This window comes from Kitasatospora sp. NPDC101183, from assembly GCF_044767945.1.
GTDB lineage: Bacteria > Actinomycetota > Actinomycetes > Streptomycetales > Streptomycetaceae > Kitasatospora.
In genome coordinates this window covers 221,028-275,207 of sequence record NZ_JBIWOW010000004.1, presented here as the reverse complement: position 1 = coordinate 275,207, position 54,180 = coordinate 221,028, and the positions used below count along the sequence as shown (strand labels likewise).

Below are 54,180 nucleotides of genomic sequence, written 5' to 3'. Positions count from 1 at the left end.
CGTCTCGGCGTCTGCGCGGCGCCGCGCTGCGACCGGGTGTACGTGGACACCTCGCGCAACGCGGGGCGGCAGTTCTGCTCCACGGCCTGCCAGAACCGGGTGAAGGCCGCCGCCTTCCGGGCGCGGCGGGGGTAGGGTCGGTTCGTGATCGTATGGCTCAACGGGACCCACGGCGCGGGCAAGACGACGACGAGTGCGCTCCTGCCCCAACTGCTCCCGGATGCCCGGGTGTTCGACGCGGAGAACGTCGGCGGGATGCTCATGGACATCACGCCGGGGCTGCCCGGGACGGACAACTTCCAGCACTGGCCGCCGTGGAGGCCGCTCGTGGTGGAGACGGCGCGGCGGGTGCTCGAGTATGTCGGGGGCACGCTGGTGGTCCCCATGACCGTGCTGGTCGAGGAGTACTGGCGCGAGATCAGCGCCGGGCTGGCCGAACACGGCATCCCCGTACGGCACTTCGTGCTGCACGCCGATCAGGAGGCGCTGCGGGGGCGGATCGCGGGGGATACCGTCGTCGGGCCGAACTCGCGGTTCCGGCTCAAGCACCTGGAGCCGTACGCCGAGGCGGCGCGGGGGTGGCTGCACGCCGAGGGCGAGGTCGTGGACACGACGGACCTCGCACCGGACGAGGTGGCGCGGCGGATCGCGGGGGCAGTCAGGGGCTGAGGGGCTCCCGGGCGGCCGCTGTGACGGTGGCCGTCATGGTCTCCAGGAAGCGGCGGACGGCCTTCAGCTCGGAGGGGTCGAACTCGCCCATGGCCGCGACCAGTTGGGCGATCAGCGTGCCGAAGAAGCCCTGACCGAGGTCCATCGCCCGCTGCTCGACGGTGAGGAGCACCCGGCGCCGGTCCTGCGGGTCGCGCTCGCGGCGGACCAGGCCGAGGCGCTCCAGGCGGTCCACCAGGCCGGTGGTGCCCGCCGAGTTGAGGTGCAGCGCCTCGCCGAGGCGGCCGGGGGTGACCACCTGCCCGGCGCGGGCGGCGTCCAGGAGGTGGATCAGGGCGCGCAGGTCGGTCGGGTGGAGGTTGTTGCGGGAGGCGAACTCGGCTCCGAAGAGGTCGAGTTCGACCGTCAGCGCGCGCATCAGGTGGATCAGCCGCATGGGCTCCGGCTGGGGTGTGGCCTCGGGCACCCTCGTCTCCGTTCCGGGCACGTGTGTGCCACTATTCTCTCGCTGAGCGAGATACTTGTTCTGCGAGTGGTTCCATCATGCCCTGATGTCCCCGCTGCTGGAGGTTCCACCCATGCCGGCCCGCTCCTCCTCCTTCCTGAGTGCCTACGACGCCCTGCTCGCCCGCTGGCCCGTCCCGGTCGAGCCGATCGACGTCCGCACCGCCCACGGCACCACCCGGGTCAACGCCTGCGGCCCGCGCGACGGCCGCCCCCTCGTCCTGCTGCACGGAGGCGGCTCCACCTCCGCGATCTGGTTCGCCAACGCGGGCGCCTGGGCCGAGGCCGGCCACCGCGTCCTCGCCGTCGACCTCATCGGCGACCCCGGGCGCAGCGTCCACGACGGCGACCCGCTCGGGGGCGTCCCCGGGCTGCTCGGCTGGCTCGACGCCGTCCTCGACCGGCTCGGCGTCGAGGAGGCCGACCTCTGCGGCCACTCCTACGGCGGCTGGATCGCCCTGACGTACGCCCTGCACGCGCCCGGCCGGGTCCGGCGGCTCGCGCTGCTCGACCCCACCCAGTGCTTCGCGGGCTTCCGGCCCGGGTACCTGCTGCGCGCCGTGCCGCTCTTCCTGCCCGGGCGCACGGCGGGGCGGGCCCGGGCGTTCCTGGACCGGGAGACGGGCGGCGACCTCGACGCCGACTTCCGGGAGGTCTACGCGCTCGGGTACGCCGACTTCCCCGCCTCCCGGGTCGTCACCGGGCCGCGACCGGATGCCGCTTCACTGCGGGCGCCCGCGCTCGTCCTGCTCGCCGAGGGGTCGCGCGCGCACGACGTACGGGCCGTGGCGGCGGGAGCGGGGGCGGTCGGGGCCGTTGCCGTTCTGCCGGGGGCGACGCACCACAACCTGCCGATGGCGGCGGCGGGGGAGGTCAACGCGCGGGTGGGGGCGTTCCTGGGGGAGGTGGGTCGGTAGGATCTGGCGGGTTGTCGGGGGAGCAGGGGGAACTCATGGACGTGCGGCGGGTGTTGCGGCAGCCGAAGGTGGTGGCGCCGGTGGTGCTGGGGGCGCTGCTGCTGGCGGGCGGTGGGGCGGGCTGGGCGCTGTCCGGTGGGGACGGGGGGAGGGCGGTGGCGGTTCCGGTTCTGTCGGCCTCGCCTGCTCCCACTCCTGCTCCTGTTCCTGTTCCTGCTGTGACGCCCACGGTGACGCCCACGCCCAGCGAGGCGCCGTCGCCGACCCCGCAGCCCGTACAGACCGCCGCCGCTCCTACGGATGCGGACGAGCCGGAGCCCAGCACCCCGCCCGCGACCAGGAAGCCCGCGCCCCGCCCGGCCTCCACGGCCAAGCCCAAGGCGCCGCCCGCGCAGGACCCGCACGACATCGCCCCGGTGCCCTGCACCGTCTGCGAGACCAAGCCCCAACCCGGCTCGGGCGACTGCTACCCGCGCGGCGCGGGCCAGGTCATGGTCTGCGGCCCGGTGCAGACCGGCAGGCCCGTCGAGCCGTCACGCTCCCCCGGGCACTGACCCCGGGCGGGGTACGGTGCACGACGTGACGAGCGACTTCCTCGTGGTGACCACCACCCACGACGACGAGACGAAGGCCCGCGACCTGGCCGCCACCCTGGTCCGCGAACGCCTGGCCGCCTGCGCCCAGGTCTACCCCGTCCGCTCCGTCTACTGGTGGGACGGCGAGGTCCAGGATGCCACGGAATGGCGCCTCGACCTCAAGACCCGCACCACCCTGGCCCCCCGACTCACCACCCGCATCACCGAGTTGCACCCGTACGACACCCCCGAGGTCATCGCCGTCCCCCTCACCACCGGCTCCCCCGCCTACCTGGCCTGGCTGACGGCCGAGACGCATGACGTCTGACGTCTGACGGGTCTGCCGCGCTGGGGGAGGAGGACCGCTGGGCCGGGTGGCCGGAGGCGTGGGCGGGCAGGGACTGCGACGTGCGTGCGGTGGCGAGGGCGATCCCGAGGGAGGTCAAGGACGGCTTCCGGTACGACGAGATCCCCTGGCGGCGGTTCTGGCACTTCTACGGCCCGGGTGAGGAGGTCCCCGGGCTCCTCGACATGCTCGCCTCCACGGACGCCGGCGCCGCCGACCGCGTGCTGTGGCGGATCCGGGAGGCCCTTCACCACCAGGGCGGCACGATCGAGGCGGGGGCACTGGCGGTGCCGTTCCTGTTCCGGATCGCGAGGGCGAGGCCCTCCGGGCTGCGCGCGGAGATCCTTCGTCTGGTCGGCGAGATCGGGCGGTGCCAGCACCTCGGCGACGGGTCGCGTGCGGGCTTTCTCCAGGTCTCCGAGGACTCGATGACGATGGGGGCCGCAGAATGCCCCGTGGACTGGGCGATTCAGGCCGCACGGGAGGCCGTCACGGACGATCTGCACCTCCTGCTGCCACAGCTCTCCGACCTCGATCCCGAGGTCCGTTCCGCTGCCGCGTTCGTCCTGGCGGAGGTGACCGGTGAGGTCCCGCGCGTTTCGACCGCGCTGCACGGCAGGCTGGCCGTCGAGGAGGATCCGGCGGTCCGGGTGACCCTGGTCCTGGCGATCGCCCAACTCGCCCAACTCGCCCGGGAGCACCGGGAGCACCGGAGGCACCGGGAGCACCGGGACGAGGGTGCTCCCGCGTGGGCCCGGGGCCTGTGGTCGGATCCCGGCCGGCGGCCCGAGGACCGCATCGGTGCCGGCCTCGCATGGCTGTGCCTCGTCGACGACCCGGCCCCCGACGAACTCCGAGCCTTCCTGACCGACCCCGGCACCGTGCGCTTCGGCGACGCGCTTCAAGGGGTGCCTTGGATCGCGAGCGTCGACCACGTCGCCGGCCTGCGCAGCTGCGTCGGCGAGATGCTGCCGCGGGGGAGCTGATGGGTCCGCGCAGGAAGTCGGCGGGGCCGACTTCCTGCGCGGGGCGGAGCGTGGGGGCGGGGGTCGCCGGGCCCGGGAGGGGTCACACGAGGGCGGTGACGAGGAGGGTGAAGGCGGCGATGAGGACGGCGACGCGGGCGTAGTGGTAGCGGTCCCAGCGGGCGGACTGTTCGCGCCAGTCGGCGGGGCGGTTCTCGGGGGTCCAGGTCTTGCTGCGGTTGTTGATCGGGACGAGCAGCAGGACGGACATGACCACGCTGACGAGCAGGAGCGCCGCACCGGTGACGACCAGGCCGGTGCCGTGGTGGTGCCACCCGGTGGCGGCCCAGATCGCGCTGAGGACGACCGAGCCGATGTACCAGAACGGCATGACGGCGCCGAGCATCCGGCCTCCGTGGGCGCGGCCGAGCTGGTAGCTGTCGTCGGGGAGGGCGTTGAGGATCGGGTTGATGACGAAGGCGACGGCGAATTCCACCCCGACCATCAGGCCGACGGACACGACGGTGACGACCTCGAGTGCGGTGAGCATGGCGACCCCCTGGGATCTAGCGTTGCTAGCTGATGAGGCAAAGCTAGTACTGCCGTAGCTCGATTGTCTAGCGGTGCTAGGATCGAAGCATGTCGGTACAGGAACGCAAGCAGCGCGAGCGGGCGGACCGCGAGCGCCTCATCGTCGCGACGGCCCGGGAGCTCGCCGAGCAGCAGGGCTGGGACGCGGTCACCACGCGCCGGCTCGCCGAGCGCATCGAGTACAGCCAGCCCGTCCTCTACAGCCACTTCAAGGGCAAGCGCGAGATCATCGGCGCCGTCGCCCTCCAGGGCGCCACCGAGATGGCCGCCGCCGTACGGGCCGCGACCGCCGCCGTGAACGTCGGTACGGACGCCGCCGCGGAGGGCCCGCGCGCCCGGGTCGCCGCCCTCGCCCGGGCCTACCTCGACTACGCGGAGCGCAACCCGGCGGTGTACGACGCCATGTTCCAGCTCGACGGCGGCCTGGCGTTCGCGCGGGAGGACACCCCCGAGCCGCTGAAGGACGCCTTCGCCGCCCTGCTGGAGAACCTCGGCGCGGTCGCGGGCGAGGGCGTCCACCCGGGGCTGTTCACCGAGGTGTTCTGGGCGGCCCTGCACGGCCTGGCCACCCTGACCCGGGCCGGACGGCTGCCGCCGGGCGAGGCCGAGCGACGGACGCGGCTGATCGTCGACCGGCTCGCCGTGGTCTGAGGGTATAAGGGTCTGAGGGTTCGGGGGTCTGAGGGTCCGGGGGTCCGGGGGGCCTACCCGGGGCCGAGCGCCTTGCCGTACACCGCGCAGCCGCGGCGCACCGTCATGCCCAGCCGCTGGTACAGCGGCAGGGCGCCGGCCTCCGAGTGCGTCCACAGGGTGCAGGAGCGGTGCCCCCGCAGGTAGTTGGCGCGGAACGCCTCCCGCAGCAGCAGCCGGGCGAGCCCCCGGCCCCGGTGGTCCCGCCGCACCGCGACCCGCTCGACGTACCCCTCCCGCGCGTCCGGCGCGTCCAGGGACAGCACCGCGCCGACCATCTGCCCGTCCGCGAACGCCACCGGGGAGAGCGAGGGCGCGAACGAGTCGAGCCCGACGCTCAGCCGCGCCCACTCCTCGTACGACTTGCGCCGCGCCTGCCACTCGTCGAAGGCGTCCTCGGTCAGCTCGTACGCGGCCCGCTCGTCCCCGGGCCGGAAGGAGCGCAGCGTCACCCCGGGCGGCGGCGGCCCGGGCACCACCGGCTCGGCGGGCATCGCGATCTCCAGCAGCCACTGGGCGACGAACGGCTCGTACCCGCGCGAGCGCAGCAGCTCCACCGCCGCCCGGTCACCGTCCGGGACGGTCTGGCTCAGCCGCTCGCCGCCCGCCCGTCGCGCCCTCGCCTCCGCCCAGTCGAGCAGCGCGGCGCCCAGCCCCCGGCCCCGGTGCCCGGGGTGGACGTCGACGGCGCTGCGCCGCCCGCCGTGCACCCAGGCCCGCCCGGCGAGGCGCCCGGCCGTGTCGTGCACGAGCAGCGTGTCGAGGGCCGGGTCGACGCCGGGCAGCGCCAAGTCCGCGGCGATGCGGTCGAGTTCCGTCTCGGCGCGGCCCAGCAGCTCCCGCTCGCAGGCGGCGACCAGGGCGTGGACGGCGGGGGCGTCGGCGAGGGCCGCCGGGCGGTGGAGGTACGGGGACGGGAAGGGATCGGCCATGGGGTGATTCTGCGCCCTCGGCGGCTGCGGGCGGCCCGGATTCCCGCGATCTGGAGTGGCCCATTCAACGCGTACGGAATTGGACCGTCGGCCGGGCCAATTCCGTACTACCGTACGCGCAATGACCACAGGATTCCCCACCGCATTCCCCGCCGCATTCCCCACCGCGACCGACCAACCCGCCTCCCTCGCCGAGGCGCCGACCCGCCAGGCCCGCAACTCCGCGGCCTTCTGGACCGCGACCGGCCGGAGCCGGGGCCACGAGGTGACCAGGCGCCGCGGATTCGTCGCGGTCGACGGCGACGAGCGCGCTGGCCTGCGGATTCTGATCCAGGAACCCGACCTCGACCAGGGCGAGGTGGACGAGCTGAGCGGGCACGTACGCCGGGCCGTCGGGCCGGTGAACGTCGAGGACCCGTTCAGCGCGGCCGACCTGGGCCACCTGGGCATGCGCAGCTGGCAGATGCCGATCATGCTGCGCCTGCCCGGGCCCGTCGGCGAGCCGGCGGTGGACGTGGTCCGGGTGCGGCGGCCCGAGGACCTCCGGGCGGCCGAGCGGGTCGTCATCGACGGCTTCGAGCTGGACCAGTTCGAGCCCCACCGCCCCGGCGAGCTGTTCCCGGCGGCACTGATCGAACAGCCCGGCGTCGACGTGTTCCTCGCCTCGTACGACGGCCAGGCCGCGGGCGCCTGCGTCAGCGTCGTCGCCGACGGCTTCGGCAGCCACTACTGGGTCGCCACCTCCGCCGCCGCCCGGTCGCGCGGCCTGGGCCGGGCCGTCATGCTCGGCGCCCTCGCCCACATGGCCGACCTGCCGGCCACCCTCACCGCCTCGAAGCTGGGCCGCCCGCTCTACGAGTCCCTGGGCTACACCGTCGCGGCCCCCTCGACGTGGTGGGCCGCTCCGCGCCGTCCCGCGCCGTAAACGGAGGGACGGTAGCGGCGGAGACTGGCAAACTGCCCGGGCAGGCCTGCGAGTTCACCGCTGCCGTCCGCCGTCCATCACCTCTGGAGTCCCCGTCCCATGAGCGTCATGTGCCCCAGCTGCGGAGCGGCGGACGAAGCCGCCGCCGTGCACCGGCTCCTGCTGAACGACCAGAGCCCGCTCGACCTGCCGACGAGGGCACTGCTGTCGCTGCCCGCCCAACCCGGGCGCACGAGCGGGGGCGCGACCGTCCTCTTCCTCCTGGCGGGCGTCCTCGGGCTGATCAGCCTGCACGCGTTCCTCTTCGACCACGTCGGCGGCAGCGCCGCCTACCAGGCCGGCTACCACTTCGGCCCGATCGCCATCGCGGTGGTTCTGCTGGGGATCGGGCTAGGGCGTGTCCTTCGGATCATCTGGTCGTTGGTTGATGTGTGTCGTTGACCGATGCGCAGTGGGCGCGGATAGAGCCGTTGTTGCCGGATCGGACGCCGCGGCGGGGCGGGCGTTGGCGTGATCACCGGCAGGTGATCGACGCGATCGCGTGGAAGTACCGCACCGGGGCGCCGTGGATGGAACTGCCCCCGGAGTTCGGGTCGTGGAAGGGCGTTCACAACCGGCTGCGGACGTGGGCGGCGGACGGGACCTGGGAGCGGGTGTTCACCGCGCTCCTGGCGCAGGCCGACGCGGAGGGCGACCTGGACTGGGTCGTGGCCGTGGACTCGACGATCGTGCGCGCCCACCAGCACGCGGCCGGGGCCCGCCAAAAGGGGCCCCGGCCGGCGACCCGCACGACCACGCCCTCGGACGCTCCCGAGGCGGGCTGACCACGAAGATCCACCTCGCCGCCGACGGCCGCTGCCGCCCACTGGCGTTCGTCCTCACGCCCGGCCAGGCCGGGGACGCCCCCGGGTTTGAGCACGTCATGGCCGCCATCCGCGTGCCCAGGCCGGTGGGCCGTCCGCGCACACGCCCGGACGCGGTGCTCGCGGACAAGGCGTACTCCTCGCGCGCCATCCGCGCCCACCTGCGCGGCCGGAAGATCCGTGCGGTGATCCCGCAGCCCGCCGACCAGATCGCCAAACGCCGCAACCGAGGCTCACGCGGAGGACGGCCGCCCGGCTTCGACCGCGAGGCGTACAGGCAGCGCAACACGGTCGAACGCTGCATCAACAAGCTGAAGCAGTGGCGCGGCCTCGCCACCCGCTACGACAAGACCGCAACCGTCTACCGAGCAGCCCTCCACATCGCGGGCATCTTCATCTGGACCGCTCGGTGATCCACAGGAAACGACCTAGCCCTCCACGCCGACCACCGGAGTGGCCGCCGTGACGCGGACGAGCAGTGGCACCGGCTCGAACGGGCCTGGCGGGCAACCTGGTTCTGCCGCCGCTGCCGGGCCGCCTTCCTCCCCGCCGCTACGCAGGTGGTACCCGTGGCGTACTTCCCGCAGTGGACGGTGGACCTCGCACGGCGGCACGAACGCCCCGGGGCCTGATGTACTCCGCGAGCTGCCCGGCTGTCGGTCCGGCTCCCTAGAGTGCACGTAGAACCGCGACTGCCAAGGGAGTTCACCCCTGTGACCGACACCGAGGAAGAGGGCGACCCCTGGATCGTCGCCGCTTGCCCCGTCACGCCCGAACTGGCGGCGCGGATCGTCGAGTTCGCCGATCGCGACTGGGACGATCACGAGGCCTGCGAGCGGGCGCTCGCCGAGGCCGGGTGGGACACGACCGGGGAGGACGTGGGCGGGTTCGAGGAGTGGGCGCACTCACCGGCGGGTCACCACGTGTACGGGAGCGGCTGCTTCTTCATGCCGTTCGCGTACGAGTACGTCCTGGATCCGGATGAGGAGGCCCGGTGCGAGCACTGGGCGACGCTGCCGGGCTGGAAGAACATCGCCCAGCCCTCCGTGGACACCTTCGACGGCCAACTGGAAGCCGTCGTCGACCAGTTCACCTCCCTGCTGGGCCCACCCGACCACGACGTCACGCACGACTCCCGACCCGCGTTCAACCACCACTGGCGCTACCGGGTCTGGCGCCGGGGCGACAACGCCCTGGTCGTCGCACCAGGGCTGGACGGCTTCTCGTACTCGCAGTTCGAGCACCTCTTCGTCCAGATCCGCCCCCTCCCGGCAACGGCACCCCTCCCGGACCTCGACGAGCTGCCCGAGTTCTTCACCTGGTGAGCATCGTCCGGCGCAGGAAGTCGGCGGGGCCGACTTCCTGCGCTTCCTGCTACCGGTCCAGTCGGAGCGCGGCGAGTGCGCGCCCGGCCACCTCGTCGGGCGTGCCGTCGGCGTCGACCGTGACGAGGAGGTCCTGCCCGGCGTAGTGCTGGGTGATCGGCTCCAGCTCCGCTTCGCGGGACCTGAACCGACTGCGGAAGAAGTCCTCGTTGTTCTCCTCGCTTTGATAGAACTCACCGCCGCAGGCGTTGCAGACGCCCTCGACGGGGAGATGATCCACCGATGGCTCGAAGACGTGGGTCCGGTCGTCGCGGCAGAGCCGACGGCCCGCCCGGAGGCGGACGCGGCGCTCCACCTGCTCCTCGGAAGGGCGCAGGTCCACCACGCTGTCGAGGGGCATGCCGAGCTCGCGGAGCAGCGCGTCCAGAGCGAGCGCCTGGGCCTCGCTGTGCGGGTATCCGACGAGGAGGAACTCCGCACGGGCCAACCGGTGCAGGCGGTCGCGGAGGATCGTGGTGATGAGCTCGTCGGGGAACAGTGTGCCGGAGTTGATGATCTCCAAGGCTCGGACGCCGAGTTCGGTGCCCTGGGAAACGTGAGCACGCACGAGATCGCCGATGTGGATCTCCGGCACGGCCAGGGCCTTGGCCAGCGCGATGGCCGGGGTTTCCCGCATGAACACCGGTGGCTGGAAGAGGATGACGCGCATCGGTCCATCGCTCCTCGGCTCGGTTCTGATCTCGGATGACCGCGGAACCTGGACCGATCGCGCACCCCGGTTCGGTCGGTCACGGCGCCCAACCTACCCGGGCGGTCGGATCGGCCGGGCGGGGTCGTCGAGCCAGGCGTGCCAGCCGCTCGGGGTGACGGTCAGGCCGAGGCGGTCGACCCCGGGTTCGCCGGCCCGGTACCACCAGGTGAGCGTTCGTTCGAACTCGTCCCAGAGGTGGCGAGCGCCGCACTGGCGGACGGGGTGGATGGCCTCCCCGTCGCGGAAGGTGGCGGCGGACCAGGCCGGGGTGGTGAGGGAGTAGAGCCACAGGGTGCGGGCGCCGTCGCCGTGGGGTTGGACGGCGTGGGTCACGTCGCGCAGGTGCAGGCCGGCCGCGAGGGGGAAGGGGTCGAACCTGCCGTGGGGCGGCAGGGCGGTGGAGGTGGTGCTCTCGGCGACGGTGCCGCCGTCGGTGGGGTACTGCGGCCGGGGCAGGCGGTGGGAGCGCATCTTCATGAACTCCACCGGCTGGAGGAACGGCCCGCCGGCGGTTCCGTCGCCGTGGACGGTGAGGCGGACGAGGGCGTCGGCGTTGGAGTAGTGGGTGCCGAACGGCGCGAGGATCAGGCCGCCGGGGCGGGTCTGCTCGATCCAGGCGCGCGGGACGGCGCGCAGCCCGAAGGTGGCGATGATCCGGTCGTACGGTGCGTTGGCGCTCCAGCCGAGCGTGCCGTCCTCGCAGATGGCGGTCGGACGGTAGCCGACGGCGTGCAGGGCTGATCGGGCCCGGGTGTGGACCTGCCGGTCGACCTCGACCGTGGTCACGTTCGCGTCGCCGAGGCGGTGGCTCAACAGCGCCGCGTTCCAGCCGGTGCCGGTGCCCTGCTCCAGCACCCGCATTCCGGGCTCGACCCGGAGGTCGTCCAGCATCGAGGCGACGAGGGAGGGCATCGAGGCCGAACTCGTCGGAACCGTACCGGGATTGGTGCCCTGGTGCTCGCCGTCGTCCCACTGGGTGACGATCGGGACGTCGGCGGCGGCCGCGGCCAGCCACGCCCGTTCGTCCACGGTTCGGTCGAGGGCCCGGTTGGTCCCGGTGGCGATGTCGTGCGCCCAGATGAGGCCGGGAAGGAAGAGCGAGCGCGGAACGGCGCCGAAGGCGGGCGCCCACGCGTCGGCGACGGGGAAGGACCGCCCCGGCTGCGCGGGGCGGCCCTCCTGCTCGGGGGCGAGCGTCACTTGCGGTGTCCTCCGTCTCCGGGCGGGGTGCTGCCGTCGGGGGACGGCGGGTCGGGCGGCGGGGTCCACGGAGTGCCCGGGTGCTCGTCGCCGCCGTCGTCTGCGGTGATGTTCATGCGGAACTCCTTGTCGTCGTTGCCAACGCCCCGGTCGGGCAGGGTATTCAGCCCGTCACCGAGGGCGACGATCTGACGGTAGGGAGTGGGCGGAGGCGCGTTCAAGGCGATTGCGGGTGATTGCGGCGATTCACCCGAGGGAGTCGATCGCGTCGGCGATCAGGGCCCGGGCCGGCGCGCCACGGACGGCGGACTTCGCCAGTTGGGCGAACGCGCGGTGGTAGTCGGCGAGTTCGCGCTGCTGGGTCACGGTGATCTCGGCGGTCAGCGTCTCCACGCACGCCTGCCCGGTGTCGAAGAGGTAGAACGCCTCCAGCGGCCAGATCCGGCGTCGCGCCGTGAAGGGGATGATTCCGAGGGAGACGGACGGCAGCGGCATCACCGCCAGGAGATGGCCGAGTTGGCCGGCCATCGTCTCCGCGTCGCCGAGCCGGTAGCGCAGCACCGTCTCCTCCACGAGGACGACGAACCGGTGGCGGCCGTCGTGGAGCAGCCGACCGCGCTCGACGCGGGCGGCGACCGCGTCGGCCACGTCGTCGGGGGTGCCCTGGAACTCGGTGATCGAGCGCAGGAGTTCGGTGGCGTAGGCCGCCGTCTGGAGGAACCCCGGGACGACGTTGGAGACGTAGGCCCGGCACACCGTGGTCTCTCGGTGCCGGGCCAGCGACTCCTGCTGCACCTGTCGCATGCCCGTGCGATGCACCCGGCGCCACTCCCGGTACATCAGCTCCACCGCACGGAGGGATGCGATCAGGTCGGCGGCCTGGCCCTCCGCACCGCAGGCCGTGCACCAGGCGCTCAGATCGGCCTCGGACGGTGCCGACTTCCCGCCGAGGATGCGGGAGGTCTTTGAGGGATGCCAGCCGCACCGGGAGGACAGCTCCTTGCCGTCGATCCCGGCGTCCAGCATCAGCTCACGCAGCCGCGCGGCGAGCGCGACCCGCGCGGCCTGAGCGCTGGAGGAGGGCAAGGAAGACACGGATCGAGGCGGGTCAGACGGTGAACTGCTCGTGCGGGACGCCTAGTTCCCACACCGCATCGAACGCGGCGGCGCAGAGCTTCGCCACCGCAGGCTCCTCGGTGTACGAGGTGCGCGGGTCGGCCCAGTCGCCGTCTCCGGTGAAGTGGTTGAACCGTACGGAGCGGTCGTCGAACAGCCAGAAGTCGTTACCGGGCAGCGCCAGGCAGGAGGCGTTACGGCGGGGCAGCCAGCGGACCTGCTCACCGGCTGCGATGTTGACCGGGGTCATGGCGTGCAGGTACCGGGTGTAGGCCGTGACCGGCTCGGACACGATCCGGGCGCGGCGGACGGAGACACCTCGCGCGGTTGCCGCGCGCAACATTGCTGTCCAGTCGTGCCAGTACTCCGACTCCGGGTCGAGGTCGGATTCACCGGTCAGCCTGAACCGTTCGACGGCTTCGGCCTCGTCCGGGACGCGGTAGCTGTCGCGCAGCTCCAGGTGGACGGCTGAGAACCGGGCGGCTGCCAGCAGGTCAGAGAAGGCCATCGCGCTCTGCGTCATCGCACGCCTTTCGCAGGATAGGGATCATCCGGGTGGGAACCCAGACCACGGCCTCGTGACCCGGGATGCCGGCCTTGTGGCCCGACACCCAACTGCGCTCCCCGATCTCGACTTCCAGCGCCTCCTCGGCCTTCACGCCTTGGAGCACGAGCCTGCGGTTGGCGCGGTCCAGCCAGATCGTCGGCGAGCCCTCCTTGCCGGTCTCGGGATCGATCCCGATGAAGTCCAGTTCCACGACACCCTCCGGAGTCGGTTGCGGGCACGTGCGCGTCACGGTTCCGCAGGGCTGAGTGGCCGTCAAGGGCGCGCGGATGCAGTTGGGCGGCGCGCCGGGTGGGGTCTGTTGCGCAGGAAGTCGGCGGGGCCGACTTCCTGCTCACGCCGACCGTGTCGCGTTGAGGCGGCGTTGGGTGTGGGTGTGGGTGATGCGGGTGTCGGGGGTGGTGAGGAGGAGTTCGTTGGCAGTCATTCGAGCCGCCGGCCCGGAAGATCATGAACGGCCGGACGATAGAGGCAGGGACTGGCAAACTCCCTGTGCAGCCCTACGCGTTCATCGCCCCCGTGCACCGTCCATCACCTCTGGAGTCCCCTTCCCATGAGCGTCACCTGCCCAAGCTGCGGAGCGGCGGACGAAGTCGTCGCCGTACACAAGGCACTGCTGAATGACGACCGGCCCCTTGACCCGCAGACCAGGGATCTGCTGTCGCTGCCCACTGAACCCGGGCGTACGACCGGAGGCGCGATCGTACTCTTCGTCCTGGCCGGCGTCTTCGGCTTGCTCGGCCTGAGCGGGCTGCTCGCCGGTGATGCCGGCGGCGGCCACCGCTCCGGCGCTCTTGTCATCGCCGTGATCCTGCTGGGGATCGGACTCGCCTTCCATGCCGACCACCGAAGCCGTCGCAGTGACGCGGCTGATCAATGGCCCCAGACCTCCGAACAGTGGCTGCAACTCGAACGGGTATGGCGGGAAACCTGGTTCTGCCGACACTGCCAGGTCGCTTTCCTCCCCACCGCATCGCAGGCGATACCCGTGGCGCAGTTCCCGCAGTGGACAGCGGCCGTCGCGCGCCAGGACGACCGCCCCGGCGCCTGATCACCTGCGGAGAGGCCCGATGAGGCTGGAGTACGGGCGCTCTCCTAGGCTTTCAGCACCGATGAGGGAGGACAGTGGAGCTCACCACGCCAATTCCGGGGCGAAAGCTCGGGCCGTATCCGTTGAACGAGGGCGGAATCGCAGCCCTGCTGGCGCGTTATGAGTTCGGTGACTCCTGTCTCCGGCGTGTCGTCCTTGATCAGGAATACGGTGCCCGGGCAGCGCGAGGACGGGCCGTCAGGCTTGTGATCGACGCCAGGGTTGTCAGTGATGGGCTGCGCTGGGAGCCCGTGTGCCTGGATCTCGTGGACGTCCAGCGGTTTCGCATCGATGAGAGCGTCGGGTTCAGCTGGGTGCTCTACGAGGCACCGCTGTTCACGCGCTTCGATGGACTGTTGCAGGTGGATCTTTGCGCCGAGCGTTTTGACGGGCCACGGCCCGCGAGCTCCGGAGAGGTCTTTGAGGGATCGGAACTCGTCTTCGCGGCAGCAGGCGGCACTTGGAGCGCCCTGCATCCGTGGAGTAAGTAGACCCCGCCTCCAGGGCCTGTGTCGGATATCTGAAGTCGCCCGAACGGTTGACGCGGCCCCAGTGTTCGACTGTGTCCGGTGATATCGCGGCGGCAGGTGGGGCAGGCGCCGGCCCAGGTGGCGAGGAGCAACTGCAGCTCGCGGACGACTTCCTCGCCGCGTGCACGAGCGACCCGGCGAAGGAGCCAGTCAGAACACGAGCCCGTCTCCGATCGAGGTGGTGGGTCAGCGTGGTAGTTGGCTGACCGTGCTGCTGCCCCACAGTTCGGTGATTCGGCCCTCGGCAACCCTGAATATCTCCAGCATGGTTCCAGCAGCCGCGTCCGCGCCGCCAGCAGGCAGACCGTACACAGTGGAGCGCAGGGCCACCCGGTCGCCGTCCACCAGCACGTCCTCGACGACGGTTCGGGCGGTCGGACACGCCGTGAGCATTGCCGTCCAGGCCGCCTTCACGGCTTCGACGCCTCCCCGTAGCGGGTGGCTGTAGAAGCCGGGCGCGAAGATCTCGTCCGCAGCTGCGATGTCACGCGTGTTGAAAGCCTCGTGCATGCGCTGTGCGAGGTGACGAGGGTCAGGAATGGTCATGAGGCGCATCCTTACTTGTCGGCAGGTAAGGATTGTGCCACGGGCGGCTACGCGCCGTCTCGCCTGGGGGAAGGCCGGTCTGTCGGTCCATCAGCGGTTGGTCGCGGTTCAGGCGCACCGCCGCCAACCTGGCGAACACCCACGCGTTCACAGGGCTGGCGCAGGAAGTCGGCGAGGCCGACTTCCTGCGCGGATGTGCGGCCCGGTTCAGGCTCGCTGTCAGCTCTTGAGGAAGGAGTGGCTGCGGCCGAGCTCGGTGAAGCCGCGGCGGGTGTACCACTCGCGGGACCAGTCAGCCGCGTCGGTGAGGAGAAAGAGGTACGGGATCCCAGCTGTGGCGGCCAGTGCCAGGCCGGTGGCGAGCAGCGCGTCGCCGTGGCCCTGCCCACGGTGACTCGTCTCAGCGAAGTTTGACCGGTCTCACCGAAGTTTGACGGGCCGGTCTTTGTCTCATCGGACTTTGACCGCTGGTGGATCTGCGGGTGTGGTCGTTCGGGTCATTGCGGGTCCTGGGTGCTCGTGGCCGCTTCACGATCGGCGAGGAAGGCATCGAGGAGCTCGAAGAGGACCTTGATAGCCCGCTGCTCGTCCTCAGGCGGCAGATCCCACATGTTCTTCCAGCCGTGCGGCAGAGCGATGTGCAGGACGTGGCCCGGCCAGCCGTGGTTGCAGTCCCGACCGCGGCGGGCGACGAGCCACTCGTCCAGGCCCGTGAGAAGGCTCGGACCGCCGTGGCGGTCGGCGTACGTTTCGTAGCCGGCCAGGAACGCGGTCACCATGTGGAACGAGGCCTTGCCTACGAACATGCCTGGACGCTGACCGATGAAGGCGAAGTACTCGCGCTCGCTCATGTCGGAGGGGTGCTTCATGTGCCGGAGCCTATTGATCACCGCGTTTCACCGACAGGCCTGGCCACCGCCCGGTTCCTCAAGCAGTCCTGACGCGGTTCAGGAGATGTCGTTCTCGACTGCGTTGGGGTTCTCGTAGAGGGCGAGTTCTACCCGGGCTACTCGGAGTACTGGCCTCCGCCTGGCCACGCGACGTCTTGGGGCGACTGGCAGCCTCCCTTCTAGGCTGGGCGTGAACGGCCACGATGCCAACAGGCACCGACTGCTACCGCGCGAGTTCCGTAAAGCCCGCATGTCGGCGGCCGCCGTTGGCGATCATGGTGGGTGTCCGTCACTGATCTTCTGGTCATGTTGTTCCCTCAGTTCGCGCTACTGCACGTGGAGTTGGTCAAGTCGGCCGGTCGGCCGGTCCGTGTTCCACCGGTAGGCGCCGGGGGACGTCTCGACTACTTCGCCGGGCCATGTCCGCCGGACCTGCTCCACACGCTCGTGGTGATCGTTGATCCAGTTCTCGTCCGGACGGGCCCCGAGCATGGCGACGAGCCGGTCCGGATCGTCGACCGTGATCGAGAGCCAACCGTCCTCGTGCAGGTGGAGTCCGAGCGTCAGCCCGCGGTCGCCGCCGATGCAGGCGTTTCGTCCCGGTGCGAGGGCGGCCAGGTCCTGCTGCCACGCGTCCAGCTCGTGCTGGGAGAGGTAGACGTCCAGCCGGGCGTCGACGAAGCTCGCGGAGACGAGCACATTCGCATGCAGGGTGTCGTGGAACATCGGGTCACCGGGCTTGAAGCGCCCGGTGACCCGTACGATGCAGCGGTTCCCCTCCGCATCGGCGAGGTGAATCAGGTCCACCGGGACAGGGTTGGTCATCTCGCCGTCGCTCGCTCTCGTCATCCGGCCTTGCTCCGCATCCTGCCACCCGAGCCGCTGCCCCAACGTGACGCCTTCGCAGCGTGAGCTGTCTTGATGCGCCGGCCAGTGGAGTTGTCGGACTACTGGGTCAAGGGGGGACGAGGTCCGTTGCGCAGGAAGTCGGCGGGGCCGACTTCCTGCGCTGGGCCGTGTCTCGTCATCGATCGTGCGGGTGGAAAACGTCGTTGAGCATTTGGTCGGCGGCCGGAAGACTGCGGCCATGAGTCCTCGACGCTTCGTCTTCCTCGATCCTGACGGTGCGAGCGGCGGTGGCTGGCTGTATGCGGTGGTCGAGGCGCGGACGGGCGTCGTCTACCAGCAGCAGTACGGCGGAACTGCCGGCAGGCAGGGGCAGGTTGAAGGTTTCCGGGTGCCGCTGTTCGGCCCTGGTGAGCTGGAGGCGTTGCGCGAGCTGTTCGAGAAGCACTTCCGTGGTGCCGGCACCCGGGACCACGCGTGGCCGGACGACGGGCGGGGCAGGCTCCGCGAGATCGTCGGGACCATCCGCTACTGGGCATGCGACGGGACCACCGAGGAACCGCACCCCTTGAGGCTGGACGAGACCCGGATCCGTGAAGCCGATGAGGCCTGGGTGCCGGTGATCACGCCGGACGGCCCGGCGGTGCTGGTGTGGTTCAACTCGGACTGAACCCGGCGTACAGGTCGACTCTTCCGTCGGCCAACTGAGGGGAGGCCCCTCCAGACTGGATCTTTGGAGGGCAGAGGGCCTTTTCACGTCTCGCGAGAGCGCAGTCGGATGCTGACTCTTCGCGACTGTTCCAGCCCGTTCCTGAGTGCTCTGTGGTGATTGAGTGGCGACGAGCAGGCCCCCCGAAGGCAGGCCCGGAGGTACCTGTCCCGGACCCCGGGGCCGACAGCAGGAAGTCCCCTAGCGCGCTAGGGGACTTCTTCGCGGCGCTCCTGTGGCCACGGGTGGCAGTGCGTCTGTTCAATGCCGCTGTCGCCCCTACTGAACCGGTGCCGGGGGCTTGACCACGCTCGGATCGCTCGGATGAGCCGGCGGACCGGTGCGGGCCGACTCGATCAACTTCATGGCCTTGCAGCGCCCCTCGCCGCTCTTGCTAGCGCGGCTCCACCAGTTCAGGAGTTGGCACGGGGGCGGGCGGCACGCTTGGCGGTTGCTGGCCGGGGACGCTCGCACGATCAGGTTGCTGCTGGCCGCTGCCGCTGTGGCGCTGCCGCAGGACGAACAAGGCGACAACACCGATCATGGTCGGCCCCGCCAGAATCCCCGCCGACACCTCCTGCTTGTTTAGTGCTTCGATCACAGACCCGCAGAGCATTCCGGCGCAGAGGACGAATCCGGCCACGAGACCGCCCATGTAAAGACGGTGGGAACGCTCAGCCTGACGCTCCTGGGCTTCGCGTGCAGCTTGGCGCTCCTCAGCTTCGCGCGCGGCTTGGCGCTCGTGGGCTTCGCGCAAGGCTTGGCGCTCCTTAGCTTCGCGCGCGGCTTGGCGCTCCTTAGCCTCGCGCACGGCTTCCCGCTCTCGTTGCTTGTTGTCGAGTTCCTTCATTCTCTCCAGGTGAACGCGCTTGAGTTCGGGTTGCACCGCTGCTGTGGCGACCTTAAGGAATCCTGAGTCGAGTTTCGCCCATTGCCTCGCGATCTCCACAACGCTCGGTTCGCGGCCGGCGTCATGTTCAGGTGTCGTCACTGCTGCCCTCCACCGTCGCCGACCAGAACCACATCTGTGTCCCCTGGTGGCGGAGCCGGGGGCGGGCCCAGGGCCCGGAACAGTCGATCAAGTCCCTCCACCAGGTGGCGGGAAGCGGTTGGCATATCTTCGTCATCTGCCATCCGCGCAAGATCGGCATCTAGCTCGCCGAGCTGTGTCGAAAGCGCATCCGCAGGGTCCTCAGCGGCTTCCCGGACCAGTGAGGGTGCCGCCTGCCCGTACCCAGCGAGATCGGCGGAATCGACGGAGAGGCCGATCTCGCCGTCAACCAGCGCCCTGACAGGGTCCTCCACACGTGGAACGTGATGTTGCCGTGTCACCTGGCCCGACTTGGCTCGGCTCGGCTCCCTCGGTGGCCGCGAGGGGCGATGCGCCAAATGGACTAGGGACGACACCACGAGCAGCGCAACCATGAAGTACTTGGCTACCCCGAGGGCCCCGTGCAGGGCACCCGTGAAGCTCTTGACCGCCTCGAAGACCCCGTGCAGCAGGCTCAAGGACAAGGCAGGCCACCTCCCTCCCAAGTCAGGCCGGCTCTACGCCAAGCCTGCTGTGACGGCGAGGTTGTCCCCGGCAGGCGACAACCCGCGAACGGCGGCACGGGGTACGTGCTTCCAACGATGCTGTCACAAAAGCCTGTTGCCGGGAGGCAGGTTGCTTGGGCCTCTGGAAGAGCCGCGGCAGTAGCAGTCGCCTGGGGCCTGACGGGCGGTGTGATAATCGACTTAGCGACGCCGTGGGGCGGCCTCGCGCAACCGACACCGCCGCGCCTCAAGCTCCGGCGGATGCCAGGGCACTCCTGGCCTTCCAGGCCAGTAGCGCGAGCGCTCCACGGGGCTGGTGTCCTGCCCGCAGAGAGTCCGCAGAAGCGGGTCCTCGGGGACCCCTCCGGGCGCTCTGCCTCCAGCTCGAAGAGGACGACGATCCCTGCCATACCTCCACCACGAGCACTGATTCTCGGGACTGCACATTCAAGGCGCGCCTAGGGAGTGGGCAGGTCGAGGGCATTCTCTGACGACATGTCAGAACAGGGTCGAAGGGGTGCTGGTAGGACGCTCGGGGCACTTCTGGCGTGGTTGTGTGAAATCCAAAGCGACAGGAAGTTCGAATACGCGTCTGTGAAGACGTGATGGACCTCTGGGATTTCGTCGACTGGGTAGAGGTCAATCCCGTGCTCGGCTACGACGCCGAAACTACCGGACTCAACTGGTGGGACCGGGATAGGGACTTCCGGTGTCGACCGGCCCAGTTCGGAAACGCCACGGAATCTTGGGTCCTGCCAGTCGAGATTGACCCCGAATTCGCTGAGGCCGCTGCGTGGGCTCTGAGGACGGCCCACCGGGTCATCGCCCACAACGCCAATTTCGATGCCCACGTTGCTGAGGTCACTCTCGGGGTCACTCTGGAGGAGCTGGCTCCCCGACTCCTGTGCACTAAGATCAGCGCCCATCTCGTCGACCCTAGGGCCGTTAAGGAACAAGGCCCCGGCCTCAAGCTCGAAGAGCTGACAAAGCACTACATCTCTGCCGATCTCGCAACTGGGGTCAAGAGGAGCACGACTCGAATAGCCCAGCGCTACAGCTCGGACGATAGCTCGTGGGTCCGGAATGGGAGCGGACGGAGGTAGGGGCCAGGGGGTTGGTGCGGTGGAAGTCGGCCCCGCCGACTTCCTGCGCCTATGTCGTCCGGGTGGCGTTGAGGCGGCATTGGGTGAGGGCGTAGGTGAGGCGGGTGTCGGGGTTGGGGGTGGTGAGGAGGAGTTCGCCGGCGTGGGTGAGAGTGGTCCAGTAGTGGGTGGAGTCAAGGGAGTTGGGGTGGGTGGTGGTGAGGGAGAGGTAGGCGGTGGTGAGGTTGCCGGTGGTGATCCAGCGGGTGAGGGCGTGGTGGCGGCCGGCGCGGATGGCGTTGTGAGTGGTGATGGCGGTGGTGAGGAGGTCGGCGATGGCCTGTTCGCGGTCGTCGAGGGGCTTGGGGATGTCGAAGACGCCGAGGGCTTCGAGGAGTTCGCCGGTGTCGGCTTCGGAACCGGGGCGGGGGTTGGCGAGGAGGGCGTGGTAGCAGTCGTCGAGGCGGTGGTTGGCTTCGGTGGCGGGGATGGTGAGGGCCGCGCACACGGCGCGGGCCGAGCGCAGGGGCTGGCGGGTTCGGCGGGCGAGGTTGGCGTAGGTCTCGGCGGGGGTGGCGCCGGTGTGGAGGAGGTGGCGGGCGGTGAGGGCGAGTCGCACGGGGCGCTCCTCAGGTGGTGGGGGCGACGAGGGCCCAGACGTACTTGCCGATCCCGCCGGCTCGGGGGCAGCAACCCCAGCGCTCGGCGAGCTCGTTGACGAGGAACAGTCCACGTCCGCGCTCGTCGTCGGACTTCGCGGGTCGGAGAGCGGGGCGGCCGGTGCCGGCATCGTGGACTTCGATGCGCAGGAGGTCGTTCACGAGGGAGATGCGGATCTCGATGTGGCGGTCGTCGGGGGCGTCGGAGTGCTGGACGGCGTTGGCGAAGAGTTCGCCGAGGAGGAGTTCGGCGGTGTCGAAGTAGCGGTCGCCGGTGGAGAGACCGGAGAGGTACGCGCGGAGCAAGTGCCGGGCGAACGGCGTGGATTCGACGTCGGAGGAGAGGCAGGCGGCGAACGTGCGGGGGCGGCAGCAGGTTGCGAGCATGGCGAAGTTCCTCAGGGGGCAGGTGGGGGCGCAGGGTAGTGCGCGAATCGCGCCCATGCGCAGCGTCACTCCGATCCGTAGCGCTACGACTACCCGGAGTGCCCACTTTCCTCTAGGCTTCTGAGCTGTTCAACTTGTCGCCATTGTTTGATTGGTGGGGTGGACCGCCGTGAACAAGCGGGAACTTGATCCGCAGGCCTCCCCTGCGGCTGAGTTTGGGGCATTCCTTCGTGAGCACCGCGAGCAACGAGGGTGGATTCAGGAGCAGCTTGCAGAGCTGGCCGGTTGCACGTCGTCTCACATCTCTGCTCTAGAAAATGGTCGCAGAAGACCAACTCAACGCATGTCGATGGCACTTGACAGAGCGTTCGGCACATCCCAGGCGGGCACGTTCAAGCAGAGGGCAAGTGGCGTCAAGTACAGCGCTCTGCTGGACGGGTTCGGCGAGTTCGTCACCCACGAGCATCGGGCGGTCGAGCTGAGGCTCTTCGAAGTCGGAATCGTGCCCGGCCTGTTGCAGACGCGGGAGTACGCAACGGCCATCGCGGCGGGTGCTGTGCGTCGGAGGACCATCACGCAGGACCAGGCCGATGAGCGGGTGCGTGTCCTCATAAATCGCCAGGCCGGTGTGCACCGGGAGCGGCCGCCGATGATTCACGTGGTCATGGATGAGAGTTGCATCCGACGGATTGTGGGTGGGGGCGCCGTGATGGCGGCTCAATTGGACCATCTGGTCGGCTTGGCCGATGAGCCCAACGTGAGGCTTCAGATCGCTCCGTTCCTGCTCGGTGAGGACAGGGCGTTCGATCTTCCGGTGTCCATTCTGACGTTGCCGGATCGATCGCTGATCTCGTACGCGGAGAGTGCGCACCAGGGGCGTTTGGAGCGGGACCTCGGGGCGGTGGCCGCTGAGTTGGCGGCCTACTATCAGCTTCAAACGCATGCTCTATCACAGGCGGACTCGGTGGCGATGATCCGCGAGGTACGGAGGCAACTATGACCCTCGACTGGTTCAAGTCCAGCTACAGCAGCAACGGTGGACAGTGCATCGAGGTATCCGGCAGCGTGCCTGGAGTCGTTCCCGTTCGTGACTCCAAGGACTCCGAGGGTCCGGCCCTGGCCTTCCCCGCCGAGGCCTGGCGATCGTTCGTCGCGGCCGTTCGCGCTGGCGAGTTTGGCGACGTCTGACGCACCCGAGAAGTGTTCGAGACCCCACTGCCCGTTGGAGGGCAGTGGGGTCTTTGTCTTGCTACTTCCTCGCGTTGGTGCGGCGGGTTGGCTCAGCTGTGGTGGGGTCTTCGGGCCAGGGGTGGCGGGGGTAGCGGCCCCGCAGATCCGCTCGTACGGCCTTGTAGCCGGATTGCCAGAAGGAGGCCAGGTCGCTGGTCACAGCTGCGGGGCGGCCGGCGGGGGAGAGGAGGTGGATGGTGACGGGGACTCGTCCGCCCGCCAGGGTGGGGGTGGTGGTCCAGCCGAAGAGTTCTTGCACCTTGGCTGCCAGGACCGGGCGGTCGGTGCCGTAGTCGACGCGGATCTTGGAGCCGGACGGGACAGTGAGGCGTTCGGGGGCCAGCTCGTCCAGGCGGCCCGCTTCTCCTGTGGACCAGGGGAGGAGGCGTTGGAGGGCCGCCGTTGTGTCGATACGGGCGAGGTCGGATCTGCGGCGGGCGCGGGAGAGTTCGGGGTCCAGCCATTCGTCGGCGCGGGCGAGCAAGGCCTCGTCGGAGACGTCGGGCCAGGGCGCGCCGAGGGTGGTGTGCAGGAACGCCAGGCGCTCGCGGAGGTTGGTGGGGAAGGTGAGGAGGCTGCTGACGCCTTCGCGGGTGAGACCTTCGAGGAGGGCGGCGCGGATGAGAGTGGGAGTGGGGCGGTTCAGCGGGGTTGAGGACAGTTCGATGGCGCCGAGCGAGTCGACCTGACGGGAGACGACCTCGCCCTGGCGGGTGTCCCAGCGGACTTCCGAGCGCGTGGCGAGGAGCGCCGCACCGGCGAGGCGGGCGGTGTCCTCGTCCATGGCCGCCGCGTGGCGGATGCGGGCGGACGGCGACCCCGCCGGGCGGTCGGCGACGGCGATGGCGAGCCAGGGGTGGTGGCCGAGGCGCGTATCAGGGGCGAGGTCGGCGGCCGTGCCGGAGGCCATCAAGTACGGGCTGCGTTCGCCGGGTTCGGGCTTCTCCACGCGGGCGCGGGCGATGCGTTCGGGGAAGGCGAGGGCGATGACGAGTCCGGCCGCAGTGGAGTCGGGGAGGGACGTGATTCCTTCTCCCGAGGTGGCGCGTTCGAGTCGGCGGACTTCGTCGCGCCAGCGGGAGGAATAGGGGTCCTGCGAGGAACGTACGGCGCGCCAGACGGCGGTGAGGTCGTCGCCGAGGGCACGCGGAGGCTCCTCCGAGAGGAGGGCGACGATCTCGGCGGCACGCCGCGCGCCCACGGCGGGCGCCCCGTCCACCAGCGCCCGCCCGAGGCGCGGGTGCAGCCCCGTACGGGCGAGCCGGATGCCGCGCGGGGTCGCCCGCCCGTCGGCGGAGACGGCGCCGAGCGCGAGCAGCGTCTGCCGGGCCGCCGCCATCGCGCCCGCAGGCGGCGCGTCGGGCAGGGCGAGCCCCGTCGCGTCCGAGTCGCCCCAGCAGGCGGCCTGGAGCGCGAACGAGGTGAGGTCCGCGAGGGCGATCTCCGGTGTGGGGAAGCGTGCCGCCCGCGCATCCTCCGCCTCGTGCCAGCAGCGGTACACCGTGCCCGGCGCCTCGCGCCCGGCGCGCCCCGAGCGTTGGCGGGCGGCGGCGAGCGAAGCGCGTACGGTCACGAGAGCTGACAGGCCGCGTGCGTGGTCCGTACGCGGCTCGCGCGCGAGCCCGGCATCCACGACGACCCGTACGCCCGGCACGGTCAGCGATGACTCGGCGACGGCGGTGGACAGGACGACCCGCCGTGAGGTGGAGGGGGTGAGGGCCGCGTCCTGGACGGACTGCGGTGCCCGGCCGTGGAGTTGGAGCACGTCGCACGGAAGGTCCGACAACTGTCCGGCCACGCGGGCGATTTCGCCGACGCCGGGCAGGAAGCACAACACGTCCCCGTCGTGCGAGGCGAGGGCCCGCCGCACGACCGAAGCCACGTGGTCCAGCAGCGCGAAGTCCACCCGCGTCCCGTGCGCCGGCCGCACCGCACGCGCCGGTGGCGCCCACTCGACCTCCACCGGGTGCGACACCCCGTGCGCCTCCACCACCGGTGCCCCGCCGAGGAGTTCGGCCCAGGCGGCGGTGTCCGAGGTCGCGGAGGCGCAGACCAGCCGCAGTTCCGGCCGCAGCGCCGCCCGTACGTCGAGGAGGAAGGCGAGCGCGGTGTCGGCGTCGAGGTGCCGTTCGTGGCACTCGTCGAGCACGACCACGTCGACCCCGGTCAACTCCTGGTCCCGCTGGAGCCGTTGCAGCAGCACGCCCGTCGTGACGACCTCGACGACCGTCGAGGGCCCGACCTTCCGCTCCCCGCGCACGGTGTACCCGACTTCGCGCCCCACCGACGAGCCGAGCAGCCACGCCATCCGCCGCGCGGCGGCCCGTACGGCGAGCCGGCGTGGTTCGGCGACGAGGACGCGCAGGGAAGGGCCGGTGCCGAGCAGCCCGGCCAGCGCGAGCGGCACGAGCGTCGTCTTCCCCGTCCCGGGCGGAGCCGCCAGCACCGCGACGCCGCCCGACTCCAGCGCATCCGAAAGGGCCGGCAGGGCGGAGCGGACGGGCAGTTCCCGCCACGCAGGGTTCACGAACGCTCCGCCACGAAGATCGCCGTCCCCGGGATGAGCCGCCCGCGCAGCGGGGACCAGCCGCCCCACTCCTGCTCCAGCCCCTCCGGCCACTCCGGCTCGATCAGGTCGAGCAGCCGGAACCCGGCCCCGACCAGCTCCCGTACCCGGTCCCCGATCGTCCGGTGGTGCTCGACGTAGCTGGCGCGCCCCTGCTCGTCCTCCTCGACGTACGGGGTGCGGTCGAAGTACGAGGAGATCGCCGTCAGTCCCTCCACCCCCGGCTCGTCGGGGAACGCCCAGCGGATCGGGTGGGTGACCGAGAACACCCAGCGCCCGCCGGGCCGCAGCACCCGGTGCACCTCGCGCATCAATCTGGCGGTGTCGGCGCTGAACGGCACGGCCCCGTACGCGGAGCAGGCGATGTCGAACGACTCCGGGGCGAACGGCAGCACCGCCGCGTCGGCCTGGACGACGGGTACGGGGGAGGCCCCCCGTGCGAGGTCGATGCGCAGCGAGTGCTGGAGCTGCCGGTGCGAGATGTCCAGGGCGACGGGCCGCGCCCCCTGCGCGCGCAGCCAGCGCGAGCACTGGCCGGCGCCCGCCCCGATCTCCAGGACGTCGCGACCGTCGACGGCGCCCAGCAGCCGGGCGGAGGCCTCGTCCAGCCCCTCCGGGCACCAGGTGAACCGGTCGTCGCCGAGGAACTCCCCGTGCTCGTCCTGGTATTCGTCCGCGTTGCGGTCCCACCAGTGACGGCTGGCGCGGCTGCTCTCGCCCGTCCCCGCGGCCCGCCTTACCGCGTCGTCGCCGCCGTCGTCAAGATCGTGGAGCTCGGGCAGGGGCTCGGACTGGGGGGTGGTGGCCACGGTGATAATGCCCATCGCGTAGGGTGTGGACTGCGGAAGCGCCGCTGCCGCGACCCGGCCCGAGAGGTCCGAGTCCTGGCGGTGGCATCCGGGGAAGGGCCCCTCCGGGGGTGCCGCCGCGAGGTGCGCTATCGGAGGATATGGCCTGATCCGTACCGGGCTCCACCGTCTTGCCGTCCTTCGGCATTGACCGTGCCTGGCCGTCCCCGTATGCTACAAGTTGCGCTGCGGGCCTGCGCGCCTCGGACGGAGCAGGTCGCGCTCGCATTCTGTCGAAGACCCCACGGTCGCGAGACGGACGCCGGTTCCCCGTACTCACGGGATTTCCGGTGTGCCGTTTTCCTGGCTGTCCGGCTTTCGGTGGGAGCGATACGGGCCCTCCGCGTGGCATTACCTACGACTTCATGTCCGTACCGGAGCCCTTTTCCTAATGACGAGCCCCACCGACTCCTCCCTCAGCACCACCCCGCAGGTCGCGGTCAACGACATCGGCGACGCGGAGGCCTTCCTCGCCGCCATCGACGAGACCATCAAGTACTTCAACGATGGCGACATCGTCGAGGGCGTCATCGTGAAGGTCGACCGTGACGAGGTCCTCCTCGACATCGGTTACAAGACCGAGGGCGTCATCCCGTCCCGCGAGCTCTCGATCAAGCACGACGTTGACCCCCACGAGGTCGTCGCCGTCGGTGACAACATCGAGGCCCTGGTTCTCCAGAAGGAGGACAAGGAGGGTCGTCTCATCCTGTCCAAGAAGCGCGCTCAGTACGAGCGTGCCTGGGGCACGATCGAGAAGATCAAGGAAGAGGACGGCATCGTCACCGGTACCGTCATCGAGGTCGTCAAGGGTGGTCTCATCCTCGACATCGGCCTCCGTGGCTTCCTGCCGGCCTCGCTCGTCGAGATGCGCCGCGTCCGCGACCTCCAGCCCTACGTGGGCAAGGAGCTCGAGGCCAAGATCATCGAGCTGGACAAGAACCGCAACAACGTGGTCCTGTCCCGCCGTGCCTGGCTGGAGCAGACCCAGAGCGAGGTCCGCCAGACCTTCCTCACCACCCTCCAGAAGGGCCAGGTGCGCTCCGGCGTCGTCTCCTCGATCGTCAACTTCGGTGCCTTCGTGGACCTGGGTGGCGTCGACGGCCTCGTGCACGTCTCCGAGCTGTCCTGGAAGCACATCGACCACCCGTCCGAGGTTGTCGAGGTCGGCCAGGAGGTCACCGTCGAGGTTCTCGACGTTGACATGGACCGCGAGCGCGTCTCCCTGTCGCTGAAGGCGACCCAGGAGGACCCGTGGCAGCAGTTCGCCCGTACCCACCAGATCGGCCAGGTCGTTCCGGGTAAGGTCACCAAGCTGGTTCCGTTCGGTGCGTTCGTCCGCGTGGACGAGGGCATCGAGGGTCTGGTCCACATCTCCGAGCTGGCCGAGCGCCACGTCGAGATCCCGGAGCAGGTCGTCCAGGTCGGCGACGAGATCTTCGTCAAGGTCATCGACATCGACCTCGAGCGTCGTCGCATCAGCCTGTCGCTCAAGCAGGCCAACGAGGCCCTGGGTGCCAACCCGGCCGAGGTCGAGTTCGACCCGACCCTGTACGGCATGGCCGCCTCGTACGACGACCAGGGCAACTACATCTACCCGGAGGGCTTCGACCCCGAGGCGAACGACTGGCTGGCCGGCTACGAGAAGCAGCGTGAGGAGTGGGAGCGCCAGTACGCCGAGGCGCAGACCCGCTTCGAGCAGCACCAGGCCCAGGTCATCAAGAGCCGCGAGGCCGATGCCCAGGCCGCCGAGGAGGGTGGCGACGCCGTCGCCGCCGCCGCGGGTGGCTCGTACTCGTCCTCCAGCGACGAGGGTGCCGGCGCCCTGGCCTCCGACGAGGCCCTGGCCGCCCTGCGCGAGAAGCTGGCCGGTGGCCAGAGCTGAGGCTCTCGCTTCCCGCTAGCGGATAGCTAGGGGAGGGGCCCTGTTCGGATTCACGAATCCGAACAGGGCCCCTTTCGTTTTCCCCTTTCGTTTTCCGCCCTTTCTTATGTGTGGTTTATGTGAAGGAAAGTGTGATGTGAGGCTCATCGGCCTTCTCTAGGCCGGGAGTTCGGTTCCACCTACATTGAGTGGAACTGCCCGAAAGGCTCCTCATGCGCAACCCCTCCTCCGCCGCCCCCGACGCCGTGGTCGGCGGCCGGCTGGCCGCGATCGGCCGGTTCTGCTTCCGCCACCGCCGCTGGGTGCTCGGCTTCTGGGCCGTGGTCCTGGTGGTCGGCGTGCTGATCGGCGGCCGGGTGTTCGAGGGGTCGGTGGCCGGGGCCTCCTCCGCCGGCTCCGAGGCGGACCGGGGGAGTGCGGTGGTCGCCGCGGTCGATCCGTCCGAGGGCACCGTCACCGCGGTCGTCGACAGCAAGCAGGCGGGCAGGCCGGTGGGCGACCCGGCCGTACGGGCGGCCGTGGAGAAGGCCACCGCCGAGATCGCCGCCCTGCCCGGGGTCACCTCCGCGACGGACGCGTACGGGCCCGGCCCGGCGAGCGCCGCCCTGCGCTCCGCGGACGGCACGGCGAGCCTGGTGACCGTACGGATGGCGGACGGCGCCACCACCGCCCAGACCGACGCCGTCGCGAAGCAGCTGGCCGCCCTGGACGGCGCGGGCGGGGCGCACGTGACCGTGGGCGGGGACCTCGTGCTCCAGCAGGAGGTCAAGAAGCAGACCGAACGGGACACCCGCTTCGGCGAGATGGTGACCCTGCCGCTCACCCTGGTCGTGATGGTGCTGGTCTTCGGCGGCCTGGCGGCGGCCTCGCTGCCGGTGATCGGGGCGGTCGCCTCGGTGGGCGGGGCCCTGCTGGCGATGTTCGGTTTCAGCCGGATCATGGACATCGACACCAGCGTGCTGCCGATCGCCACCGTGCTCGGGCTCGGGCTCTCGATCGACTACGCGCTGCTCATGGTGAATCGTTTCCGCGAGGAACGCGGCCACGGTGCGGGCATCGCCGCCGCCGTGGAGCGCACCGCCGCGACGGCCGGGCGCACCGTCGCCTTCTCCGGGCTGACCGTCGCCGTGGCGCTCTCCGGCCTGTTCGTCTTCACCAGCCCGGTGCTGGGGGCGGTGGCCGCGGCGGGCGTGAGCGTGGTGGTGATCGCCGTGGCGGCGGCGCTCACCCTGATCCCCGCGCTGCTCGGCTTCGCGGGCTCGCGGATCAAGGCGCCGGCGAAGCCCGTCGCGGACGAGGGGTTCTTCAGCCGGACGGTCCGGCGGGTCAGCAAGCGGGCCGTGCCCGTCTCGCTGGCCTGCGTCGCGCTGCTGATGGCCGCCGGGGCGCCCTTCTTGCACGCCGAGATGCGCAGCTCCGGCGCGGCCGTGCTGCCCGCCTCCTCGGCGGGGCGGCAGGTGGCCGAGACGGTCGACCAGCGCTTCCCGCAGGCCTCGGCCGCGCCGATCACCGTGGTGGTCGAGGCGGACGCGAAGGCGGCGCAGGCCTACGCGGACACGGTGGTGGCCAAGCTGCCGGGCGTCAGCGGGGTCCGGGCGGTGACGCCGGTGGGCGGTTCGGTGTCGACGGTGGACGTGCTGGTGCCCGGGGATCCGCAGGGCGGCGGGGCCAAGCAGGTCGTGGAGGAGCTGCGGGCGGACCGGGGCGGGCTGACCACGTACGTCACCGGCGGCGCGGCCTCGGTGGTGGACTTCCAGGACGAGCTGTCCTCGCGCGGCCCCTGGGCGCTGGGGCTGGTCGCGGCGGGGACGCTGGTGCTGCTGTTCCTGATGACGGGCTCGGTGGTGATGCCCGTCAAGGCGCTGCTGATGAACCTGCTCTCGCTGGGCGCCTCGCTCGGTGCGCTGACGCTGGTGTTCCAGGACGGCTGGTTCAGCGGGCTGCTCGGGTTCAGTCCGACGGGCGGGCTGGAGACGTTCATCCCGGTGCTGGTGTTCGCCTTCGCGTTCGGGCTGTCGATGGACTACGAGGTGTTCCTGCTCGCCCGGATCAAGGAGCTGCACGCGCGCGGGTACGGCTGCCGGCGGGCGGTGGAGCTGGGGCTGCAGCGCAGCGGTCGGATCATCACCTCGGCGGCGCTGCTGATGGTGATCGTCTTCGCGGGCTTCGCGGCCGGGGACATGCTGATGGTCAAGCAGATGGGCATCGCCCTGGCCGTCGCGGTGGCGGTGGACGCGACGCTGGTGCGCTCGCTGCTGGTGCCCGCCGCGATGACCTTCTTCGGCGAGTTCAACTGGTGGGCCCCGGCGCCGCTGCGGCGGCTGCACCGGCGGTTCGGGCTGAGCGAGCACGTGGAGCTGCCGGAGCTCGGGCAGGCGCCGATCCCGGGGCAGCGGGACGGCGCGAAGGCGGAGGACCTGGTCGGGGCGCCCTAGGGGGTGCGGAGCAGGGCGAGGCGGCTGGCCGTACGGTCCAGGTCGCGCTGGAGCGGGGAGCCCGGGTCCAGGCCGATCATCGGATCGGCACCGATCAGAATCAGCCGGATGTCGCGGTCGCAGCAGACGTCCACCAGATTGGCGAAGCGCTGACGGCCGTCCGCGCCGGCCTCGAGCAGCGGCGGCACGCCGTCCAGGACGAGGGTGGGGAAGCGGTCGGCGAGCGCCAGGTAGTCGGGGACGGCGGTGCGGCCCTCGCAGAGCGCCTCGAAGGAGAACCAGACCAGGCCCTCGCGCACGGCCCGGGCGGGCAGGTCGCGCAGGTGGGCGGGGGCCGGGGCGGCCTCCTCGGGCGAGGGCGGGGTCAGGCCGAGGGAGGGCTCGCGGCCGGCGGGCAGCACGGCTCCGGTGGCGAAGCGCAGGGCGGCGGAGCGCTCCCCGGCGGGGGCCAGGCGGCGGAAGTCGACCGGGCCGGCCACGTCGAGGACGTCCATCCGCTCCTCGATGAGCGCGATCGTCGGCTCGAAGAGGTGGTGGTAGATCGGGTCGGGGAGCAGCCCGGCGGGCGGGTAGTTGGACGTGGTGACCAGGGTGATCCGCCGCTCCAGCAGGGTGCGCATCAGGCGGGCCATCAGCATCGCGTCGCCCGCGTCGTGGGCGTGGAACTCGTCGAAGACCAGCAGGCGGCAGTCGCCGAGCAGGTCGTCGACCGCCCGGTCGACGGCGGAGACGTCCGGGGCGGAGTGCCGGGCGACGCCCTGGTGGAGGCGGCGGAAGAAGTCGTGGAAGTGCAGCCGCCGCTTGTGCGGGGTGGCGAGACCGTCGAGGAAGGTGTCCACCAGCCAGCTCTTGCCGCGCCCGACCGGGCCCCACAGGTACAGGTGGCGCGGCGGGCGGCGCAACCGCCAGGCGGGGCGGGCCAGTTCGCCGGCGAGCCGGGAGAGGCGCTCGGCGGCCGCGAGTTGGGCGGGGGCGAGGGTGAATCCCCGCTGGTCGGCGGCGCGGTGGAAGTGGTCGAGCATGGCCCGGGACGGCTGTGTCACGGGGTCGGACCCTAACAGGACGTCACGGGAGGGCGGCGAGCAGGTCGGCCGTGCAGTCCTCGACGGTGCGGTGGGCGGTGTCGAGGACGAGGTGGTCGCGGTCCCAGGGCTCGTACGGGCGGGTGGTGACGGCCGTCCAGTCGGGCAGGGCGAGGCCGGGGACGTCGACGGTGCGGGTCTCGGTGCGGCGGCGGTGCTCGGCGGGGTCGGAGCAGACGGTCTCGGCCTCCAGGTACGGGACGCCGGCCCGGAGGGCGACGGCGCGCCAGGCGTCGCGGGTGACGGTGAGCGGGTTGACGGACTCGGCGATCACGGTGAGGCCCTGGCGCAGGTGCTCCTCGGCGAGGGCGTGGGCGACGGCGTAGCCGACGGGGCCGAGGGGCGCGGGGAGTTCGCCGGAGTCGCGCAGGGCCTGCTCGATGGTGTCGACGCGCAGGTGGACGGCGCCGGTGCGGCGGGCGAGGGCGCGGGCGACGGTGGTCTTTCCGGTGGCGGGGAGGCCGCCCAGGATGATCAGCACAGGAGTCATGCTGCCCCAGGGGCCCGGGTCAGGACAGGCGGTTCAGGAGGTCGATCGCCGAGCGGAGCCGCTCCCGCTCGGCGGGGGTGAGGCGGGCCTCGATGGCGGTGGCGATCCGGTGCTCGCGGCGGGCGCGCTGGTCGAGGAGGGCTGTGCGGCCGGCCTCGGTGGCGGCGATCAGCAGCTTGCGGCCGTCGGTGGGGTGGGGCTGCTGGGCGACGAGTCCGGCTCCGGTCATCAGGGCGACGGTGCGGGCCATGGACTGGTGGCGCACCCGGCGGCGGTCGGCGAGTTCGGCGACGGTGTACGCGCGGTCGTCGCGGACGAGCAGGCCGAGGACGGCGGCCTGGTTCTGCGGCAGCTCGTCGGTGTCGCGCAGGGAGCGGACGAGGGTGCCGAGGCTCGCGCGCAGGTCGGCGGCGAGGCCCAGGGTGTCGGGGCGGGGGGACGGGGCGTCGTCGGCGGGCGCGGGGTCGGCGGGCATCGGGTCGTGGGGCATCGGTTCGTGGGGCATGGGGGCAGTCTACCGTCGGGAAATACAGCAAGGCTGTACAGCAATGCTGTACTGTTTCGACCATGCGAATCACCAAGTTCGGACACGCGTGCGTCCGCATCGAGCACGCCGGAACCACCGTCGTCGTCGACCCCGGAGCGTTCAGCGACCCGTCCGCGTTCGCGGGGGCCGGCGCCGTCCTCATCACCCACGAGCACTTCGACCACTTCGAGGAGGCCCGGCTGCGCGCCGCGCTGGAGGCGGACCCGGCCCTGCGGGTGTGGACCAACAGCGCCGTCGCCGCCCAACTGGACGGCGTCGCGCAGCGCGTCACCGTCGTGGGGGAGGGCGACGCCTTCGAGGTCGGAGGGCCCGGCGGGCTCGCCGTCTCCGTGCACGGCGAGTGGCACGCCGAGATCCACCCCGACATCCCCCGGGTGCGCAACATCGGCTTCCTCTTCGACGGCCGCCTCTTCCACCCCGGCGACTCCTTCACCCTGCCCCCGCAGGCCGTGGACACCCTGCTGCTGCCGATCGCCGCGCCCTGGAGCAAGGGTGCCGAGGTCGTCGACTACGTCCGCGAGGCGGCCCCGCGCCGGGCGGTGCCGGTGCACGAGGCGGTGCTCAGTCCGATCGGCTTCGCGGTGCAGACCCGGCTGGTCGGGCCCCAGGGCCCGGGCGTCGGCGCGGAGCTGACTGTCCTGGCCGAGGGCGAGAGCCTGGAGCTGGGCTGACCGGCTGGGCCGACCAGCTGGGCCGACCGACTGGCCTGACCGGGCTGGGCCGACCCGACCGGGCTGACCGGCCCCCGGGCCGCCGGTAGCCTGGCGCCATGCTGAAGATCGGACTGACGGGCGGCATCGGCGCGGGCAAGAGCGAGGTGTCCCGGCTGTTCGCCGCCCGGGGCGCGGTGATCGTCGACTCCGACGTGATCGCCCGCGAGGTGGTCGAACCCGGGACGGACGGGCTCGCGGCCGTGGTCGTCGAGTTCGGCCCGCAGGTGCTGCGGGAGGACGGCGCGCTGGACCGCCCGGCGCTCGGGGCGGTGGTCTTCGCCGACCCCGAGCGGCTCAAGGCGCTCAACGCGATCGTCCACCCGCTGGTCCGCGCCCGCTCCGCCGAGCTGGAGGCCGCCGCCGCGCCGGACGCGGTGGTGGTGCACGACGTGCCGCTGCTCGCGGAGAACGGGCTGGCGCCGCTGTACGACCTGGTCGTGGTGGTCGACGCCGAGGACGAGGTGCGGGTGGACCGGTTGGTGCGGCTGCGCGGCATGACGGAGGAGGAGGCCCGGGCCCGGATGGCCGCGCAGGCCACCCGGGCCGACCGGCTGGCGATCGCGGACCTGGTGATCGACAACAGCGGCCCCCTGGAGGGGCTGGCGGGCCGGGTCGACGAGGTGTGGGCGCAGCTGGTTCGCCGGGCCGTCGCTTAGGGGAGCAGGGCCCGGACGGCGAACCCGCCGTCCGGGGTCGGCCCCGCCTCCAGGGTGCCGCCGAGGTCGGTGGCGCGGGTGCGCATGCCGTCCAGCCCGTGCCCGCCGGAGGGCAGGGCCGGAGTTGCGCCGGAGCCGGGCGAGTTGACCACCGCCAGGCGCAGCCCGTCCGCCCCGGCTTCGACGGTGACGGCGACCTCGGCGGCGGGCGCGTGCTTGTGCGCGTTGGTCAGCGCCTCCTGGACGATCCGGTACGCGGCGTACTGCGCGTCGGGGTCGGCCTGCTCCGCCGAGCCCGTGAGCGTCAGCTCGACGGCCAGGCCCGCCCGCCGGGACTCCTCGACCAGCGCGGGCAGCCCGCTCAGCGAGGGCCGCTCCTCCGAGGCCGGGGTCAGCACGCCCAGCAGGCCGCGCAGTTCGGTGAGCGCCTGGAGCCCGAGGGCGCGGATCAGCCCGAGGGTCTCCCCGACGGCCGCCGGGTCCCCGGTCTGGGCGAGCTGGGCGCCGCCCGCGTGCAGGGTGATCAGCGACACCCGGTTGGAGACCACGTCGTGCATCTCCCGCGCCAGCCGGGCCCGTTCGGCCGCCGCCGCCCGCTCCTCGGCGTGCAGCCGGGCCTCCTCCAGCAGTCGGTTGCGTTCGGCCAGCAGCCGGTTCCGCTCGGCGAGCACGGAGACGGTGCGGGCCCGCTGGTGCGCGGTGAGGCCGAGCGCGATCGGGACGGCGCCGAAGACCAGCGGGTCCTCGATCAGGTTGGCGAGCGCGGACATCCCCGAGAGGTCGCCGAGGTCGAAGGGCCCGAGCAGCCGCGCCACGGCGAGCGAGGCCAGGCCGTACGTCATCGGGCTCGGGCCGCGCCGGGAGGTGAGGGCGTACAGGGCGACGGCGAGCGGGAGTTGGCCACAGGGCAGGGTGAGCAGGGCGACGGCCTCCGGCCAGCGCCGGCGCAGTGCCAGCGCCAGTGCGCCGGCCGCCATCAGGGCGGCGTTGAGCGGGCGCGAGGTGCTCGGCCCGACCTCCGGATCGTGGGCGGCGAGCGGCACCATCACCAGCAGGACGAGCGCGGCGGGCGCCAGGGCGGTGACCGGGCGCGGCAGTTGGGGTGCGAGGGAGAGGTCGTCGAGGGTGAAGGTCCGGCGCATGGTGCGCATGCTTCCACACGCCCCTCCCGGACCGGCCGGGAGGCCCTGTGGCCGGGAAAGGGGTGGTCAACGGGCCTGAGGAGAGGAGAGCATGGCGCCATGAACGATCATGACTCCGTCACCGTCGAACGGCTGGCGCACTACGACAGCGCCGGGCAGGACGAGATCCTCGGCCCGGGCACGGACGCGTACGGCGTCGCCCACCTCGGGCTGTCCTTCCTCCCCAAGGAGATCCACTTCGGCGTCCGGGCCGAGGACGGTCGGCTCGTCGCCCACACCGGGCTGCGGCCGGTGACGCTCACCGTCGGCGGCACCGACCTGGACGCGATGGGCGTCGGCGGGGTCTGCGTCGCCCCCGCACGGCGCGGCCGGGGCCTCGCGGGGACGGTCGTCACCGCCGCGCTCGACCACGCGCGGGGGCTCGGCTTCCGCTACGCGCTGCTGTTCTGCCTGCCGCAGAAGACCGCCCTCTACCGGGGGCTGGGCTTCCGCGAGGTCGCGGAGGCCGTCACCGTGGAGCAGCCGGAGGGGCGGCTGGTGGTGATGCCGCTGCGCACCATGTGGGCGCCGCTGGTGGAGGGGGCCGGCTGGCCGGAGGGGCCGGTGCGGCTGCGGTCGCTGCCGCTCTGAGCCCAGGAGCCGATCTGAACCCGGGAGTCGAGGCGAGCCCGGGAGCCGCTCCGAGCCCCGGAGCCGAGGCGAGCCCCGGAGCCGAGGCGCGTCAGGCGGCCGCGTGCGCGACGGCCGCGGCGGCCAGCGCCCGGATCGCGGTGTGCGCCCGGGTGCCGTCCCCGGACAGCTCCGGCTGGAACAGCGTGGCCAGGAAGAAGGGGTGCTCCGGCAGTTCCACGATGCGGACCTCCCCCGCCTCGTCCGTGCCGGTGACCCGCAGGCCCCGGGCGGTCAGCCGCTCCAGGTAGGCGGAGTTGAGCCCGTACGCGCAGTGGTAGCGCTCCTGGGAGCGGGTGGCGCCGAAGGCCCGCGCGGCGAGGCTGTCGGGGGCGATGTCGACGGCGCCCTCGTGGCCGACCAGGGAGCAGGCGAGGGCGGCGATCACCTGCTCGTCCCCGTCCGGGTCCAGCTCGCCGTGGGCGGCGTCGGCGAGGCCGCAGACGTTGCGGGCGTACTCCAGCAGCGCGTGCTGGAACCCGGCGCAGGTGCCGAGGAAGGGGATGCCCCGCTCGCGGGCCGTGCGGACGGCGGCCACGGCGCCGGCCTCGCTGGCGTACGGGCTGCCGGGCAGCAGCCAGATCGCGTCGAAGCCGTCGAGCGCGCCGGGCGCCTCCGCGTCCGGGGTGGGAATCCAGTAGGCGTCCAGGACGAGCCGCTCCTGCTGGGCGAGGGCGTCGAGCAGTCCGGGGACGCGGGCGTGGGAGCGGACGGCGGGGGAGCGGTCGCCGACCAGGGCGAGGCGAGGGGTGGTGTAGGTCATGCGGCTATCCTGACCCCGCACCGGGGATCAGCGCCAACGATGATCTCTTACGCTCCGATCAGATGGGCTGATGCCGCCGTGGACCCGCAGCAGCTGCGCACCTTCGTCACCGTCGCCCGCCTCGGCTCCTTCTCGGAGGCCGCCCGGGAGCTGGGCTACACCCAGTCCGCCGTCTCCCAGCAGATCGCCTCCCTGGAGGCGGACCTCGGCGCGGCCCTGCTGGTGCGCCGCCCCGTCGGCCCGACCACGGCCGGGCGGCGGCTGCTGGAGCACGCCGCGCCCCTGCTCGTACGGCTGGCGGCGGCGCGCGCCGACATCGCGCGCCTGGCGGGTGCCCCGGACGCCCGACTGGTGGTCGGCGCGACGCCGCTGGCGCTCGGGGCACGGCTGGGGCGCGCACTGGGCGAGGTGCGCCGGGCGTACCCGAGGACGGAGCCGGACGTACGGGTGCTGGGCCAGGGCGTGCTGCCCACGCAGCTCGCCACCGGCGAGGTCGACCTCGCGCTGATCGACGGCCTCGCCGCGCCCAGCGACCCGCTGCCGCTGCCCGAGGTCGGCCCGCTCACCACCGTCGCCCTCGACGAGCAGCCCGTGGCCGTCGCCCTGCCCGCCGGCCACCCGCTGGCCGGGCGGGCCGGGCTCGCGCTCGCAGACCTGTCCGCCGCCCGCTGGCTGGACGCGCCCGAACTGGCGCCCACCGGCGCCCGGTTGAGGGCCGTCGCCGGGGTGGACGGCTTCGCCGCCGCGACCCGCTACCGGGGCACGGACGTGCGCGGGCTGCTCGCGCTGGTCGCGCACGGGCACGGGCTGGTGCTGCTGCCCGGGCCCGTCCTGGAGGGGGTGGAGGGCGTGGTCGGCGTGACGGTGACGCTGCCGCGCCTGGTGCACCGGACGGAACTGGTGCACGGCAGCCTCCCCGAGGGGCCGGCGGCGGTGCTGGCACGGGCGCTCCAGCCCTGAGACCTGCCGAACTCCTCCGCCGGCAGCGGGTATTGACCTGCTGATGTGTACACGTGGACACAAGTCGTTCACGTCCCGGGACTGACGTCCGTCGCCCGCGCGATGCTGTCATAGGGCGCAGTCGCCCGGCATCCAGGCCGGGCCGGCCCAGGAGAGCGCCATCATGATGAACCGTCAGCGTTTCACCGCCGTCGCCGTGGCGACCGCCCTCGGCCTGGCCCTCGCCGGGCTCGCCGGCGGCGCCGCGCAGGCCGCCCCGGCCAAGCACAAGCCCCCGACCAAGGGCGGTACGAGCGCTGCGAGTTGTTCGCGGGCGTACCTGCCGCTGCCCGACCCGAACTGCACGCCCGGCGCGTACAACCCGGACGTCACCCAGGCGACGATCAACACGACCATCTGCGTCTCCGGCTGGACGGCGACCGTCCGCCCGCCGACGAGCTACACCAACCAGCTCAAGGCGCAGCAGATCGTGCAGTACGGCTTCTCGGACACCAACCCCTCGGACTACGAGGAGGACCACTTCGTCCCGCTGGAGCTCGGCGGCGCGCCGCGCGACCCGCGCAACCTGTGGCCGGAGCCGCGCTACGGCAACGAGCCGGCGCAGAGCAAGGACTCGGTCGAGAACAAGCTCAAGAAGGCGGTGTGCGGCGGCCAGGTCACGCTGAACGCCGCGCGCAGCGCCATCGCGAGCGACTGGACCACGGCGCTCAGCCGCCTGGGCCTGTGAGCCTGTAGAGCCAGGAGGAGCTGAGCCGGCCGGTCCGTCCGGTCCCCTGTGCCGGACGGGCCGACCGGCCGTCAGTGCGGGGGACCGGACGGCCGTCCGTCGACGGTCGTCGCCTCGGACAGGGCATGGCTGTTCCTTCCCCCGGGTGCTCGTCGACGGCCGTCCGCGGCCTGCGGGACGGGCAGGTTCGGGACGTCCAGTTCGACGGCGGTCGAAAACCTATGCCACCCGGAGGCTGGGAGCAAAGCGGGATTTCCGCTGGTGGGCGCCCCGGCATATGCAGTTGCAGGGCTGTTGCAGGGGCTTGGTGGCGAAGGTGTGTACGAGCCGCCCGGGTCGGGTGGGGCGGCGGGTGGGGCCGGGCGCGGCCGACTGCCCCCGTGGGCAGGGGGGTTGGCGTCCGTTCGTGCCCGGTGAGGCGGTGCGGGCGCCGCCGCCGGCCGGGCACGGACGGTTCGTGACACCAAGGATTTCCCAGACCCGACGCGTTATGCGCGGGTACCCGGTACGCCGAGCTGCTGCGCGAGCCAGGGCAGAGCCTGGGCGAAGGTCGCCGAGCCCGTCTGCCAGGTGTGCTTGCCGGAGGTGCTGCCGGTGGTGGTGCGGATGCCGTCCTTCCTCGCCGCCGCGTCGAGCGCCTTCGCGGACTCGATCTGGCCGTGCTCCTCGTCGCCCTGCCCGAAGTAGCCGGACACGCCCTGGTACTTGGGGTGGTGGGCGAGGACGGTCAGCGGGTCGTGGGCGGCCCAGGCGGCCGCGTCACCGCCGTACAGCTCCTGGACGGTGTGCTCCTTGTCACCGATGTACGGCCCCTTGTCACCGGAGAAGTCCCCGAAGTGGGCGAAGACGGCGGGGTGTTCGACGGTCAGGTCGAAGGCGCAGGTGCCGCCCATGGACCAGCCGGCCACGCCCCACTTGTGCGGGTCGACGGCGGCGTTGAACGTCTTCTGGATGTACGGGGGCACGTCCTTGACCAGGTGGCTCTCGGAGTTGCCGTGCGGCCCGTCCACGCACTCGGTGTCCACCCGGAAGCCGCCGGTCGCGTCCACGAAGACCAGGATCGGGGCGAAGCCGTTGTGCTTGGCGGCGAACGCGTCGGCCGTCTTGACCGCGTCCCCGGAGCGGATCCAGTTGTCGGGGGAGGAGAACTCGCCGCCGATCATCTCCAGCACGGGGAGCTTGGGCCGGTTCAGGCTGCGGAACCAGGCCGGGGGCAGGTAGACCAGCTCCTGGCGGTGGGCGAAGCCGCTGGCGGTGTCGGGGATGTCGACCTGGACGATGCGGCCCGTCCTCGTCCTGCCGTGGATGGAGGCGACCTCGCCGAGGGTGATCTGGTCGGGCAGCGGCTGGCCGGTCAGCTCGCCGACGGCGTCGTCCAGGGTCGGGTAGTAGCCGGTGGCGATGTTGACGCTGTTCGCGGCGCAGAACAGCGCGAGCAGCACGGCGGGCGCCACGAGGGCGCGCCGCCACCAGCGGGCCCCGCGCCAGCCGAAGCCCAGCACGGCGAGGGCGGTGATCGCGGCGCCGCTCCAGAGCCAGACGCCGAACGGGATCGGGTCGGTGATCCCGGCGAAGGCGAGGACGCAGACGGCCGTCACGGCGGTCAGGGCGAGGGCCGTGCCCAGGGCCATCGGTCCCCACTTGAGGCGCCAGGGGCGGTCCCGCCGGCCGGCGGCGGCCAGGAGGAGCGCGAGGGCGGCGGCCTGGACGGTCCACGGGAACCAGCCGTCGAGCAGGGAGACGTTCATGCGCGGAGGCTAGGGGCGGGGGATGAGAAGGCGGTGAGAGGCTGGGAGTTGGCTGTGAGAAACCTGTGAGCCGGGCGGTGCGGCCGAAGCAGGCGGCACGCCCGGGGTGAGGTGCGTTGGGCTGACAGCGTGAGAGGGTCCCACCGGTCGGCGTGCTGGCGCGGCGGGGCGGCCCGCTCCCGTTCACAGTGCAGGAATGCGCTTCCTTCCCTCCTGGTGCCGCCTTGCCGTGGTGACCGTGCTGACCTGCCTGCTCTCCGTGGCCGGGACACAGGCCGTGGCCGCTCCCGCCGGCTCCTCGTCGACCGGGTTCTCCTTCCCGTTCGCGGGGTCGCCCCGCTACCTGGCCGCCACGCCGACCGAGGTTCCGTCAGGAGGCGTGCTCCACCGCCCCCTCGGGCAGGAGGTGGCCGACGCGATCGCGGTGCGGCTCGGGCTGCGCAAGGCGGACGCGTTCACGACGGCGCAGTACCTGGAGTTCATCTCCGGCGGCGGTGTCGGCGGCGACCCCGAGGCGGCGGCGCTGGTCGACGCGAGCGTGCGCATCCTCACCAACACCATCGGGCGCCCGCTCCTCGCCGATGTCGACGGCGTCGTCACGCCGACGGTCCTCGCCAGTTACGGCCTCTTCGTCACCGAGGACGGCTGGCTGGAGAGCCCGGCCTACGCGACGGCCCCGACGCGCCTGGTGAACACCGTGATCGAGCCGGGCGGCTACATGGGCACCTGGATGCGGGCCAACGGCGCGACCGCCTCGCTGCGGATGCTCTACCGCTCCGCCTACCCGGTCGAGGCCGCGTACGGCTTCGTCGCGCAGCAGATCTCCGGCGACGCGCAGCTCGCGCCGAACACCGAGGACGGAGTCCGCTCGGAGGTGGGGATGTCCATGGCCCCGGCCCTGTGGGCCACCAACTTCGCCCTCATCTACACGCTGAACCCCCAGCTCGCCGCCGACATGCCGGCCCGCTGGGCCCCGATCCCCGACGTCGTCGCGAACGCGATCCTCACCAGTCCCACGGGCCGCGTCCGCTACGCCGACTACGCCTCCTACCTGCGATGATCCACGTCGTCTAGTTCCCCCTAGTCGTCCCAGTCGTAGTCGGGGCCGTCGTCGTCGGGATCGGGGTCCGGGTCGGGGTCGATGTCGGATTCGAGGTCGAAGCTCTCGGTTCCGTCGAAGTAGTCGAGGCCGTGGTCCGGGACGGCACCGATGTGGCCCCAGTCGACGGGGGCGAAGTCGTCGAGGTCGAACTCGGGGGTGAACGGGCGGGTCTCGTCCGGGACTTCGGTGCGGGGCGTCGGTGCCGGGCGGGCCTCGGAGAGGGCCTCGGCGGCGGCCTTGAGCGACTCGGGGAACACGTACGGCTGCGGGAGGCCGCCCTTGCCCCGGGCTTTGATCGCGAAGGTGAACGTGCTCGCGTCGGAGTTCTTCCCGAGCGAGATGAACAGGGCGACGGCGGCCTCCCAGCGCTTGCGCGCCCGTCGGCCCCGGCCGGCGGCGGCCTCGGCCAGGCCGAGATTGGCCAGGCACCGGGCACGGCTGAACGCCTTGCCGCCGCTCTCGAAGAGGTCGTGGGCGCGCTGGTAGTAGGGGAGCGCCTGGTCGGGTTCGACGCGCCGCAGCGCCAGGTTGCCGAGGTGGACGAGGGAACGGGCGGTGCCGGGGCCGTCGCCGAGGTCCTCGCGGAGGCGGAGCGCGTCGAGGTGGCACTCCTCGGCGAGGGGGTGGTCGCCGTGGTCGAGGTGGGCGTTGCCCAGGCGGGAGAGCAGGACGGCGAGGGCGGCCGGCTCCCCGAGGTCGCGCAGGAGAGCCGCCACCCGCCGGTGCCGGTCGACGTATCGGCCCAGCTGTACGCCGGAGGCGGAGTCCGGCAGGAGGCCCAGCAGATCGGCGAACGCGGCGGCGGCGGAACCGGCGTCCCCGGCCGTGTGGTGGGCGGTGGCGGCGCGGACGAAGTGGTCGAAGGCACCGTCGGCGTCCCGCGCGTGCCTGCGGTTGCGGCCCAGTCGGTGCCACAGGCGGCCTGCGGTGGCGAAGTCGCCGATGAGGTCCGCGCACTCGGCGGCGACCAGGTGGGAGGCGTGGAGGTCGGAGGAGCGGGTGCGGGAGTCCACGTCGAGCAGGGTGGCGACCTGGAGGGAGAGGGCGGCGGCCTCGGCATGGAAGGCGGAGTCGACGGCGAGGCGGACGGCGGCGGCCAGGGTGTGGCGCTCGGCGTCGAACCAGGCGAGGGCGCGGGACTCCTGGCGGCGCAGCGCGGGGACGGCGCGGGCGGCGGTGTCCGTGTAGTGGCCGAGCAGGCGCCGGACGGCCTCGCGGCGGTGGGGGTCGGCGTCCTCGGCGAGGGTGCGGTGCTGGGCCAGGCGGCGCAGGTGGGGATGGTAGGCGTACCGGCCCCGGGAGGTGGAGAGCAGGCGGGCGTTGGTGAGGGCGTCGAGGGCGGCGAGGGTGTCGAGGAGGGGGAGGCCGAAGAGGGCGGCGGCCTCGCCGGTGCGCAGGTACGGGCCGGGGTGGAGGGAGGCCAGGCGGAACAGGCGGGCATGGGCGGGGTCGAGGCGGCCGTAGGCGTAGTGGGTGACGTCGGGGACGGACTCCAGGCGCCGGAGGAGGGTGTCGGGCTGGAGGCCGGGGTCGAGGGCGAGTTGGGCGGCCGCGATGCCGAGGTGGAGGGGGCGTTGGAGACAGGCCTGGGCGAGGGGGACGTGCGGGGTGCCGAGGAGGGTGACGGCGTTGTCCTCGTGCAGCTTGAGGAGGGTGCGGCGGCTCTTGCCGGTGGTGCGCAGGACGAGCGCGGCGTTGCGCGGGTGCGGGGGGATGAGGTCGCCGATCGTCCGGTGGTCGGAGACGCCGTCGATGACGAGGAGGACGGGCAGGCCGCGCCGGGCGAGCCGGGTCAGGACGGTGCGGCAGTGGGCCAGGCGGTCGGCGCCCGGGGCGGGCATGTCCTCGGGCCGTACGCCCAGGGCGCGCAGGAGGGCCGCGTGGGCGTCGGCGGAGGGGAGGACGGGGGTGGCGGGGGAGGGGACGTCGTGGAGGTCCAGGAGGATGACGCTGCTGTACCAGCGGCGGGAGACGACCTCGGCGGCGAGGCGCAGGGCGAGGGCGGTCCTGCCGCTGCCGGGCGGGCCGGAGAGGGAGGTCGAGGTGGTGGTGGCCTCCCAGGCGAGGACGTCGCGGCGCCAGGCGTAGACGGAGTCGCGGGTGGGGCGGGTGGGCTTCGTGGGGGCCTTGCGGGGGGCGAGGTCGCGCAGGAGGGCGTCGAGGACGGCGGAGCGGCCGACGAAGGGTGCCGGAGGTGGGGGTGGGAACGCGAGCGCGGTGGGCGGGGTCGGAGGGAGGACGAGGGAGCCGATCCGTCCGGGGTGGGGGGAGGTTGCGCTCGCGTCGGTCGCCACGGGTACTTCTTAGCTCAACTGGGCTGTGGTGCAAGGGGTTTTACAAAGGGTTGTGGATGTCCGTGGTCAGGTGGACGGTGCCGGTGAAGGACGGCGGGTAGACCGTGCAGCTCGCGGTGACCACCGCGTTGGGGGCGGCCGAGGGGAGGGGCGTGGTGCACCGGCCGACGACCCCGCTGGTGCCGGTGAGGCTGAAGGTCACGGACGCCCCGCCGGCCCGGCGGCCGTCGTTGACGAACGTGCCGGACACCGGGCAGCCGCTGGTGCTGCTGCACGTGCCCGCGAACTGGCTTCCGGACTCGATGAAGTACGCCGAGTCGCAGTGGGCGAAGCAGTAGGGGGTGACCGAGGAGTTCGGGGAACGGTCGTTGTGGGCCATCGACTTCAACAGGTTGGACCACCAGTGCTGGTTGAGGCCGACCCCGATGAGGACGAGGACGGCCAGCGTCGAGAGGCAGCCAAGGGCTTCCTTCGTCGCGGACTGGGCCTTCTGCGCGCCTGTCCCGGTGGGGGTGGGCTCGGTGGGCCCGTCCGGGTAGGTGGCCTGGGGGTCGTGGACCTTGAAGGTGACGGTGGCACCCGCCTGCTCCAGGACGGTCCTGACGTCGATGGCGGTCCTCCAGTTCACCCTGGTCAGGACCGGGCGGGACGGGGTGTCGAGGAGGTCCTTGGATTCTTTGAGGCCCTTGCCGGTGAGGTCCTTGAGGGCGTTGATGACGTGGATCTTCCGGTCGCCGGGGGCCTCGATGAGGACGTCGAAGAAGCTCGCCTCCTCGGTGGGCGGCGGGGCCTTCTTGGTGGTGTTGCCCGGCTTCGTCATGGCGAGTGCCTTGGCGATGGTCGGACGGTTGGCGGGGGTCTTGTCGAGGAGGGCCGTGATGAGCGGGGCCAGGTGGCCGGCGCGGGCCGGGGGCGGGGGCTCGTGGAAGGCGACGGCGCGGAGGGTGCCGGTGAGGGTGTCGCGCTCGAAGGGGGAGGTGCCTTCGGTGGCCTGGTAGAGGGTGGCGCCGAGGGAGAAGAGGTCGCTGGACGCGGTGCCCTGGTGGCCGTCGGCGCGCTCGGGGGCGATGTAGGCCATCGAACCGATGATGCCGCCCTCTTCGGTGAGTTTGGTGTCGGTGTCGTTGACGGCGATGCCGAAGTCGGTGAGGAGGACGTTGCCGTTGTCGGCGAGCATGATGTTCGCCGGTTTGACGTCGCGGTGGACGATTCCGGCGGCGTGGGCGGCGTCGAGGGCGGAGAGGATCGAGGCGGCGACTTTTTGGGCTTCCTGGACGGGCAAGGGGCCTTGCTTGAGGCGGGATTCGAGGGAGGTTCCCTTGACCAGGCGCATCACTGTCCACGGAATCGAGTCCTCAACCACCACGTCGAAGACGGCGACGATGTTGGGGTGATCGCGGAGTTTCGCGCCGTGGCGGGCTTCGCGGCGGGCGCGGATGAGGAGTTCGTTCCAGAAGTCGTCGGCGATGCCGGGGCGGCGGAAGACTTCCTTGATGGCGACATCGACGCCGAGCTGTTGGTCGTGGGCCCGCCAGACCCGCCCCATCCCGCCGGCGCCGAGGGGTTCGATCAGCCGGTAGCGGCCGCCGATGGCTCGGATCGGCGTGGTCTTCGGTTCCAACGGGGGAGCTCCTTAGAGGTCGAGGGATGCTCCCCACCATGGCCAGGGGCGAGGGAATAAGGACAGGTCAAGCCACCGGCCATCCCTGGCCGGTGGCGGAGAAGGAGGGGAAGAGACAACAACGGGCGGCCCCGCGTGGCGCGCGGGGCCGCCCGGGGAGTTCGGTTCAGAGTTCGGTCGGGAAGTCGCCGGCGCGGATGCCGGAGACGAAGGACTGCCAGCCCTCGGGTGTGAACCCGAGGGCTGGGCTGGCGAGTCTGGAGCAGGCCGGGGATGTACGCAGACTCGTATGACTTGTTGCTGACGGCCGTCTCTTCGTGGCGGATCAAGTCCGTGGAGAGCGGGTTCAGTTGTTCGTAGCCCGCCACCCTCGAATCCCTCTGGAACCGGGTCTGCTTCCTCCCCATGACCCGCCCCCAGTACCACCACCTCGAGCACGCCCTCACCGGCCCCTGCGCCGTCCGCGACGTCATCCGCCACCTCTCCGGCCACCCCCTCCTGGCCCTCCCCATCGGCGATCACGAACTCTGCATCGCCTGGGCGCCCGTCTAACCTCCCTGACCCCTGCGTGCTAGGTTTGAACGCGTTCAGATCGACCGCAGCATGCAGGGGGAACCATGCCAGGAGTGCCCACGAGCGCCCGGTGGTCGGCCGCAGCCGCCGTCGCCGTCTTCGCCCTCCCCGCGCTCCTCACCGCGCTGCTGCTCGGCCTCAGCTGGCCCTACCTCGCCCCAGTCGTCGAACTCCTGAGCGCCGCCGCCTGCGTTGCCCCGCTCTGCTTCCGCCGCCGTGACCACTTCCGCGTCGCCTGTGCCGCCGCCGGGGCGATCGTCGCGAGCGTCTGGCTGCCGACGCTGCTCGTCTTCACTGTGCTCTGCCTGGGGATCGGCGACCTGCTCGGACTGCTCGCCCGTTTCGCCGCCGTCGCCGCCTCGATCGCCGCGCTCATCGCCGCCTTCCAGCGCGCCAAGGGCACCGAGCACGGCCGCCCCGCCGCCTTCGTCGGCTGGACGGCCTCCGCGCTCGCCCTCGCCTCCTGGGCCTGCGCCGCCGTCCAGTAGCACTGGAACAGCGCGGAGCCCCCGTCCCGAAGGACGGGGGCTCCGAACCGTCAGAGGCCTCGGATCAAGGCCGTCAGCCGCCCACGACGTTGGCGCCGGAGCCCGTGAACGAGCCCGAGGTGCCGTTGTCGTCCGCCCAGATCCAGAAGTCGGCGTGCGAGACGCCGTCCGGGCCCACGTGGGACTCGACACCCGCCACGCCGGCGCCGTTCGGGCCGACGGTGAAGTAGCCCTTGCCGAAGTTCGCCTCGATGCCCTCGTGGGCGGAGGCCAGGCCCGCGCAGCCGATGACGAGCGGGACGGTGAGGGCGCTGACGGCGAGGACGCGTCGAACAGTACGCATGATGATCTTCTCCACGAAGGTGGTGGGTTGTCAGTGGCAGTGCCCGGCGGGCCTGCCTCCACCAGGGACACATGCTTCGTGAACGCACGCAAGCGATGCCGGGCCGGCATCGACCTGACTGGGTGTCGGAAACGCCGTGCCAACCTGCGGAAACGCGCCTTCTTGTGATCATAGGCAGGATCATTCGGCCGGAGCAGAGCCCCCGTGCTCGGACGCCGGTCGGCGCGGGCTCGGCCGGTGCCCGCCGGGCATCGCGCGGACCGTTCGGCCCCGAGGGCAGCCCGGAGCCCCCCGCCCCGAGGGGCGAGGGGCTCCGGGCCGTCATCGACCTTGGGCGGCGTTGTCGCGCCCGGGCGAGTCCGGGGTGATCGGTGGGCAGGTCAGCCGTTCGTCCAGGCGGCGCCCGAGCCCGTGAACCCGCCGGTGACGCCGCTGTCGTCGGACCAGATCCCGAAGTCGGCGTGCGAGACGCCCCCAGGGCTCACGCTGGACTCGGCGCCGGCCACGCCGGAGCCGTCCGGGCCGGCGGTGAAAAAGCCCTGGCCCCAATTCGCGTCGAGGCCTTCGGTGGCCGAGGCCAGGCCGGCGCAGCCGATGACGAGCGGGAGGGTGAGGGCGCTGACGGCGAGGGTGCGGCGAACAGTGCGCATGATGATCTTCTCCATGGGGGTGGGGGGTGTCAGCGGCAGTGCCCGGCGGGCCTGCCTGTGCCAGGGACGCATGCTTCGTGGGCGCACGCAATCGTGCGACGCATGATCAAGGGAAGGATCATTCGGCCGGAGCAGCGCCTTCCCCGGGCCTGCCCTCCGGCGCCCGGGCAGGTCACGGGGCCCTGCGAAATCCGGGTGACGGCGACGCGCCCGCGCCGTTACGGTGGCGGAATGTCAGCGATCAAGAAGGTCCAGGTCACCTTCGACTGTGCGGAGCCCCTGCTCGTCGCCCGCTTCTGGGCCGCGGCACTCGGGTACGTCCTGCCGGATCCGCCGGAGGGGTTCGCCTCCTGGGAGGACTTCGACCGCGACAAGCCGGCAGACTTCCACGGCCCGGACTGGGGCGTGGCGGCCGACCCCGAGGGAGTCGGCCCGCGGCTGTACTTCCAGCGCGTGCCCGAGGGCAAGGTCGTCAAGAACCGGGTGCACCTCGACGTCCGGGCCGTCACCGGGCTCGTCGGCGAGGAGCGCCTGGTCGCCCTCGAAGCAGAGACGCTGCGCCTGATCGCCCTCGGCGCCGTCCGCGGGACCCTTCTGCTCGCCGACGAGGTCAACGAGTCCTGCCAGAACATGCAGGACATCGAGGGCAACGAGTTCTGCCTGGACTGACCCCGACCCCCGTCGGCCGCCGCCGCCCCGCTACCTGAGCAGGAACGCGTACACCGCCTGCCGCCCCGCCGGGTTCGCCGCGCGGTTCTGCACGGAGTGGGCCGCCCCGGGCACGATCACGATCTCCGGGTCGTGGGCCAACGCGGCCTGCTCCTCCAGCACTTCGTACGGCGTCGAGATGTCCCGGTCGCCTCCGAGCAGCAGCACCGGCACGTTCGGCAGCCTGCGGTGCTCCGGCGGCGCGGGCGGCACCGGCATGCGCGGCCAGGCCTGGCAGACCAGCAGGCTGCCGAGCCCGGTGGCCGTCGCCGCGTCGAACGGCCAGGTCTGCTCGGGGGTGAGCCGCTGCCGGGTGAGTGCCACCGCCGCCGCCCGGCCCGCCACCGGGGTGTCGGCCGTACCCCACGGGAACCGCGAGTCGGCGCAGACGGCGGCCGAGTGCAGCCCCTGGCTGAGCTCCTCGGCCGGGGCGGCGTCGACCACCGTACGGACGAGGCCGACCAGCTCCTGGAGCTTCGCGGGCCGCCCGTCGGCGGCCTCGTGCAGGGCCTCCGGGACGCCGCCGAAGTCCGGGTCGATGAACTCGTAGCCGGTGAGCGTGCTCAGCACCTGCGCCCCGTTGCCGTACCGCCGCACGGTGGCCGCGAGGTCGGCGGTCGGGTCGGTGGTGCAGCCTGTCGCGGTGCAGGCGGCGCGCAGGACGCGGGCGGTGGCGGGCATCGCGGCCAGGTCGAGCGGGTCGAAGCCCCCGGGCGGAGCCACCGAGTCGAGCACCAGCCGGGCGACGTGCACCGGGTGCGCGAGGGCGTAGCGCTCGGCGACGAAGGTGCCGTACGAGACGCCGTCGATGCTCAGCCGGTGACGGCCCAGCGCCCGGCGCAGCTGGTCGATGTCGGCGACGGTCGCCGCCGTGCTGTAGTGGCGGGCGTTCGGGCCGAGGGCGGCGGCGCAGTCGGCGACGGACTGCGGGCGGGGGAGGGCGAGGTCGGAAGAGCCCATGTCCTCCTGGAGGCCCGGGCACTGGAGGGCGCCCCGGCCGGTGCCGCGCTGGTCGAACATCACCAGGCGGTAGTCCTTGAGAACGGGCGCCAGATTGCCCGCCGTCCGGCTGATCGCCGGGCCGCCGGGCTGGCCGGGGCCGCCGGTCAGGAACAGCAGGTCGCCCCTGGGGGCGTTCGCGTTGCCGGTCATGGCGACCCGGAGGTCGAGGGTGCCCGGGGTTGCGCCGTCGTGGTCGAGCGGGACGGTGAGGGTGCCGCAGGTGAACTCGGGCGCGTCCGGGCAGGGCGCCTGCCCGGTGATCCCGCCGCCGGGCGGGGGAACGGCCACGGCGGGGGTGGCGAGCGTGGTGCCGGCGGCGACCGCGAGGGCGCCCAGTACGGCGGCGAGGCGGGCCCGGGTGCTCTTCATGCCAGCCCCCGGTGGGTCAGGATGCCTTCGGCAGCCGGATGACCGCCTTGCCGCTCGCCAGGTCCACCTCGGAGTGGCGCGGCGGGGCGCCCTCGCCCTCCTCGTCGCGCAGCATCAGCACGGCCTGCCGCTCCTTGAGCTCGTGCTGCTTGCCCGCCGAGAAGTTCGCGTGCAACTGCTCGAAGCCCGTGGCGGAGACCTGCCCCTGCCGGGCTCCGGTGCGCCAGGGCAGCAGCCCGGCGCGGCCGGCCCGCAACAGGATCTGGTCGACCACCGCGAGCGCGGTGAGCAGCAGGACGAGCCCGGGCAGCGTGACGAAGACGAGCATTCCCATGCGGCCAGTATCACCGGCGGGCCGCCAACGGGGAACCGTTGGTGGATTGTTGGGCCGCTGTTGGAGCCCGCTGCGAGCCTCGGGCCGTTCCCGCGTGGACGGCCCTCGCAGCGAGGTCGGGCCGCTCGCGCGCACCCCATGCCCGGAGGTAGGACGCGTGAAGATCAGAGTTCCCCGATTCCGCCGGATCAGAGCCGGACTGACGGTCGCCGCCATGCTGGTGGCGGGCCTGTCGTTCTCCGCCGGGCAGGCCTCGGCCGATGTGCACCCCCTGGCGTTCCAGATCCAGAACAAGGCGACCGGGCAGTGCCTCGTGGGCACCACCGACACCGGCGCGTGGCCGATCGGGTTCCAGCCCTGCGGCAGCAACGACAACCAGTACTTCGTCACCGGGTACCAGAACCAGATCGTCGACGGCTCGATGTACTACGGAGGCTCCTGCCTGGCGACGGACGGCTCCAGCGTCCTGACCGTCGGCTGCGGCAGCCACGACTACGGGCTCGCCTGGATGGAGCTGGACGCGACCGGCGGGTGGACGACCATCTCCAGCCCCAAGGGCTGCTACCTGAAGGTCACCCACGACACCCCCGTCTGCCGGCCCGGCTTCCAGGGCGACGACGCCCAGTGGCGCATGATCAGGACGCACTGGGACCACCACAAGGGCACCGAGGCCGGCAACGGCCGCGTGAAGTGGGCGGACTTCTGGGGCCGGGGCAAGGACGACTACATCACCATCGGCTCCACCGGCGCCGTCACGGTCTGGCCGAACAACGGCGGCGACGGCCGCGGCGGCTGGGGCTCGCCCGTCCAGGTCGCCACCGGCATCACCGCCGACCCCAACCGGGTGCGCTTCGCCGACTTCGACGGTGACGGGCTGCCCGACTACATCGCCATCAACCCCGACGGCTCGGTGCGCGTCTTCCTCAACCGGGGCGGCGACACGGGCGGCGGCTGGCAGGACATGGGCATCGTCGCCTCCGGCCTGACCACCGACCTCAGCCGGGTGCGCTTCGCGGACATCGACGGCGACGGCCGGGCGGACTACAACGCCATCAACCCGGACGGCTCGGTCACCACCTACCTCAACCACGGCGGCAACAACGGCGGCGGCTGGCAGAACATCGGCATCACCGCCACCGGCCTCACCACCGACCAGAGCCGGGTGCGCCTCGCCGACCTCGACGGCGACGGCCGGGCCGACTACACCGTGATCAACGGCAACGGCTCGCTCACCGCGTACCGCAACGTCGACGGCCACGGCCAGTGGTCCTCCATGGGCCAGATCGCCACCGGCGTCACCACCAACCAGAACGCCGTCGTCCTCGCCGACTTCACCGGCGACAACCGGGCCGACTACCTCACCACCAACCCGAACAACTCGGTCAACGCCTACCGCTACGACGGCGGCAGCAACTGGACCAACCTCGGTCAGATCGCCACCGGCGCCTGACACCCCTGACCGGCGCCGGCCACCTTCACCGGCGCCCCCGTGGGGGCTCCGGTCCGTCAACCGGAGCCCCCACCGAGACCGGACCACCGCACGACCGCACGTCCTGGGGGAGACCTTGAAACGCATCCTGGCCCTCGGCCTGAGCGCCCTGCTCGGCGCGGCCACCGTCCCGGCCGCCGCGCAGGCCGCCGCCAACCCGGCTGCCACTACCGCCGCCGTACCCTCGCTGCGCGTCATGCCGCTCGGCGACTCGATCACCGCGGGCGCGGGCAGCGCCACCGGCTCGTCCTACCGGGCTCCGCTGTGGAGCCTCGTCGCCGGCCAATCCCGGTACACCGTACGGTTCGTGGGCTCCCAGGCCGGCGGGCAGCTGCCCGACCTCGCCCACGAGGGCCACTCCGGCTTCATGATCGAGAACATCGCCGCCGGAATCGACCAGTGGCTCGCCGCCGCCCACCCGGACGTCGTCCTGCTGCACATCGGCGTCAACGACCTCGACCGCAGCACCGACCCGGCGCACGCGCCCGACCGCCTCAAGGCGCTCCTCGACCGGATCTACGCGGACCGGCCGGGCGTCGCCGTGGTCATGGAGGGCGTGATCCCCACCACCCAGGGCCTCGCGGCCTCCCCGGCGGTCTACAACGACAGGGCCCGCCAGCTGCAGGCCGTCGAGGCCCAGGCCGGCAACTCCTTCCGGTACGTGGACCCGCCCGCGCTGACCTCCGCCGAGATGTCCGACCGCCTCCACCCGAACGACAGCGGCTACCGGCGGATCGCGCAGGCCTTCTATGGCGGGCTCGACCAGGCCTTCTCCTCCGGCGCGGCGCGCGCCTCCGTGGTCTCGAACACCGCGAGCGAGTCGGGCGGCCTCGGCCGCGTCCGGTACGCGGACTTCGACGGTGACGGCAAGGCCGACTACCTCACCGTCAACCAGGACGGCTCGGTCAGCGTCTGGCTGAACAAGGGCGGTGACGGGCACGGCGGTTGGCAGTCGCTCGGCCAGGTCGCCACCGGCCTGACCACCGACCCGACCAGGGTCCGCTTCGCCGACTTCGACGGGGACGGCAAGGCCGACTACGAGGTGATCGAACCGGACGGATCGGTCCGCGTCTACCTCAACAAGTTCACCGGCGGGCAGGGAAGTTGGCAGGACCTCGGGACCGTCGCGACCGGTCTGACCACCGACCAGAGCCGCGTGCGCCTCGCCGACTTCGACGGTGACGGCAAGGCCGACTACGAGGTGATCAACGCGGACGGCTCCGTGCACGCCTACCTCAACAAGTTCACCGGCGGGCAGGGAAGTTGGCAGGACCTCGGGACGGTCGCGAGCGGCCTCACCACCGACCAGAGCCGGGTGCGCCTCGCCGACTTCGACGGCGACGGCCGGGCCGACTACGCCGTCATCGACCCGAACGGCGTTGTACGGGTCTGGCTGAACCGCGGCGGCGACTCCGGCGGCGGCTGGCTGGGCATCGGCCAGGCCGCCAGCGGTCTCACCCCGGACCAGAGCCGCGTCCAGTTCGCCGACTTCGACGGCGGGGGCAACGCGGACTACATCCGCACCGACCCGCCGTCCAACGCGGCCCTCGTCTACTCCTGGAACGGCGGCGACAGCCACGGGGGGTGGGCAAGCCTCGGCCAGGTGGCCGGCGGCGTGCCCACCGGCTGACCCGTCCGCCCGGCGCCGCCCGGGGGCCTCGGCCCTCGGGCGGCGCCGGGGTTTTCGCCGCTCGTGGCGTCAACCGACGGGCAGCGACAGAGAATTCACTGCTCGTGGCGTCAACCGGCGGACAGTGCACGAGAGTTCACCGCCGTGCGCCGTCCAGCTGCGCGAGCCCGTCGAGGCCCTGCCGCACGTACAGCGGCATGTTGTGCTCCCGGCCGAGCCCGGCCGCCTGCTCGAAGCAGGCCCGGGCTCGCAGGGCCCGGCCGAAGTGGGCGTGGGTGCGGCCGGTGATGACCAGGGTGTCGGCGACGCCGCTCATGTCGCCCAGGCGGCGCCGGATCTCCAGGGACTCGTCGAGCGCCGCGAAGGCCTCCTCCTGCCGGTCGAGCCCGCGCAGGCAGTCGCCGAGGTTGGCCAGGACCACGGCGGTGTGCGTGAGGTTGCCGAGGGCCCGGCAGAGGTCGAGGGCGGAGCGGAAGTGCGCGTACGCGGCCGCGAAGTCCCCGCTCTGGAGGTACGCCTGGGCCAGGGCGGCCCGCACGCCGAGCGAGCCCTCCTGCGCCCCGGTGCGCCGGTGCAGCTCCCAGGCCTCCTCGGCGTGCACGAGGGCCTGGCCGTAGTCGCCCCGCTGGCTGAGGGCCATGGCCAGGTTCCCCAGGAGGGTGGCCCGGCAGAGGTCGTCCTTGTGTCCGCCGTCGCCGTCGTGGACGTCGAAGACGGCGAGGGCGGCCCGCAGGGTCTCGATGGCCTCGTCGTTGCGGAAGGCCATGCCGTGGGAGGTGCCGAGCCGGCGCAGCGTCCAGGCCTGGCCGAGGAGGTCGCCGCGCTCCTCGGCGGACTTCAGGGCGAGGTTCAGGCAGGTGTCCCACTCGCCCGTCCACCAGAAGGTGTGCGCGTAGCCCATGAGCCAGATCGCCAGCCGCCAGGTGAGGTCGGGGCGGGAGGAGTCGGCGGCCCGACGGATCACCTCCTTGACGACGGGCAGCTCCTGCCGGCACCAGTCCAGCGCGTGCTGGGGGTCGGTGAAGGCGGGCACCGGGGCGGCGGGCGGCTCGGCCAGGCGCGGCGCGCCCGTCGCGTCGATGGTCGTCCCGGCGGCCTCCAGGGCGAGCGCGTACCAGACGCCTAGGCGCTGTTCGGCCGCCTCGCGGTCCCCGGCGGGCTCCTCCTCCAGGGCGCGCTGCGCGGCGAACTCGCCGAGCAGGTCGTGGAAGCGGTAGCGCCACTGCTCCGGCGTCTGCACGAGGTGGACGTCGGCGAGCAGTTCGAGCAGGTCGGCGGTCTGCTCCCGGGAGCGGTCCAGCAGGGCGGCGGAGGCGTCCACGCCCAGTGTGTGGCCCGCCCACAGGCCCAACAGCCGGAAGGCGCGGGCGGCTTCGCGCTCCGTCCGGTCCTCGCTGTCGCGGATCGCGAGGTAGCTGGTGGCGAAGGTGGTGTCGACGGCGAGCCGGCCCACCGACAGGGCGCGCAGCCGGCCCCGGCTGTCGTCCAGGCGCTCGGCCAGGGTGCCGGGGCTCCAGGCCGGGCGGGAGGAGAGCCGGGCGCCGGCGATCCGCAGGGCCAGGGGCAGGCCCGCGCAGGCGGCCAGCAGGCGCAGCGCGCCGTCCGGGTCCTGCCGGATGCGCTCGGGGCCGCAGAGGCGGGAGAGCAGGGCGCGCTGCTCCTCGACGTCGAGCGGGGGCAGGGACAGGTGCAGGGCCGCGGGGAGGTCGGAGAGGGTGCCGCGGGTGGTGACGATCACCGCGCTGCGGCCGTCGCCGGGCAGCAGGGGGAGGACCTGGGCGCTGTCGCGGGCGTTGTCGAGCACCAGGAGGACGCGGCGGGTGGCCAGGGCGGTGCGCAGCAACGCGGCGCGGTCGTCGGGGTGTTCGGGGATCGGGTGGGCGCGGCCCTCCTGCCGGCCGAGGGCGGCG

General features: G+C 72.1%; 60 protein-coding genes and 1 pseudogene (2 of these 61 running past the window's edge). 30 read left to right on the top strand and 31 right to left on the bottom strand.

What is annotated here, in order from left to right; genetic code table 11:
• On the top strand, positions 1-135 hold the final stretch of the coding sequence (locus tag ACIRRS_RS06990; RefSeq protein ID WP_402966172.1) for a CGNR zinc finger domain-containing protein. The gene continues 309 nt to the left of window position 1, outside the view; only the last 135 of its 444 coding nucleotides appear in the window; the start codon falls outside the window, past its left edge; it ends in the stop codon at positions 133-135.
• Positions 136-144: 9 nt separating this feature from the next.
• Positions 145-669, top strand: coding sequence for an AAA family ATPase (locus ACIRRS_RS06985; protein WP_402966170.1), 525 nt, complete (start codon positions 145-147; stop codon positions 667-669).
• Here ACIRRS_RS06985 and ACIRRS_RS06980 read toward each other — a convergent pair.
• The gene (locus tag ACIRRS_RS06980) at positions 659-1,105 is read right to left on the bottom strand and encodes a MarR family winged helix-turn-helix transcriptional regulator (protein ID WP_402966380.1); all 447 of its coding nucleotides are present in this window, start codon (positions 1,103-1,105) and stop codon (positions 659-661) included. The genes ACIRRS_RS06985 and ACIRRS_RS06980 overlap by 11 nt on opposite strands.
• 115 nt (positions 1,106-1,220) lie before the next feature.
• Between ACIRRS_RS06980 and ACIRRS_RS06975 the strand changes: the two genes are divergently transcribed.
• From ACIRRS_RS06975 to ACIRRS_RS06960, 4 genes are all read left to right on the top strand, one after another.
• Positions 1,221-2,090 (top strand): alpha/beta fold hydrolase, encoded by an 870-nt coding sequence (locus ACIRRS_RS06975; RefSeq protein ID WP_402966168.1) that lies wholly within the window; start codon positions 1,221-1,223, stop codon positions 2,088-2,090.
• 11 nt (positions 2,091-2,101) lie between these two features.
• Positions 2,102-2,644 (top strand): hypothetical protein, encoded by a 543-nt coding sequence (locus ACIRRS_RS06970; RefSeq protein ID WP_402966166.1) that lies wholly within the window; start codon positions 2,102-2,104, stop codon positions 2,642-2,644.
• Positions 2,645-2,669: 25 nt separating this feature from the next.
• A complete protein-coding gene (cutA, locus tag ACIRRS_RS06965; protein WP_402966164.1) occupies positions 2,670-2,993 on the top strand; it encodes a divalent-cation tolerance protein CutA in 324 nt (107 codons plus the stop codon).
• An 80-nt stretch (positions 2,994-3,073) separates the two neighbouring features.
• Positions 3,074-3,997: a hypothetical protein gene (locus ACIRRS_RS06960; RefSeq protein WP_402966162.1), complete on the top strand. Its 924-nt coding sequence runs from the start codon at positions 3,074-3,076 to the stop codon at positions 3,995-3,997.
• Between the two features lie 82 nt (positions 3,998-4,079).
• Here ACIRRS_RS06960 and ACIRRS_RS06955 read toward each other — a convergent pair whose 3' ends face one another.
• The gene (locus ACIRRS_RS06955; protein WP_402966160.1) at positions 4,080-4,526 is read right to left on the bottom strand and encodes an anthrone oxygenase family protein; all 447 of its coding nucleotides are present in this window, start codon (positions 4,524-4,526) and stop codon (positions 4,080-4,082) included.
• 89 nt (positions 4,527-4,615) lie between these two features.
• On the opposite strand from ACIRRS_RS06955, the gene ACIRRS_RS06950 reads away from it, so the two are divergent.
• A complete protein-coding gene (locus ACIRRS_RS06950; protein ID WP_402966158.1) occupies positions 4,616-5,218 on the top strand; it encodes a TetR/AcrR family transcriptional regulator in 603 nt (200 codons plus the stop codon).
• Between the two features lie 53 nt (positions 5,219-5,271).
• Here the strand turns inward: ACIRRS_RS06950 and ACIRRS_RS06945 are convergent, their stop codons facing one another.
• Positions 5,272-6,189: a GNAT family N-acetyltransferase gene (locus ACIRRS_RS06945; RefSeq protein WP_402966156.1), complete on the bottom strand. Its 918-nt coding sequence runs from the start codon at positions 6,187-6,189 to the stop codon at positions 5,272-5,274.
• Between the two features lie 121 nt (positions 6,190-6,310).
• Between ACIRRS_RS06945 and ACIRRS_RS06940 the strand changes: the two genes are divergently transcribed.
• The 4 genes from ACIRRS_RS06940 (at position 6,311) to ACIRRS_RS06925 (ending at position 9,302) form a co-directional block, all read left to right on the top strand.
• Positions 6,311-7,114 carry a GNAT family N-acetyltransferase gene (locus tag ACIRRS_RS06940; RefSeq protein WP_402966154.1) on the top strand — a complete coding sequence of 268 codons (804 nt, stop codon included), beginning with the start codon at positions 6,311-6,313 and terminating at the stop codon, positions 7,112-7,114.
• Between the two features lie 99 nt (positions 7,115-7,213).
• A complete protein-coding gene (locus tag ACIRRS_RS06935; protein WP_402966152.1) occupies positions 7,214-7,555 on the top strand; it encodes a hypothetical protein in 342 nt (113 codons plus the stop codon).
• Positions 7,546-8,390 (top strand): IS5 family transposase gene (locus ACIRRS_RS06930; protein ID WP_402966150.1). Its coding sequence is split into 2 segments (ribosomal slippage): positions 7,546-7,876 and positions 7,876-8,390, totalling 846 coding nucleotides; the frame shifts between segments, so codons are not numbered across the junction. The genes ACIRRS_RS06935 and ACIRRS_RS06930 overlap by 10 nt, the downstream gene beginning before the upstream one ends.
• A gap of 300 nt (positions 8,391-8,690) precedes the next feature.
• Positions 8,691-9,302, top strand: a complete 612-nt coding sequence (locus ACIRRS_RS06925; RefSeq protein ID WP_402966148.1) for a hypothetical protein — start codon at positions 8,691-8,693, stop codon at positions 9,300-9,302.
• Between the two features lie 49 nt (positions 9,303-9,351).
• Here the strand turns inward: ACIRRS_RS06925 and ACIRRS_RS06920 are convergent, their stop codons facing one another.
• From ACIRRS_RS06920 to ACIRRS_RS06900, 5 genes are all read right to left on the bottom strand, one after another.
• Positions 9,352-10,011 (bottom strand): nucleoside monophosphate kinase, encoded by a 660-nt coding sequence (locus ACIRRS_RS06920; protein ID WP_402966146.1) that lies wholly within the window; start codon positions 10,009-10,011, stop codon positions 9,352-9,354.
• A 93-nt stretch (positions 10,012-10,104) separates the two neighbouring features.
• Positions 10,105-11,253: a methyltransferase domain-containing protein gene (locus tag ACIRRS_RS06915; protein WP_402966144.1), complete on the bottom strand. Its 1,149-nt coding sequence runs from the start codon at positions 11,251-11,253 to the stop codon at positions 10,105-10,107.
• A gap of 246 nt (positions 11,254-11,499) precedes the next feature.
• Positions 11,500-12,348, bottom strand: coding sequence for a helix-turn-helix domain-containing protein (locus tag ACIRRS_RS06910; protein WP_402966142.1), 849 nt, complete (start codon positions 12,346-12,348; stop codon positions 11,500-11,502).
• Between the two features lie 13 nt (positions 12,349-12,361).
• Positions 12,362-12,892: a DUF6879 family protein gene (locus ACIRRS_RS06905; RefSeq protein WP_402966140.1), complete on the bottom strand. Its 531-nt coding sequence runs from the start codon at positions 12,890-12,892 to the stop codon at positions 12,362-12,364.
• Entirely contained in the window at positions 12,864-13,127 is a 264-nt protein-coding gene (locus tag ACIRRS_RS06900; RefSeq protein ID WP_402966138.1) for a hypothetical protein, read from the bottom strand. The genes ACIRRS_RS06905 and ACIRRS_RS06900 overlap by 29 nt, the downstream gene beginning before the upstream one ends.
• Positions 13,128-13,487: 360 nt before the next feature.
• Here ACIRRS_RS06900 and ACIRRS_RS06895 point away from each other — a divergent pair, with 360 nt between their 5' ends.
• Entirely contained in the window at positions 13,488-13,985 is a 498-nt protein-coding gene (locus tag ACIRRS_RS06895) for a hypothetical protein (protein WP_402966136.1), read from the top strand.
• 74 nt (positions 13,986-14,059) lie between these two features.
• Positions 14,060-14,515: a hypothetical protein gene (locus ACIRRS_RS06890; protein ID WP_402966134.1), complete on the top strand. Its 456-nt coding sequence runs from the start codon at positions 14,060-14,062 to the stop codon at positions 14,513-14,515.
• A gap of 225 nt (positions 14,516-14,740) precedes the next feature.
• On the opposite strand, the gene ACIRRS_RS06885 is transcribed toward ACIRRS_RS06890, so the two are convergent.
• The 4 genes and pseudogenes from ACIRRS_RS06885 to ACIRRS_RS06870 form a co-directional block, all read right to left on the bottom strand.
• The gene (locus ACIRRS_RS06885; RefSeq protein ID WP_402966132.1) at positions 14,741-15,100 is read right to left on the bottom strand and encodes an ester cyclase; all 360 of its coding nucleotides are present in this window, start codon (positions 15,098-15,100) and stop codon (positions 14,741-14,743) included.
• 219 nt (positions 15,101-15,319) lie between these two features.
• A pseudogene (locus ACIRRS_RS06880) lies at positions 15,320-15,484 on the bottom strand (GNAT family N-acetyltransferase); the annotation flags it as partial.
• Between the two features lie 113 nt (positions 15,485-15,597).
• Entirely contained in the window at positions 15,598-15,969 is a 372-nt protein-coding gene (locus ACIRRS_RS06875) for a hypothetical protein (RefSeq protein WP_402966130.1), read from the bottom strand.
• A 348-nt stretch (positions 15,970-16,317) separates the two neighbouring features.
• A complete protein-coding gene (locus ACIRRS_RS06870) occupies positions 16,318-16,797 on the bottom strand; it encodes a DUF5959 family protein (RefSeq protein ID WP_402966128.1) in 480 nt (159 codons plus the stop codon).
• A gap of 280 nt (positions 16,798-17,077) precedes the next feature.
• Between ACIRRS_RS06870 and ACIRRS_RS06865 the strand changes: the two genes are divergently transcribed.
• Positions 17,078-17,506 (top strand): DUF6210 family protein, encoded by a 429-nt coding sequence (locus tag ACIRRS_RS06865; protein ID WP_402966126.1) that lies wholly within the window; start codon positions 17,078-17,080, stop codon positions 17,504-17,506.
• 433 nt (positions 17,507-17,939) lie between these two features.
• Here the strand turns inward: ACIRRS_RS06865 and ACIRRS_RS06860 are convergent, their stop codons facing one another.
• A complete protein-coding gene (locus ACIRRS_RS06860) occupies positions 17,940-18,536 on the bottom strand; it encodes a hypothetical protein (protein ID WP_402966124.1) in 597 nt (198 codons plus the stop codon).
• Positions 18,533-19,054: a hypothetical protein gene (locus ACIRRS_RS06855; RefSeq protein ID WP_402966122.1), complete on the bottom strand. Its 522-nt coding sequence runs from the start codon at positions 19,052-19,054 to the stop codon at positions 18,533-18,535. The genes ACIRRS_RS06860 and ACIRRS_RS06855 overlap by 4 nt, the downstream gene beginning before the upstream one ends.
• Before the next feature lie 632 nt (positions 19,055-19,686).
• Here ACIRRS_RS06855 and ACIRRS_RS06850 point away from each other — a divergent pair.
• Positions 19,687-20,184: a hypothetical protein gene (locus ACIRRS_RS06850; protein WP_402966120.1), complete on the top strand. Its 498-nt coding sequence runs from the start codon at positions 19,687-19,689 to the stop codon at positions 20,182-20,184.
• 49 nt (positions 20,185-20,233) lie between these two features.
• Here the strand turns inward: ACIRRS_RS06850 and ACIRRS_RS06845 are convergent, their stop codons facing one another.
• Together ACIRRS_RS06845 and ACIRRS_RS06840 are read right to left on the bottom strand one after the other, a co-directional pair.
• Positions 20,234-20,782: a hypothetical protein gene (locus tag ACIRRS_RS06845; protein WP_402966119.1), complete on the bottom strand. Its 549-nt coding sequence runs from the start codon at positions 20,780-20,782 to the stop codon at positions 20,234-20,236.
• Between the two features lie 10 nt (positions 20,783-20,792).
• Positions 20,793-21,209, bottom strand: a complete 417-nt coding sequence (locus ACIRRS_RS06840) for an ATP-binding protein (protein WP_402966118.1) — start codon at positions 21,207-21,209, stop codon at positions 20,793-20,795.
• 169 nt (positions 21,210-21,378) lie between these two features.
• Here ACIRRS_RS06840 and ACIRRS_RS06835 point away from each other — a divergent pair, with 169 nt between their 5' ends.
• Both ACIRRS_RS06835 and ACIRRS_RS06830 read left to right on the top strand, forming a co-directional pair.
• Positions 21,379-22,209, top strand: coding sequence for a Scr1 family TA system antitoxin-like transcriptional regulator (locus ACIRRS_RS06835; RefSeq protein WP_402966117.1), 831 nt, complete (start codon positions 21,379-21,381; stop codon positions 22,207-22,209).
• A complete protein-coding gene (locus ACIRRS_RS06830) occupies positions 22,206-22,397 on the top strand; it encodes a DUF397 domain-containing protein (RefSeq protein WP_402966116.1) in 192 nt (63 codons plus the stop codon). Before ACIRRS_RS06835 ends, ACIRRS_RS06830 begins: the two co-directional genes overlap by 4 nt.
• Positions 22,398-22,458: 61 nt before the next feature.
• Here the strand turns inward: ACIRRS_RS06830 and hrpB are convergent, their stop codons facing one another.
• Together hrpB and ACIRRS_RS06820 are read right to left on the bottom strand one after the other, a co-directional pair.
• Positions 22,459-24,966, bottom strand: coding sequence for an ATP-dependent helicase HrpB (hrpB, locus tag ACIRRS_RS06825; protein ID WP_402966115.1), 2,508 nt, complete (start codon positions 24,964-24,966; stop codon positions 22,459-22,461).
• On the bottom strand, positions 24,963-25,829 hold the full coding sequence (locus tag ACIRRS_RS06820; RefSeq protein ID WP_402966113.1) for a class I SAM-dependent methyltransferase: 867 nt from the start codon (positions 25,827-25,829) through the stop codon (positions 24,963-24,965). The genes hrpB and ACIRRS_RS06820 overlap by 4 nt, the downstream gene beginning before the upstream one ends.
• Positions 25,830-26,244: 415 nt before the next feature.
• On the opposite strand from ACIRRS_RS06820, the gene rpsA reads away from it, so the two are divergent.
• Positions 26,245-27,735, top strand: coding sequence for a 30S ribosomal protein S1 (rpsA, locus tag ACIRRS_RS06815; RefSeq protein WP_402966111.1), 1,491 nt, complete (start codon positions 26,245-26,247; stop codon positions 27,733-27,735).
• Positions 27,736-27,923: 188 nt separating this feature from the next.
• Positions 27,924-30,170, top strand: a complete 2,247-nt coding sequence (locus tag ACIRRS_RS06810; protein ID WP_402966109.1) for an MMPL family transporter — start codon at positions 27,924-27,926, stop codon at positions 30,168-30,170.
• Here ACIRRS_RS06810 and zapE read toward each other — a convergent pair.
• Genes zapE through ACIRRS_RS06795 form a run of 3 tightly spaced genes read right to left on the bottom strand, consistent with a single transcriptional unit; the run spans position 30,167 to position 32,247 of the window.
• Positions 30,167-31,213, bottom strand: a complete 1,047-nt coding sequence (gene zapE, locus ACIRRS_RS06805; RefSeq protein ID WP_402966107.1) for a cell division protein ZapE — start codon at positions 31,211-31,213, stop codon at positions 30,167-30,169. The two genes, ACIRRS_RS06810 and zapE, sit on opposite strands and share 4 nt — an antisense overlap.
• Positions 31,214-31,235: 22 nt before the next feature.
• Positions 31,236-31,733: an AAA family ATPase gene (locus ACIRRS_RS06800; protein WP_402966105.1), complete on the bottom strand. Its 498-nt coding sequence runs from the start codon at positions 31,731-31,733 to the stop codon at positions 31,236-31,238.
• Positions 31,734-31,761: 28 nt separating this feature from the next.
• The gene (locus ACIRRS_RS06795; protein WP_402966103.1) at positions 31,762-32,247 is read right to left on the bottom strand and encodes a MarR family winged helix-turn-helix transcriptional regulator; all 486 of its coding nucleotides are present in this window, start codon (positions 32,245-32,247) and stop codon (positions 31,762-31,764) included.
• Positions 32,248-32,309: 62 nt separating this feature from the next.
• Here ACIRRS_RS06795 and ACIRRS_RS06790 point away from each other — a divergent pair, with 62 nt between their 5' ends.
• Entirely contained in the window at positions 32,310-32,960 is a 651-nt protein-coding gene (locus ACIRRS_RS06790; RefSeq protein WP_402966101.1) for an MBL fold metallo-hydrolase, read from the top strand.
• A gap of 98 nt (positions 32,961-33,058) precedes the next feature.
• Positions 33,059-33,658: a dephospho-CoA kinase gene (coaE, locus tag ACIRRS_RS06785; RefSeq protein WP_402966099.1), complete on the top strand. Its 600-nt coding sequence runs from the start codon at positions 33,059-33,061 to the stop codon at positions 33,656-33,658.
• On the opposite strand, the gene ACIRRS_RS06780 is transcribed toward coaE, so the two are convergent.
• A complete protein-coding gene (locus ACIRRS_RS06780) occupies positions 33,655-34,809 on the bottom strand; it encodes a sensor histidine kinase (RefSeq protein ID WP_402966097.1) in 1,155 nt (384 codons plus the stop codon). The genes coaE and ACIRRS_RS06780 overlap by 4 nt on opposite strands.
• A 90-nt stretch (positions 34,810-34,899) precedes the next feature.
• On the opposite strand from ACIRRS_RS06780, the gene ACIRRS_RS06775 reads away from it, so the two are divergent.
• Positions 34,900-35,430 (top strand): GNAT family N-acetyltransferase, encoded by a 531-nt coding sequence (locus tag ACIRRS_RS06775; RefSeq protein WP_402966095.1) that lies wholly within the window; start codon positions 34,900-34,902, stop codon positions 35,428-35,430.
• A 91-nt stretch (positions 35,431-35,521) separates the two neighbouring features.
• On the opposite strand, the gene ACIRRS_RS06770 is transcribed toward ACIRRS_RS06775, so the two are convergent.
• Positions 35,522-36,232, bottom strand: a complete 711-nt coding sequence (locus tag ACIRRS_RS06770; protein ID WP_402966093.1) for a hypothetical protein — start codon at positions 36,230-36,232, stop codon at positions 35,522-35,524.
• Between the two features lie 78 nt (positions 36,233-36,310).
• Here ACIRRS_RS06770 and ACIRRS_RS06765 point away from each other — a divergent pair, with 78 nt between their 5' ends.
• Together ACIRRS_RS06765 and ACIRRS_RS06760 are read left to right on the top strand one after the other, a co-directional pair.
• Positions 36,311-37,192: a LysR family transcriptional regulator gene (locus ACIRRS_RS06765; RefSeq protein ID WP_402966091.1), complete on the top strand. Its 882-nt coding sequence runs from the start codon at positions 36,311-36,313 to the stop codon at positions 37,190-37,192.
• A gap of 163 nt (positions 37,193-37,355) precedes the next feature.
• Entirely contained in the window at positions 37,356-37,919 is a 564-nt protein-coding gene (locus tag ACIRRS_RS06760) for a hypothetical protein (protein WP_402966089.1), read from the top strand.
• Positions 37,920-38,407: 488 nt separating this feature from the next.
• Here the strand turns inward: ACIRRS_RS06760 and ACIRRS_RS06755 are convergent, their stop codons facing one another.
• Entirely contained in the window at positions 38,408-39,667 is a 1,260-nt protein-coding gene (locus ACIRRS_RS06755; RefSeq protein ID WP_402966087.1) for an alpha/beta hydrolase-fold protein, read from the bottom strand.
• A 196-nt stretch (positions 39,668-39,863) separates the two neighbouring features.
• Between ACIRRS_RS06755 and ACIRRS_RS06750 the strand changes: the two genes are divergently transcribed.
• On the top strand, positions 39,864-40,727 hold the full coding sequence (locus ACIRRS_RS06750) for a hypothetical protein (protein ID WP_402966085.1): 864 nt from the start codon (positions 39,864-39,866) through the stop codon (positions 40,725-40,727).
• A 20-nt stretch (positions 40,728-40,747) separates the two neighbouring features.
• Here the strand turns inward: ACIRRS_RS06750 and ACIRRS_RS06745 are convergent, their stop codons facing one another.
• Positions 40,748-43,063, bottom strand: coding sequence for a tetratricopeptide repeat protein (locus tag ACIRRS_RS06745; RefSeq protein ID WP_402966083.1), 2,316 nt, complete (start codon positions 43,061-43,063; stop codon positions 40,748-40,750).
• Between the two features lie 40 nt (positions 43,064-43,103).
• The gene (locus ACIRRS_RS06740) at positions 43,104-44,684 is read right to left on the bottom strand and encodes a ribosomal protein L7/L12 (RefSeq protein WP_402966081.1); all 1,581 of its coding nucleotides are present in this window, start codon (positions 44,682-44,684) and stop codon (positions 43,104-43,106) included.
• A gap of 405 nt (positions 44,685-45,089) precedes the next feature.
• Here ACIRRS_RS06740 and ACIRRS_RS06735 point away from each other — a divergent pair, with 405 nt between their 5' ends.
• Positions 45,090-45,236 (top strand): hypothetical protein, encoded by a 147-nt coding sequence (locus ACIRRS_RS06735; RefSeq protein WP_402966079.1) that lies wholly within the window; start codon positions 45,090-45,092, stop codon positions 45,234-45,236.
• Between the two features lie 74 nt (positions 45,237-45,310).
• The gene (locus ACIRRS_RS06730; protein ID WP_402966077.1) at positions 45,311-45,745 is read left to right on the top strand and encodes a hypothetical protein; all 435 of its coding nucleotides are present in this window, start codon (positions 45,311-45,313) and stop codon (positions 45,743-45,745) included.
• 73 nt (positions 45,746-45,818) lie between these two features.
• Here the strand turns inward: ACIRRS_RS06730 and ACIRRS_RS06725 are convergent, their stop codons facing one another.
• Both ACIRRS_RS06725 and ACIRRS_RS06720 read right to left on the bottom strand, forming a co-directional pair.
• The gene (locus ACIRRS_RS06725) at positions 45,819-46,088 is read right to left on the bottom strand and encodes a hypothetical protein (protein WP_402966075.1); all 270 of its coding nucleotides are present in this window, start codon (positions 46,086-46,088) and stop codon (positions 45,819-45,821) included.
• Between the two features lie 380 nt (positions 46,089-46,468).
• The gene (locus ACIRRS_RS06720; protein WP_402966073.1) at positions 46,469-46,738 is read right to left on the bottom strand and encodes a hypothetical protein; all 270 of its coding nucleotides are present in this window, start codon (positions 46,736-46,738) and stop codon (positions 46,469-46,471) included.
• A 231-nt stretch (positions 46,739-46,969) separates the two neighbouring features.
• Here ACIRRS_RS06720 and ACIRRS_RS06715 point away from each other — a divergent pair, with 231 nt between their 5' ends.
• Positions 46,970-47,407, top strand: coding sequence for a VOC family protein (locus tag ACIRRS_RS06715; RefSeq protein ID WP_402966071.1), 438 nt, complete (start codon positions 46,970-46,972; stop codon positions 47,405-47,407).
• Between the two features lie 30 nt (positions 47,408-47,437).
• On the opposite strand, the gene ACIRRS_RS06710 is transcribed toward ACIRRS_RS06715, so the two are convergent.
• Together ACIRRS_RS06710 and ACIRRS_RS06705 are read right to left on the bottom strand one after the other, a co-directional pair.
• Positions 47,438-48,556, bottom strand: coding sequence for an alpha/beta fold hydrolase (locus ACIRRS_RS06710; protein WP_402966378.1), 1,119 nt, complete (start codon positions 48,554-48,556; stop codon positions 47,438-47,440).
• 277 nt (positions 48,557-48,833) lie between these two features.
• On the bottom strand, positions 48,834-49,151 hold the full coding sequence (locus ACIRRS_RS06705; protein WP_402966069.1) for a DUF6191 domain-containing protein: 318 nt from the start codon (positions 49,149-49,151) through the stop codon (positions 48,834-48,836).
• Positions 49,152-49,308: 157 nt separating this feature from the next.
• Between ACIRRS_RS06705 and ACIRRS_RS06700 the strand changes: the two genes are divergently transcribed.
• Both ACIRRS_RS06700 and ACIRRS_RS06695 read left to right on the top strand, forming a co-directional pair.
• Complete coding sequence (locus ACIRRS_RS06700) at positions 49,309-50,601, top strand: FG-GAP-like repeat-containing protein (protein ID WP_402966067.1); 1,293 nt, start codon at positions 49,309-49,311, stop codon at positions 50,599-50,601.
• 115 nt (positions 50,602-50,716) lie between these two features.
• Positions 50,717-52,270 (top strand): FG-GAP-like repeat-containing protein, encoded by a 1,554-nt coding sequence (locus ACIRRS_RS06695; protein ID WP_402966065.1) that lies wholly within the window; start codon positions 50,717-50,719, stop codon positions 52,268-52,270.
• A 136-nt stretch (positions 52,271-52,406) separates the two neighbouring features.
• Here ACIRRS_RS06695 and ACIRRS_RS06690 read toward each other — a convergent pair whose 3' ends face one another.
• Positions 52,407-54,180, bottom strand: the 3' portion of a protein-coding gene (locus ACIRRS_RS06690) for a BTAD domain-containing putative transcriptional regulator (protein ID WP_402966063.1). It continues 1,076 nt past the right edge of the window; only the last 1,774 of its 2,850 coding nucleotides appear in the window; its start codon lies off the right edge, out of view — the gene reads right to left on this strand; the stop codon is at positions 52,407-52,409.

Excerpts from the sequence above, each read along its gene's own strand:
- ACIRRS_RS06790 (WP_402966101.1), top strand. The coding sequence starts at position 32,310 with ATGCGAATCACCAAGTTCGGACACGCGTGCGTCCGCATCGAGCACGCC.
- ACIRRS_RS06885 (WP_402966132.1), bottom strand. The coding sequence starts at position 15,100 with ATGACCATTCCTGACCCTCGTCACCTCGCACAGCGCATGCACGAGGCT.
- ACIRRS_RS06945 (WP_402966156.1), bottom strand. The coding sequence starts at position 6,189 with ATGGCCGATCCCTTCCCGTCCCCGTACCTCCACCGCCCGGCGGCCCTC.
- ACIRRS_RS06920 (WP_402966146.1), bottom strand. The coding sequence starts at position 10,011 with ATGCGCGTCATCCTCTTCCAGCCACCGGTGTTCATGCGGGAAACCCCG.
- ACIRRS_RS06725 (WP_402966075.1), bottom strand. The coding sequence starts at position 46,088 with ATGCGTACTGTTCGACGCGTCCTCGCCGTCAGCGCCCTCACCGTCCCG.
- ACIRRS_RS06775 (WP_402966095.1), top strand. The coding sequence starts at position 34,900 with ATGAACGATCATGACTCCGTCACCGTCGAACGGCTGGCGCACTACGAC.
- ACIRRS_RS06955 (WP_402966160.1), bottom strand. The coding sequence starts at position 4,526 with ATGCTCACCGCACTCGAGGTCGTCACCGTCGTGTCCGTCGGCCTGATG.
- ACIRRS_RS06935 (WP_402966152.1), top strand. The coding sequence starts at position 7,214 with ATGAGCGTCATGTGCCCCAGCTGCGGAGCGGCGGACGAAGCCGCCGCC.
- ACIRRS_RS06715 (WP_402966071.1), top strand. The coding sequence starts at position 46,970 with ATGTCAGCGATCAAGAAGGTCCAGGTCACCTTCGACTGTGCGGAGCCC.
- ACIRRS_RS06755 (WP_402966087.1), bottom strand. The coding sequence starts at position 39,667 with ATGAACGTCTCCCTGCTCGACGGCTGGTTCCCGTGGACCGTCCAGGCC.
- ACIRRS_RS06795 (WP_402966103.1), bottom strand. The coding sequence starts at position 32,247 with ATGCCCCACGAACCGATGCCCCACGACCCGATGCCCGCCGACCCCGCG.
- ACIRRS_RS06895 (WP_402966136.1), top strand. The coding sequence starts at position 13,488 with ATGAGCGTCACCTGCCCAAGCTGCGGAGCGGCGGACGAAGTCGTCGCC.
- ACIRRS_RS06830 (WP_402966116.1), top strand. The coding sequence starts at position 22,206 with ATGACCCTCGACTGGTTCAAGTCCAGCTACAGCAGCAACGGTGGACAG.
- ACIRRS_RS06865 (WP_402966126.1), top strand. The coding sequence starts at position 17,078 with ATGAGTCCTCGACGCTTCGTCTTCCTCGATCCTGACGGTGCGAGCGGC.
- rpsA (WP_402966111.1), top strand. The coding sequence starts at position 26,245 with ATGACGAGCCCCACCGACTCCTCCCTCAGCACCACCCCGCAGGTCGCG.
- ACIRRS_RS06750 (WP_402966085.1), top strand. The coding sequence starts at position 39,864 with ATGCGCTTCCTTCCCTCCTGGTGCCGCCTTGCCGTGGTGACCGTGCTG.
- ACIRRS_RS06850 (WP_402966120.1), top strand. The coding sequence starts at position 19,687 with ATGGACCTCTGGGATTTCGTCGACTGGGTAGAGGTCAATCCCGTGCTC.
- ACIRRS_RS06770 (WP_402966093.1), bottom strand. The coding sequence starts at position 36,232 with ATGACCTACACCACCCCTCGCCTCGCCCTGGTCGGCGACCGCTCCCCC.
- ACIRRS_RS06975 (WP_402966168.1), top strand. The coding sequence starts at position 1,221 with ATGTCCCCGCTGCTGGAGGTTCCACCCATGCCGGCCCGCTCCTCCTCC.
- ACIRRS_RS06760 (WP_402966089.1), top strand. The coding sequence starts at position 37,356 with ATGATGAACCGTCAGCGTTTCACCGCCGTCGCCGTGGCGACCGCCCTC.
- ACIRRS_RS06940 (WP_402966154.1), top strand. The coding sequence starts at position 6,311 with ATGACCACAGGATTCCCCACCGCATTCCCCGCCGCATTCCCCACCGCG.
- ACIRRS_RS06705 (WP_402966069.1), bottom strand. The coding sequence starts at position 49,151 with ATGGGAATGCTCGTCTTCGTCACGCTGCCCGGGCTCGTCCTGCTGCTC.
- ACIRRS_RS06720 (WP_402966073.1), bottom strand. The coding sequence starts at position 46,738 with ATGCGCACTGTTCGCCGCACCCTCGCCGTCAGCGCCCTCACCCTCCCG.
- ACIRRS_RS06820 (WP_402966113.1), bottom strand. The coding sequence starts at position 25,829 with ATGGGCATTATCACCGTGGCCACCACCCCCCAGTCCGAGCCCCTGCCC.
- ACIRRS_RS06950 (WP_402966158.1), top strand. The coding sequence starts at position 4,616 with ATGTCGGTACAGGAACGCAAGCAGCGCGAGCGGGCGGACCGCGAGCGC.
- ACIRRS_RS06735 (WP_402966079.1), top strand. The coding sequence starts at position 45,090 with ATGACCCGCCCCCAGTACCACCACCTCGAGCACGCCCTCACCGGCCCC.
- ACIRRS_RS06875 (WP_402966130.1), bottom strand. The coding sequence starts at position 15,969 with ATGAAGCACCCCTCCGACATGAGCGAGCGCGAGTACTTCGCCTTCATC.
- ACIRRS_RS06905 (WP_402966140.1), bottom strand. The coding sequence starts at position 12,892 with ATGACGCAGAGCGCGATGGCCTTCTCTGACCTGCTGGCAGCCGCCCGG.
- coaE (WP_402966099.1), top strand. The coding sequence starts at position 33,059 with ATGCTGAAGATCGGACTGACGGGCGGCATCGGCGCGGGCAAGAGCGAG.
- ACIRRS_RS06840 (WP_402966118.1), bottom strand. The coding sequence starts at position 21,209 with ATGCTCGCAACCTGCTGCCGCCCCCGCACGTTCGCCGCCTGCCTCTCC.
- ACIRRS_RS06980 (WP_402966380.1), bottom strand. The coding sequence starts at position 1,105 with ATGCGGCTGATCCACCTGATGCGCGCGCTGACGGTCGAACTCGACCTC.
- ACIRRS_RS06780 (WP_402966097.1), bottom strand. The coding sequence starts at position 34,809 with ATGCGCACCATGCGCCGGACCTTCACCCTCGACGACCTCTCCCTCGCA.